58 protein-coding genes, 2 pseudogenes and 1 riboswitch are annotated in these 56,968 nt (G+C 39.2%); of the genes and pseudogenes, 16 read left to right on the forward strand and 44 right to left on the reverse strand.

Going from position 1 to position 56,968, the window contains the following annotated elements:
* Positions 1 to 63: 63 nt before the first annotated feature.
* Positions 64 to 1,743 carry a 2-oxoacid:acceptor oxidoreductase family protein gene (locus DCC39_RS11660; RefSeq protein ID WP_165820849.1) on the reverse strand — a complete coding sequence of 560 codons (1,680 nt, stop codon included), beginning with the start codon at positions 1,741 to 1,743 and terminating at the stop codon, positions 64 to 66.
* A gap of 29 nt (positions 1,744 to 1,772) precedes the next feature.
* Positions 1,773 to 2,021: a ferredoxin gene (locus DCC39_RS11665; RefSeq protein WP_116555082.1), complete on the reverse strand. Its 249-nt coding sequence runs from the start codon at positions 2,019 to 2,021 to the stop codon at positions 1,773 to 1,775.
* Between the two features lie 1,854 nt (positions 2,022 to 3,875).
* Here DCC39_RS11665 and DCC39_RS11675 point away from each other — a divergent pair.
* Complete coding sequence (locus DCC39_RS11675) at positions 3,876 to 4,532, forward strand: GntR family transcriptional regulator (protein WP_116555083.1); 657 nt, start codon at positions 3,876 to 3,878, stop codon at positions 4,530 to 4,532.
* Positions 4,533 to 4,767: 235 nt separating this feature from the next.
* On the opposite strand, the gene DCC39_RS11680 is transcribed toward DCC39_RS11675, so the two are convergent.
* Positions 4,768 to 4,923 (reverse strand): DUF1540 domain-containing protein, encoded by a 156-nt coding sequence (locus DCC39_RS11680; RefSeq protein WP_116555084.1) that lies wholly within the window; start codon positions 4,921 to 4,923, stop codon positions 4,768 to 4,770.
* 172 nt (positions 4,924 to 5,095) lie between these two features.
* A complete protein-coding gene (locus tag DCC39_RS11685; RefSeq protein ID WP_116555085.1) occupies positions 5,096 to 5,248 on the reverse strand; it encodes a DUF1540 domain-containing protein in 153 nt (50 codons plus the stop codon).
* A 150-nt stretch (positions 5,249 to 5,398) separates the two neighbouring features.
* Here DCC39_RS11685 and yfkAB point away from each other — a divergent pair, with 150 nt between their 5' ends.
* A complete protein-coding gene (gene yfkAB, locus DCC39_RS11690; protein WP_116555086.1) occupies positions 5,399 to 6,532 on the forward strand; it encodes a radical SAM/CxCxxxxC motif protein YfkAB in 1,134 nt (377 codons plus the stop codon).
* 79 nt (positions 6,533 to 6,611) lie between these two features.
* On the opposite strand, the gene DCC39_RS11695 is transcribed toward yfkAB, so the two are convergent.
* The 5 genes from DCC39_RS11695 to DCC39_RS11715 form a co-directional block, all read right to left on the reverse strand.
* Positions 6,612 to 7,322, reverse strand: coding sequence for a cytochrome c biogenesis CcdA family protein (locus DCC39_RS11695; protein ID WP_116555087.1), 711 nt, complete (start codon positions 7,320 to 7,322; stop codon positions 6,612 to 6,614).
* A gap of 51 nt (positions 7,323 to 7,373) precedes the next feature.
* On the reverse strand, positions 7,374 to 7,901 hold the full coding sequence (resA, locus tag DCC39_RS11700; RefSeq protein WP_116555088.1) for a thiol-disulfide oxidoreductase ResA: 528 nt from the start codon (positions 7,899 to 7,901) through the stop codon (positions 7,374 to 7,376).
* A 107-nt stretch (positions 7,902 to 8,008) separates the two neighbouring features.
* A complete protein-coding gene (locus DCC39_RS11705; RefSeq protein ID WP_116555089.1) occupies positions 8,009 to 8,437 on the reverse strand; it encodes a disulfide oxidoreductase in 429 nt (142 codons plus the stop codon).
* The gene (locus DCC39_RS11710) at positions 8,434 to 9,168 is read right to left on the reverse strand and encodes a DsbA family protein (protein ID WP_116555090.1); all 735 of its coding nucleotides are present in this window, start codon (positions 9,166 to 9,168) and stop codon (positions 8,434 to 8,436) included. The genes DCC39_RS11705 and DCC39_RS11710 overlap by 4 nt, the downstream gene beginning before the upstream one ends.
* A 323-nt stretch (positions 9,169 to 9,491) precedes the next feature.
* On the reverse strand, positions 9,492 to 11,693 hold the full coding sequence (locus DCC39_RS11715) for a heavy metal translocating P-type ATPase (protein WP_133243485.1): 2,202 nt from the start codon (positions 11,691 to 11,693) through the stop codon (positions 9,492 to 9,494).
* A gap of 168 nt (positions 11,694 to 11,861) precedes the next feature.
* Between DCC39_RS11715 and copZ the strand changes: the two genes are divergently transcribed.
* Positions 11,862 to 12,080 (forward strand): copper chaperone CopZ, encoded by a 219-nt coding sequence (copZ, locus tag DCC39_RS11720; RefSeq protein WP_116555092.1) that lies wholly within the window; start codon positions 11,862 to 11,864, stop codon positions 12,078 to 12,080.
* Between the two features lie 117 nt (positions 12,081 to 12,197).
* Here the strand turns inward: copZ and wrbA are convergent, their stop codons facing one another.
* From wrbA to DCC39_RS11790, 14 genes are all read right to left on the reverse strand, one after another.
* Entirely contained in the window at positions 12,198 to 12,809 is a 612-nt protein-coding gene (wrbA, locus tag DCC39_RS11725) for an NAD(P)H:quinone oxidoreductase (RefSeq protein ID WP_116555093.1), read from the reverse strand.
* 143 nt (positions 12,810 to 12,952) lie between these two features.
* Positions 12,953 to 13,408: a MarR family winged helix-turn-helix transcriptional regulator gene (locus DCC39_RS11730; RefSeq protein ID WP_116555094.1), complete on the reverse strand. Its 456-nt coding sequence runs from the start codon at positions 13,406 to 13,408 to the stop codon at positions 12,953 to 12,955.
* A 317-nt stretch (positions 13,409 to 13,725) separates the two neighbouring features.
* A complete protein-coding gene (locus tag DCC39_RS11735) occupies positions 13,726 to 14,571 on the reverse strand; it encodes a MetQ/NlpA family ABC transporter substrate-binding protein (protein ID WP_116555095.1) in 846 nt (281 codons plus the stop codon).
* Positions 14,572 to 14,635: 64 nt separating this feature from the next.
* Positions 14,636 to 15,301, reverse strand: a complete 666-nt coding sequence (locus DCC39_RS11740; protein WP_116555096.1) for a methionine ABC transporter permease — start codon at positions 15,299 to 15,301, stop codon at positions 14,636 to 14,638.
* Positions 15,291 to 16,304 (reverse strand): methionine ABC transporter ATP-binding protein, encoded by a 1,014-nt coding sequence (locus tag DCC39_RS11745; protein ID WP_116555097.1) that lies wholly within the window; start codon positions 16,302 to 16,304, stop codon positions 15,291 to 15,293. The genes DCC39_RS11740 and DCC39_RS11745 overlap by 11 nt, the downstream gene beginning before the upstream one ends.
* Positions 16,305 to 16,388: 84 nt before the next feature.
* Positions 16,389 to 16,493: riboswitch (SAM riboswitch) on the reverse strand.
* Between the two features lie 157 nt (positions 16,494 to 16,650).
* The gene (locus DCC39_RS11750) at positions 16,651 to 16,989 is read right to left on the reverse strand and encodes a KGG domain-containing protein (protein WP_116555098.1); all 339 of its coding nucleotides are present in this window, start codon (positions 16,987 to 16,989) and stop codon (positions 16,651 to 16,653) included.
* A gap of 131 nt (positions 16,990 to 17,120) precedes the next feature.
* Positions 17,121 to 18,473, reverse strand: a complete 1,353-nt coding sequence (gene mgtE / locus DCC39_RS11755; protein ID WP_165820854.1) for a magnesium transporter — start codon at positions 18,471 to 18,473, stop codon at positions 17,121 to 17,123.
* Positions 18,474 to 18,633: 160 nt separating this feature from the next.
* Entirely contained in the window at positions 18,634 to 19,911 is a 1,278-nt protein-coding gene (locus tag DCC39_RS11760) for an erythromycin esterase family protein (RefSeq protein WP_240613624.1), read from the reverse strand.
* A 14-nt stretch (positions 19,912 to 19,925) separates the two neighbouring features.
* Positions 19,926 to 20,582, reverse strand: coding sequence for an ABC-2 transporter permease (locus DCC39_RS11765; protein WP_165820850.1), 657 nt, complete (start codon positions 20,580 to 20,582; stop codon positions 19,926 to 19,928).
* Positions 20,563 to 21,441, reverse strand: coding sequence for an ABC transporter ATP-binding protein (locus DCC39_RS11770; RefSeq protein ID WP_116555102.1), 879 nt, complete (start codon positions 21,439 to 21,441; stop codon positions 20,563 to 20,565). The genes DCC39_RS11765 and DCC39_RS11770 overlap by 20 nt, the downstream gene beginning before the upstream one ends.
* A gap of 5 nt (positions 21,442 to 21,446) precedes the next feature.
* Positions 21,447 to 21,818, reverse strand: coding sequence for a GntR family transcriptional regulator (locus tag DCC39_RS11775; RefSeq protein WP_116555103.1), 372 nt, complete (start codon positions 21,816 to 21,818; stop codon positions 21,447 to 21,449).
* Between the two features lie 131 nt (positions 21,819 to 21,949).
* Entirely contained in the window at positions 21,950 to 22,996 is a 1,047-nt protein-coding gene (gene mnmH, locus DCC39_RS11780) for a tRNA 2-selenouridine(34) synthase MnmH (protein WP_116555104.1), read from the reverse strand.
* Between the two features lie 29 nt (positions 22,997 to 23,025).
* Complete coding sequence (gene selD / locus DCC39_RS11785) at positions 23,026 to 24,069, reverse strand: selenide, water dikinase SelD (RefSeq protein WP_205948502.1); 1,044 nt, start codon at positions 24,067 to 24,069, stop codon at positions 23,026 to 23,028.
* Between the two features lie 62 nt (positions 24,070 to 24,131).
* A complete protein-coding gene (locus DCC39_RS11790; RefSeq protein WP_116555105.1) occupies positions 24,132 to 25,028 on the reverse strand; it encodes a LysR family transcriptional regulator in 897 nt (298 codons plus the stop codon).
* A 146-nt stretch (positions 25,029 to 25,174) separates the two neighbouring features.
* On the opposite strand from DCC39_RS11790, the gene DCC39_RS11795 reads away from it, so the two are divergent.
* Positions 25,175 to 26,224: a YeiH family protein gene (locus DCC39_RS11795; RefSeq protein WP_116555133.1), complete on the forward strand. Its 1,050-nt coding sequence runs from the start codon at positions 25,175 to 25,177 to the stop codon at positions 26,222 to 26,224.
* Positions 26,225 to 26,488: 264 nt separating this feature from the next.
* Here the strand turns inward: DCC39_RS11795 and DCC39_RS11800 are convergent, their stop codons facing one another.
* Together DCC39_RS11800 and DCC39_RS11805 are read right to left on the reverse strand one after the other, a co-directional pair.
* Entirely contained in the window at positions 26,489 to 27,202 is a 714-nt protein-coding gene (locus DCC39_RS11800; RefSeq protein ID WP_116555106.1) for an EAL domain-containing protein, read from the reverse strand.
* Positions 27,203 to 27,451: 249 nt separating this feature from the next.
* On the reverse strand, positions 27,452 to 28,351 hold the full coding sequence (locus DCC39_RS11805; protein WP_240613625.1) for a CPBP family intramembrane glutamic endopeptidase: 900 nt from the start codon (positions 28,349 to 28,351) through the stop codon (positions 27,452 to 27,454).
* A gap of 156 nt (positions 28,352 to 28,507) precedes the next feature.
* Between DCC39_RS11805 and DCC39_RS11810 the strand changes: the two genes are divergently transcribed.
* The gene (locus DCC39_RS11810; protein WP_116555107.1) at positions 28,508 to 29,092 is read left to right on the forward strand and encodes a 3D domain-containing protein; all 585 of its coding nucleotides are present in this window, start codon (positions 28,508 to 28,510) and stop codon (positions 29,090 to 29,092) included.
* Between the two features lie 99 nt (positions 29,093 to 29,191).
* Here DCC39_RS11810 and DCC39_RS11815 read toward each other — a convergent pair.
* The 3 genes and pseudogenes from DCC39_RS11815 to DCC39_RS11825 form a co-directional block, all read right to left on the reverse strand.
* Positions 29,192 to 29,879: pseudogene (locus tag DCC39_RS11815) on the reverse strand (ABC transporter ATP-binding protein).
* Positions 29,876 to 30,265 (reverse strand): GntR family transcriptional regulator, encoded by a 390-nt coding sequence (locus tag DCC39_RS11820; protein WP_116555108.1) that lies wholly within the window; start codon positions 30,263 to 30,265, stop codon positions 29,876 to 29,878. Before DCC39_RS11820 ends, DCC39_RS11815 begins: the two are co-directional and overlap by 4 nt.
* Positions 30,266 to 30,268: 3 nt before the next feature.
* Positions 30,269 to 31,054 (reverse strand): hypothetical protein, encoded by a 786-nt coding sequence (locus DCC39_RS11825; RefSeq protein ID WP_116555109.1) that lies wholly within the window; start codon positions 31,052 to 31,054, stop codon positions 30,269 to 30,271.
* 151 nt (positions 31,055 to 31,205) lie between these two features.
* Here DCC39_RS11825 and DCC39_RS11830 point away from each other — a divergent pair, with 151 nt between their 5' ends.
* Positions 31,206 to 31,724: a DUF5673 domain-containing protein gene (locus DCC39_RS11830; RefSeq protein ID WP_116555110.1), complete on the forward strand. Its 519-nt coding sequence runs from the start codon at positions 31,206 to 31,208 to the stop codon at positions 31,722 to 31,724.
* 3 nt (positions 31,725 to 31,727) lie between these two features.
* Here the strand turns inward: DCC39_RS11830 and ctaG are convergent, their stop codons facing one another.
* The 3 genes from ctaG to DCC39_RS11845 all read right to left on the reverse strand — a co-directional run bounded on the left by ctaG (position 31,728) and on the right by DCC39_RS11845 (position 34,119).
* Positions 31,728 to 32,633 (reverse strand): cytochrome c oxidase assembly factor CtaG, encoded by a 906-nt coding sequence (gene ctaG / locus DCC39_RS11835; protein WP_116555111.1) that lies wholly within the window; start codon positions 32,631 to 32,633, stop codon positions 31,728 to 31,730.
* Positions 32,634 to 32,700: 67 nt separating this feature from the next.
* Positions 32,701 to 33,483, reverse strand: coding sequence for a FixH family protein (locus tag DCC39_RS11840; RefSeq protein WP_116555112.1), 783 nt, complete (start codon positions 33,481 to 33,483; stop codon positions 32,701 to 32,703).
* Between the two features lie 21 nt (positions 33,484 to 33,504).
* Positions 33,505 to 34,119, reverse strand: coding sequence for an SCO family protein (locus tag DCC39_RS11845; RefSeq protein ID WP_240613626.1), 615 nt, complete (start codon positions 34,117 to 34,119; stop codon positions 33,505 to 33,507).
* 202 nt (positions 34,120 to 34,321) lie between these two features.
* On the opposite strand from DCC39_RS11845, the gene nagB reads away from it, so the two are divergent.
* Together nagB and msrA are read left to right on the forward strand one after the other, a co-directional pair.
* Entirely contained in the window at positions 34,322 to 35,047 is a 726-nt protein-coding gene (gene nagB, locus DCC39_RS11850; protein WP_116555113.1) for a glucosamine-6-phosphate deaminase, read from the forward strand.
* Between the two features lie 5 nt (positions 35,048 to 35,052).
* Positions 35,053 to 35,589: pseudogene (gene msrA, locus DCC39_RS11855) on the forward strand (peptide-methionine (S)-S-oxide reductase MsrA); the annotation flags it as partial.
* A 114-nt stretch (positions 35,590 to 35,703) separates the two neighbouring features.
* Here the strand turns inward: msrA and DCC39_RS11860 are convergent.
* The 3 genes from DCC39_RS11860 to DCC39_RS11865 all read right to left on the reverse strand — a co-directional run bounded on the left by DCC39_RS11860 (position 35,704) and on the right by DCC39_RS11865 (position 38,300).
* A complete protein-coding gene (locus tag DCC39_RS11860; protein WP_407071853.1) occupies positions 35,704 to 36,537 on the reverse strand; it encodes an STAS domain-containing protein in 834 nt (277 codons plus the stop codon).
* 114 nt (positions 36,538 to 36,651) lie between these two features.
* On the reverse strand, positions 36,652 to 36,801 hold the full coding sequence (locus DCC39_RS19120; RefSeq protein ID WP_165820851.1) for a hypothetical protein: 150 nt from the start codon (positions 36,799 to 36,801) through the stop codon (positions 36,652 to 36,654).
* Positions 36,802 to 37,100: 299 nt separating this feature from the next.
* Positions 37,101 to 38,300 (reverse strand): MFS transporter, encoded by a 1,200-nt coding sequence (locus DCC39_RS11865; protein WP_116555116.1) that lies wholly within the window; start codon positions 38,298 to 38,300, stop codon positions 37,101 to 37,103.
* Between the two features lie 223 nt (positions 38,301 to 38,523).
* Here DCC39_RS11865 and DCC39_RS11870 point away from each other — a divergent pair, with 223 nt between their 5' ends.
* The 3 genes from DCC39_RS11870 (at position 38,524) to DCC39_RS11880 (ending at position 40,221) form a co-directional block, all read left to right on the forward strand.
* Positions 38,524 to 39,006 (forward strand): Lrp/AsnC family transcriptional regulator, encoded by a 483-nt coding sequence (locus tag DCC39_RS11870; protein WP_116555117.1) that lies wholly within the window; start codon positions 38,524 to 38,526, stop codon positions 39,004 to 39,006.
* Positions 39,007 to 39,082: 76 nt separating this feature from the next.
* Positions 39,083 to 39,682 carry a chromate transporter gene (locus DCC39_RS11875; protein ID WP_116555118.1) on the forward strand — a complete coding sequence of 200 codons (600 nt, stop codon included), beginning with the start codon at positions 39,083 to 39,085 and terminating at the stop codon, positions 39,680 to 39,682.
* Positions 39,679 to 40,221 (forward strand): chromate transporter, encoded by a 543-nt coding sequence (locus tag DCC39_RS11880; protein ID WP_116555119.1) that lies wholly within the window; start codon positions 39,679 to 39,681, stop codon positions 40,219 to 40,221. The genes DCC39_RS11875 and DCC39_RS11880 overlap by 4 nt, the downstream gene beginning before the upstream one ends.
* Before the next feature lie 70 nt (positions 40,222 to 40,291).
* On the opposite strand, the gene DCC39_RS11885 is transcribed toward DCC39_RS11880, so the two are convergent.
* The 4 genes from DCC39_RS11885 to DCC39_RS11900 form a co-directional block, all read right to left on the reverse strand.
* Positions 40,292 to 41,245, reverse strand: a complete 954-nt coding sequence (locus tag DCC39_RS11885) for a siderophore ABC transporter substrate-binding protein (RefSeq protein ID WP_165820852.1) — start codon at positions 41,243 to 41,245, stop codon at positions 40,292 to 40,294.
* A 199-nt stretch (positions 41,246 to 41,444) separates the two neighbouring features.
* Complete coding sequence (locus DCC39_RS11890) at positions 41,445 to 42,203, reverse strand: iron ABC transporter ATP-binding protein (protein WP_116555121.1); 759 nt, start codon at positions 42,201 to 42,203, stop codon at positions 41,445 to 41,447.
* Positions 42,197 to 43,147 (reverse strand): iron chelate uptake ABC transporter family permease subunit, encoded by a 951-nt coding sequence (locus DCC39_RS11895; RefSeq protein ID WP_116555122.1) that lies wholly within the window; start codon positions 43,145 to 43,147, stop codon positions 42,197 to 42,199. Before DCC39_RS11895 ends, DCC39_RS11890 begins: the two co-directional genes overlap by 7 nt.
* Positions 43,137 to 44,090: an ABC transporter permease gene (locus tag DCC39_RS11900; protein WP_116555123.1), complete on the reverse strand. Its 954-nt coding sequence runs from the start codon at positions 44,088 to 44,090 to the stop codon at positions 43,137 to 43,139. Before DCC39_RS11900 ends, DCC39_RS11895 begins: the two co-directional genes overlap by 11 nt.
* Before the next feature lie 446 nt (positions 44,091 to 44,536).
* On the opposite strand from DCC39_RS11900, the gene DCC39_RS11905 reads away from it, so the two are divergent.
* Positions 44,537 to 45,091 (forward strand): nitroreductase family protein, encoded by a 555-nt coding sequence (locus tag DCC39_RS11905; protein WP_116555124.1) that lies wholly within the window; start codon positions 44,537 to 44,539, stop codon positions 45,089 to 45,091.
* A gap of 202 nt (positions 45,092 to 45,293) precedes the next feature.
* On the forward strand, positions 45,294 to 47,210 hold the full coding sequence (locus DCC39_RS11910) for an LTA synthase family protein (protein WP_116555125.1): 1,917 nt from the start codon (positions 45,294 to 45,296) through the stop codon (positions 47,208 to 47,210).
* 231 nt (positions 47,211 to 47,441) lie between these two features.
* On the opposite strand, the gene DCC39_RS11915 is transcribed toward DCC39_RS11910, so the two are convergent.
* Together DCC39_RS11915 and DCC39_RS19465 are read right to left on the reverse strand one after the other, a co-directional pair.
* Positions 47,442 to 47,660, reverse strand: coding sequence for a hypothetical protein (locus tag DCC39_RS11915; protein WP_116555126.1), 219 nt, complete (start codon positions 47,658 to 47,660; stop codon positions 47,442 to 47,444).
* Positions 47,661 to 47,868: 208 nt separating this feature from the next.
* Positions 47,869 to 47,955 carry a putative holin-like toxin gene (locus DCC39_RS19465; RefSeq protein ID WP_338066556.1) on the reverse strand — a complete coding sequence of 29 codons (87 nt, stop codon included), beginning with the start codon at positions 47,953 to 47,955 and terminating at the stop codon, positions 47,869 to 47,871.
* A gap of 246 nt (positions 47,956 to 48,201) precedes the next feature.
* Between DCC39_RS19465 and DCC39_RS11920 the strand changes: the two genes are divergently transcribed.
* From DCC39_RS11920 to DCC39_RS11930, 3 genes are read left to right on the forward strand one after another with little or no spacing between them, the layout of a single operon-like run.
* Positions 48,202 to 49,722 carry a spore germination protein gene (locus tag DCC39_RS11920; RefSeq protein ID WP_116555127.1) on the forward strand — a complete coding sequence of 507 codons (1,521 nt, stop codon included), beginning with the start codon at positions 48,202 to 48,204 and terminating at the stop codon, positions 49,720 to 49,722.
* Entirely contained in the window at positions 49,710 to 50,813 is a 1,104-nt protein-coding gene (locus DCC39_RS11925; RefSeq protein WP_116555128.1) for a GerAB/ArcD/ProY family transporter, read from the forward strand. The genes DCC39_RS11920 and DCC39_RS11925 overlap by 13 nt, the downstream gene beginning before the upstream one ends.
* Entirely contained in the window at positions 50,810 to 51,937 is a 1,128-nt protein-coding gene (locus DCC39_RS11930) for a Ger(x)C family spore germination protein (RefSeq protein WP_116555129.1), read from the forward strand. The genes DCC39_RS11925 and DCC39_RS11930 overlap by 4 nt, the downstream gene beginning before the upstream one ends.
* 66 nt (positions 51,938 to 52,003) lie before the next feature.
* On the opposite strand, the gene DCC39_RS11935 is transcribed toward DCC39_RS11930, so the two are convergent.
* The 4 genes from DCC39_RS11935 to DCC39_RS11950 all read right to left on the reverse strand — a co-directional run bounded on the left by DCC39_RS11935 (position 52,004) and on the right by DCC39_RS11950 (position 56,899).
* Positions 52,004 to 53,215 (reverse strand): ABC transporter permease, encoded by a 1,212-nt coding sequence (locus DCC39_RS11935; protein WP_116555130.1) that lies wholly within the window; start codon positions 53,213 to 53,215, stop codon positions 52,004 to 52,006.
* Positions 53,182 to 53,892 (reverse strand): ABC transporter ATP-binding protein, encoded by a 711-nt coding sequence (locus DCC39_RS11940; RefSeq protein WP_116555131.1) that lies wholly within the window; start codon positions 53,890 to 53,892, stop codon positions 53,182 to 53,184. Before DCC39_RS11940 ends, DCC39_RS11935 begins: the two co-directional genes overlap by 34 nt.
* Positions 53,876 to 55,060 carry an efflux RND transporter periplasmic adaptor subunit gene (locus DCC39_RS11945; RefSeq protein ID WP_240613627.1) on the reverse strand — a complete coding sequence of 395 codons (1,185 nt, stop codon included), beginning with the start codon at positions 55,058 to 55,060 and terminating at the stop codon, positions 53,876 to 53,878. Before DCC39_RS11945 ends, DCC39_RS11940 begins: the two co-directional genes overlap by 17 nt.
* Before the next feature lie 108 nt (positions 55,061 to 55,168).
* Positions 55,169 to 56,899, reverse strand: coding sequence for a methyl-accepting chemotaxis protein (locus DCC39_RS11950; RefSeq protein WP_116555137.1), 1,731 nt, complete (start codon positions 56,897 to 56,899; stop codon positions 55,169 to 55,171).
* Positions 56,900 to 56,968 lie beyond the last annotated feature (69 nt).

Raw genomic sequence — 56,968 nt, forward strand, 5'->3', positions numbered from 1 at the left:
TAGCTTTTTTAAGATTTAATTTCCAATTCTCTAGTTTTCAGGTGTTGACATATTACCGCTGGGCTAAAATTGATAAACCTTATTCTTTTTGTTTAAAATATGAACTACAGCTTCTTCAAACTCTTCGTTTGTATAGTGTTCACCATCAAAACGTAAAAGAGACAGTATTTCCTTATCTTGAATTACATCTTTGATAATTGTACGTATTTGTCCAGTTGCATTATATTCAGCAACTATAACTTTCTCTAGATTTGTTAAAGCCATTAATAATTCTTCCTGAGGAATAGGGACTAGTTGACGAATTAACAAACCTTGAAATCCATCGTTATTTTTAACGAAATATTCAATCAACTCACCTATTGAGCCAGTTCCTATAATCATGATGGGTGCTTCACTGTTCCCAATTCTTGTAAAATGCCGCTTGTAATCAATCTTATCTGCCTTTTGCAAGCGCCTCTTATGAAGCGTTTTTCTAATTTCCATAAAATTCGGTTCCATCCAACCCCTTTCATCATGTTCATCACCACTTGCAACATATGCACCGCCTTTAATTCCAGGTATTGAACGTAGCGGAGGAGAATGATCTGCCTGTGGTTTATATCTTACATAAGATTCTATAGTAGTGTTTAAGTTAGTAAGGGTTGGGCCTCTGTCTACTTCCACACTTTGAAGGGCATTTTCGACTAATGACCAAGGAATAGAAATATTTCTTACAGCAAGGTCAAGATCAAGTGCAATAATTACTGGACACTGATAATAGTCCGCTAAGTTTAGTGCTTCTTGCATTGTAACGATACAGTCAATTATACTAGTTGGGGTTAACAAAATTCGAGCAAACTCCCCATGACCAGCATTTTTAAGATGCTGTAGATCACTTTGCTCGGTTTTTGTAGGCATACCGGTTGAAGGTCCTCCACGTTGATTATCAATAATTACTAGAGGAATTTCTGTGGTAGCTGCATAACTTAACCCTTCTGTCATAAGAGCTAATCCCGGTCCACTAGTCGCGACGAATGTTCTTTTACCTGCGTAGCTGCAACCAATTGCAGCATGAATGGCAGCAATTTCATCTTCTACTTGATAGGCTTGCCCACCAAGAGAAGGCAGCCATTTAGAGAGATTTTCTAATATTTCTGATGCAGGAGTAATGGGATAACCATAGTAATGCCTCACATCACCAGAAATAGCTCCTAAACTCAATGCATCATTCCCAGAGATTGTAATATTATTTGAATTTAAATTAATTAAGGGGACTTCTGTTTCAACTTGTTTTCCTAATTTATATCCTTCTCTCAGCAATTTTAAATTTGATTCACTCCTAAATTTAACCATTACTTCCTTCTCAATATAATCAATATGAATTCCTAAATATCCGGAAATAACCCCTACGCACCAAACGTTATAGCCAAGGTTAGGTACCTCAAATTGGTTTCCACTAAGCAACGTTGTTGCCTTAGACGAACCGAACATCATTTTATTATCTTTTATTCTTAGTTTATAATTGTCTACACCTTGATTATCCCAAACTATTGCAAGATCTATTTTTTCAATTCTTGGTAGGGGTGTCTGGCTATCTTTTTCAGATATATAAATCTCAAATGATGTGTAACCACCACGAATAATGGTTGAAAAATCCCTCCATGAACGGTGTGAATAACCAAGTGAATTAACAACAGAGGAAATAATCTCTCCAGCAGTTTCTATTCCTTGTCCTGTTAAACCGGCTATTGCAATACTCTTCATTTTTTTCATCCTTTCATTGTAAATAATACTTATTTTACTCTGTGACCCTCCTCTACAAATGTTTCTTTAGAAACCTTAATAGAGCCTGTCGGACATCCTTCATATGCTAATAACATATCAGGGCGCAATAACTCTGGCACTTCTACAGATCCTTGGTTGTCATCTAAAATGACATATGCGATACCTTCATCATTGTAATTATAAATTTCAGGTGCTGTTAGTCCACATGCTCCACAAGCAATACAAGTTGATTGATCCACTTTTGTGAATTTTGGCATTTTATCACCCCAATTTAAATCTAAATATGAAGCTTATAATATAAATTTGTAAAAAGTTGCCTTTGATTCACCTTCCTCAATTAATATCTGATATCTGATACATCAGATATTAATGTAATTATTCTGTATTGTCAATAAATTTTTGCTAAAAGTTTAAACTTGTTTTCCTAAATTTTCTTTTTTATATTGATATATATTCATACTTGCCATTAATCTCTATATAAAACCTTTGTATTTTCGGTGACATATAAAAGAGGTTAGTTTAATTAGTAGTTTAGTATGAAAGGATGGAGGAATAGGTCATATGGAAAAAATAGGCATTACAAAATAAGCTTATTGTAAAAGTGGGCTTGGAAAAAATTGTATTAACTTAAAACTATCAAGTATATATACACTTATCGGGGATTTGATAACCTAGGGTTTCAAGGTATCGAATTGCCATGTTCTCCGTGATCTGTGGTGCATAAGTTGGTTTTGATTTGGAGTCAAGCTTGTATAATTCCTCGTTAAATGTCTCATTCTTATCTAGCATATGGTAAATGCACATAAGTTACTTATGTGCAATAAAATAATCGCTTTTTTGTGACCTCGACGTTTCTTGATTTGTTCATAATGGATTTTGAAGTAAAGACATGTTTTACTCTGAATAGCGTCATTGGCACATTGTACTAGTAATGGCTTAATGTAAACGCCTACCCGTGAAATACGTACTGATTTCTTCTTTCCGGCATTTTCATTGTTTTGTGGTGTAAGCCCTACCTAGGAACATAGATGTTTATCAGAAAGAAACTCGGACATATCAATACTGGTTTCACCAAGAATACCAATAGCTGTAAAGATATCTTTGATACTTGGTAAGGATAAAATTAATTCAATTTGTGACATGTAGGCTGAACTAATTTTAAAACAACAGATTCAATATCGGCGATATGCTTTTCAATTCATTCTGTCAATATGGTCATTTTATCGGCTTATGGCTCCGTCAAATTCCCTTGAATGGATTATACAATGGTGTCTGTTTTATTTTTCCTCTGTGTGGCATTGATGAAACATCGAAATCCGTATCATCAGGATGTCAAGAATATGATGAATAATTCGTATATAACTAATGCCAAAAGTATCCGAAAATACATCTGAAATCATAATGTTGGATACAGTAAGAGAATTTTGAGCGCGATTTTTTCCCTGACTTAAAGTTGATGAGTTTAAACCGATATCGTATAAAATCTCAAATTTGACGAATGGGCAGGGGGTATAATCAAAGCCAAATCGAATCTTTTTTATTGATTTTCTTGGCCGCGAATATCCTTGACATATTTGGGGTTAGCGACGACAACCTCACAGTCGTGCTCCAAAATATTAAACACAGGGTGTCAATACTTTAGACTCCATACAGACAAGTTTGCAAGATTGGGATTTCAGCCGGTGAAAGTTGAAAATTGTTTTTGGTTGGTATTCCGTATCCCCGATTGGTTCGTCGTACCGACCATTGCAATAACAAATTTTTTGTGGATGTTAATTCCACAGCAAATAGGGTAAACAATTTTGAGTATAAACATAACCCCATAAAGTTTATAGTGAATAAAGCAAACATTGACAGTTTGCCATAATAAACGGGAATTGTTTATACAATGATTATTTTACGTGCTTGATGGCACACTTATTTTACTTGAAGATGGCAAACGGCACATCTTAATATAAGGGCAGTATGAAAACTGCACCACTCACCTCCCCATGCTCTGTAGTGTATCTGCTTATCCAAATACATTATACAACTATTAGCAAGGTTGGAGAGATTTTCTCTTTCATTAAATTTTTGTGCCTTGAGTACAACGAAAGGAATGAAAATTAAGTATGGAAACTGATAATAAATTCGATAACCGAAATTTGAACGAAAAAATTTATTTCTACTTAAGAACTAAAATTATCAACAATGAATTAAAACCCGGAACAAGGATAGATTATAATGAGTTCTCTATGGAACTTGGAGTTAGCAAGACCCCCCTCCGTGATGCTTTTCATCGTTTACAACAAGATGGGTTAGTTGAAGTCAGAAGTCGTTCAGGCACCTTTGTTAGCATCCCACAGGCTAAAGACATTGAAGAAATTTTTGATGTTCGAAAAGCACTTGAAAGACAAGCTATAGAATCAGCTTCTAAAAGAATCCCAAAGAAGAAACTAAAAGAGTTATTTGAAAATGTGGAAATAGCTGAAAAGGCTATAAACAAAGGGAGTTTTCAAACCTTTTTTGAATCAGATCGACTTTTACATAAAACATTGGTACAGTACTCAGCTAATAGTCGTTTAATCAAAATTATGGAGTCCTTGGAAGCTCAAATTACTTGGATAGGAGTGATTATTGCAAATACATCAGAAAGACCACGTCAAGCAAATGAAAGCCACGGAAAAATACTAACTGCTTTATTAAATTGTGATACAAAAACCGCCCAAGATCTAATGGAACAGCACATTGAAGAAATTAAGCAAATGACTTTAGAAGATTTTTTATAATTACCTTTTCACAAATTAATACCGTACAAGCCAAGACAATGCCGCTGCAAGCGAGGAGCAGCTTGCCATGATGGAAGAAATCGCATCGTCCGCCCAAGCTCTAACACGTCTCGCAGATGAAATGGCCGATATGGTAAGAACGTTTAAATTATAAAGCGAGGCTCCTATATGGCATGTTACGAAACTTCGTGAAAATGATGGAAGCCGCACAATACGTGCGGCTGCTTCTTCCCAATTAATGGACCTTTTTCTCGAACGTTTTGCAATCAGTCTCCTTTACCGTTTCGGCTTCATATACATGTGATGTAATGAATATTTTATCTGCATCACATTTGTTGCCTTCAACCCAATATTTACATGTGTCGACATCACATAACACATCTTTCGCCATGGTTTTCACCTCTTTAAAAATTAGTTTAAGATAAGACAAGGGCTAGCACCTGTATCTTTTTATTCCCGCTGGAGCTTACAGTTAAACTTTTTTTAAACGTGTTGAAACCATGGCGATTAATTAAATTAATATGTAAAATTTAAGCCGTGCACAAGCACGGCTTTAAAATAAATTAATGAACAGGCTCGAATGTTTTACAATCGGTTTCTTCTGTTGTCTCTGGATTTTTCACCTGTTTCACAACATAGATTTGATCTGCGTTACACTTGTTTCCATCTCCCCAAAAGGTGCAAGTATCCACTTCACAAAGGACGTCTTTTGCCAATTCATCCACCCCCTTTCCACTAGGTTTAGCGGATAAGAAACGGACTATTCGGTTTCAACTTTGCCGCTTTTTAATCAATCTGGTAGTTTTTCACAAGAAAATGCCCTAAGATAAGGAGTAGGGAATTTTTTTAATAAAGGGGACTTTTACATGCATACAAAACATAAACAGATAACGATGAGTCCTAATCATGACCCTTGGGAAGCTTATTTAGACGTAGAACAATTTGGGGAAATGAAGCTGTCGAATATAGAATTTACAACCACGACTATTTGCAACATGCGCTGTGAACATTGTGCAGTTGGCTACACACTCCAGCCAAAAGATCCTGAAGCTTTGCCTCTTTCACTTCTAATAAAGCGTTTGGATGAAATCCCTTTTTTGCGTTCATTCAGTATTACAGGCGGCGAGCCTATGCTTTCAAAAAAGTCTGTGGACAATTATGTCATTCCATTACTGAAATATGCACATGAGCGCGGCGCGAAAACACAGATCAATTCTAATTTGACGCTTCCAATTGAGCGGTACGAAACCATTTTGCCTTATCTTGATGTTCTCCATATTTCTTACAATTATCATAGCGTTGATGACTTTGCCGAGATTGGGTTCGTTAACATGGATAGACAATTATCTCATACACATCGCACAGCTTATTTTGAACGTATGGTGTATAATGCAAAAGCCTTATCAAGCCAAGGCGTATTTATTTCTGCTGAAACGATGATAAATAAGCGAACGTTGCCCCATCTTGCATCGATCCACGAAGCGATCGTTGACATGGGGTGCAAGCGCCACGAAGTCCATCCGATGTATCCGAGCGACTTTGCGAGCGAACTAGAAACGGCCACACTTGATGAAATTCGAAAAGGGATTCATGAACTTCTTGATCACCGAAACGAAGATATATGGATGTTATTTGGGACATTGCCATTTTATGCTTGCAGTGAAGCAAAGGAAGATCTGATGTTAATCAAAAGGTTAAAGGAAGAAAAAAATGTAACCGTCAGAAACGATCCGGATGGCCGCTCAAGGCTTAACGTGAATATTTTTGATGGTTCCATCATTGTTACAGATTTTGGTGATGAACCAAAGCTAGGCCATATCCAAACAACAAGCTTACCTGAAGCTTACGAAATATGGAGAGAAAGCAATCTTGCAAAAAGCCTGCACTGCCACTGCCCTGCTGTGAAATGCCTTGGCCCAAATTCGCTCGTAAAAAATGCGTACTATAAAGAACATGATTTTAGCAAAAAAAGAGAAAAACTTACTATGATAACCAATTAAAAAAACCCCGAGCTGAACTGTACCTCCAACTGTTAGTTCTGTCTAACAATAAAGTGCAGTTCAAACTAGGGGTTTTTCGTTAAAATCCCATAAATCCTCCGAAAAGGTTATTTGTTAAAAAGGAGGTTAATTTCGTCATCCAACCGAAAAAGAGAAACACGCCCATCACGATCATCATATAACCGCCGACTTTTACAATCTTATTGCTGAATTTTTTGATCCAATTCGTTTTTCCGATAAAGAACGCCAGCAAAAAGAACGGGATGGCGAAACCGAGTGTATAGACCATCATATAGAGAAGCCCTGACCCTGGATTTGTCATGCTAAGCGTAACGACCGCTGCAAGAATGGGGCCCATGCACGGTGTCCATCCAGCGGCAAAAGCGATGCCAATCAAACTGGATCCGATGTAGCCTGAAGGGCGATTGCGAAACTTATATGTGCTATCTTGCATCATAAATTTTGGCTGAATCGCACCAATGATGACAAGACCCATAAATACGATTAAAATGGCGCCGATTTGCCGGATAAGATCGCTGTATTTCGCGAATAATGTGCTAATAAAAGTCGTTGATAGCCCTAAGACGACAAATATGACAGAAAAACCGAGAAGAAAAAAAGCCGTATGCAAAATGGCCCGCTTTTGCAGCATGCCGTTTTTCTCTCTTAATTCCTCAACGGAAACACCCGTTATATACGAAAGAAAAGCGGGGTATAGCGGCAATGTACAAGGAGAGATAAACGATAGGACACCTGCTCCAAACGCCAAAAAGAGATTTAAATCTGCCATGCAATCACACCTTTTTAGGGAATTCATAAATATTTCAACGTTCACATTGCACTATGGCGTAATTTTCTCCATCATCTGTTGGATTTCAGCTTCTGTTAATCCTTTTGTCACGCGATCAACAACTTTACCATCCTTATCAATTAAAAAAGTGGCCGGGATCGGTTTAACGCCATACGCCTTATATACTTCCTCGCGTTCATCAAGCAAAATGGGGAAAGTTAAATCATAGCGCTCAACAAACTTTTGTGCTGTTAAAGAAGGTTCCCCTACATTGACAGCCAATATTTCAATCCCTTTTTCTTTAAATGTTTGATATTGATTGTCCATGAATGGCATTTCCTCTTTACACGGCGGACAATAAGTTGCCCAAAAGTTTAAAAAAACACCTTTTCCTTTATAATCACTTAATTGCACTGTTTTCCCGTCAAGTGTTTGCAATTGAAAGTTTGGGGCTGTGTCACCGGAATGAACGACTTTGCGATCGTTAAATACACTTGTAAAAATGGTGTAGCCAATTGCGGCGACAAGCACCAGTAAAATCGACGTGCGGATGAGCAAGCGCCTTTTCTTTTTTTCCATCTCCATTCCTCCGTGCCATGTACAGACTATGATTAGTCTACACTTTAAATGTATAGAATTTGTGAAGAATTGAAAAATGTTTATGGTAGAGAAGCGAAAGAAAGAGTCTAATCGGCCGCAGCCTGATCAGTCTCTTTCCTTAAATAAATCATGAAAACAGTGATTAGGCTAAACGCAACTAGCGATAAAAATGGGATTGTGATAAATCCAAGCCAGTTCATGTACTGGCCAGAGCATGGTATTCCATCCGTACATTGAATGACTTGATGAAACAGGGTTGTCTTTTGATGTAAATAATGAACGGCCGCCAGCGCGATCCCCAACATACTTAACGGGAGTGCATAAAACATCACATTTCGATCTTTTTTGTAGAACCCTATCCCTAAAATAACGAGAAGAGGATACATTAAGATGCGTTGATACCAGCACAATTCACATGGAACAAATCCTTTTATTTCACTAAAGTATAAGCTCCCAATGACAGCCACAATCGACACAAGCCAAGCCATCAGGCGAACAGTGTCAAATTTATTCATTTTCCTTCACTTTCTAACAGGCGGTTGAATTCTTCTTTGATTGCGGAATAATCATTCCACTTTACGAACTCTTTCCCATTGATAAATATTGTAGGTGTGCTCGATACACCTGCCTCCTGTGCAATAACGATATCTTCATTGACTTTCGAAACTTGGACGTTATCCGCCATGTTTTGCTTAAACAAGCTCATGTCAATGTCAGGTACATTCTTTTCCACTAGATTTGTCAAAAAGTCAACCGTCGCCCATTCCGCTTTTTCCCCACCTTGATTTTTATAGACGGCATCATGGTAATCCCAAAATGCTTCTTTATTTTGAGAAAACACTTCTTCCCCCGCTTTTGCAGCAGTGATCGAATCATCAGCAATAAATGGAAAATTAATAAAGAAGAACTGAACTTGTCCATTATCGATAAAATCTTTTTTGATTTTAGGATAAACTTTCTCTTGAAAAACTTTACAGGCAGGGCATTTATAATCGCCGAATTCTACCATTTTAATTGGGGCATTCCCACTTCCAACGAAAGGCTGCCCTTCATACGAAAAATCATATGTTTTCGGCTCCTCATTTGCCGCTTTGTTGTTGCTATTTAGCGCAAAAAACACGAAAAACGTTGCGATGACAAGGCCACAAATTGAGAAAAAAATGATGGCCGGCAAATTGGACTGCGGCTTTTTCCCCGGCCGGTGAGCCGGTGTTTTTTTCGGGTTTTTCTTCTTTTTCTTTGACATGTTTACCCCCTCCTAAACTTCCCTAATAGAGGTTGTTCAAAAAGTCCGGAGGCTTACAGGAGGTAAGTCAGTTCGACGTTATCACAGGACGTGATGCTTTTAGTCGAACTTCCTTAATAGGCTGCGAATCTCTTCGTCAGCTTGCTCTTCCGCTACTCACGTATCCTACAAACATACGCTGCGTTCCTTGGAAAAGAAAAACACTTTTCCTGCGTGCGATGCGGATGCTCACGTAGCGACCAGCTTGTGCTCAGAGCTACGCTTCCTCGACCTTCTTGCCTCTCGTTGTCCTCCTTTTTGAACAAACACTAAAACTACCTGCTTTATGCCATTTTCCCATGGCGGGGCTTCCATCGGTTTAAAAATAATGTATTCACTACAACGGAAACAGAGCTTAATGCCATTGCGGCTCCAGCTAAAATCGGATTGAGAAACCCCAAAGCTGCAACTGGAATTAAAACAACATTGTAGCCAAATGCCCAGCCTAAGTTCTGTTTGATTTTGCGAATGGTTGCGTATGATAATTGAATGCTGTCTGAAATGGACAATAAATCCCCGCGCATTAAAGTCACATCAGCAGCCTCAATAGCAACATCTGTCCCTGTTCCGATCGCAATTCCGACATTAGCGGCCGCAAGTGCCGGTGCGTCGTTAATCCCATCGCCGACCATAGCTACCTTTTTGCCTTTCTTTTTTAGCTTTTCCACTTCTTTTGCTTTATGCTCTGGGAGCACTTCTGCAAGAATATGTCCAATGCCGACTTCGTCTGCAATCGCCTTTGCTGTATGCTTATTGTCACCTGTCATCATGATCACGTCAATCCCTCTGTCCTTTAGCTCTTTAATGGCTTGCCTTGACGACTCTTTCACCGTATCGGCAATCGCAAAATAACCAATCAAGCGATCGTCCTCAGTAACCATAATGACGGAATTTCCTTTTGCCTCAAGTTTCTCCATTTCATTTGCTAGATTGGAAATATCAATGCGTTTAAACTCCATTAATTTTTGATTGCCTACGGTATATGTTTTATTTCCAACGACAGACATAACCCCGTAACCTGGCATGGCTTCAAAACGAACAGGGTTTTCAAGCTTTATCTTCTTTTCTTTCGCGTAATCAATAATCGCTTTTGCAAGTGGATGCTCAGAAGCCTGTTCAGCACTTGCAACTGCTCTTATCATATCATTTTCGCTAATAGTAAAAGCACGAATCTTTGTTACTTCTGGTTTTCCTTTTGTAATTGTTCCAGTTTTGTCAAGAATAACCGTATCAATATCCTTCAGCATCTGCAAATGGCTGGCGTCCTTAATAAGAACCCCATTTTCAGCCCCTTTCCCTGTTCCTACCATAATCGCTGTCGGTGTTGCTAACCCAAGCGCGCAAGGGCAAGCAATGACAAGCACTGCCACCGCGCTGATTAAAGCGGATGAAAAACCCGCAACAAAAAAAGTGATCACAAATGTAAGGAGAGCAATCCCGATAACAATGGGTACAAATACGGCCGAAATCTTATCTGCAAGGCTTTGAATCGGCGCTTTTGAACCTTGCGCTTTTTCAACCATTTGAATAATTTGCGCCAAAGCGGTTTCTTTTCCAACCTTTGTCGCTTTCATTGTAATGGAGCCGTGTTTATTTATCGTTGCCCCGATTACGGTGTCTCCTGCTTCTTTTGTTACTGGCAGGCTCTCTCCTGTTAGCATCGACTCATCAACCGATGTTCTGCCTTCAACGACTAGTCCATCTACAGGAATTTTTTCGCCAACCTTTACATAGAGCACATCCCCCTTTTGAACTTCGTCAATAGGAATGTCCTGCATAACGCCATTTCGGATGACATGGGCAACCTTTGCTTGAAGCCCCATTAATTTTTTTAAAGCTTCTGACGTTCTGCCTTTGGCTCTTGATTCAAGCAATTTTCCAAGAATAATCAATGTAATAATAACGACTGATGCTTCAAAATACAGACCTATTTCTTGTCCATGAAAAAATAGAAATGTACTGTACAAATACGCGGAAAGCGTTCCCATCGCAACCAAAACATCCATGTTTGCACTTCCGCCCCTTAATGCATTGTAGGCCCCGCGTATAAACCGCCAACCCAGCGTAAATTGCACAATAGTTGCAAGAACGAATTGAATCCAGCCTGGCATCATAAGCGACATGTTGCCAGTTAAATCACCGGCCATTTGCACAAGAAACGGCAATGAAATAACAGCTCCAATTAGAAAAGATTCGCGTTGCAGTTTATATTGCTTTTCTTTCTCGGCTTTCTCAGCCTCCGGATCCTTCGAAACATAAGGATGCGCCTTATATCCAGTCTTTACGACCTTCTCAATCAATTGGTCTGTATTTGTTTTCTTGTTATCAAAGACAATCGTCGCCTTTTCATTCGCTAAATTTACATTGGCTTCGGCGACACCTTCGACTTTTTTTAATCCTTTTTCCACCCGGTTCGCACATGCCGCACAAGTCATACCTTCTATGTCTAACGTTACTTTTTCCATAGCTGCAGGTTGAGAAGCCATTATAACATCTCCTTCCATATACCTGCTCAGGGTATAGTTTCATCATCATATAACGATAGAAAAATTACTGTCATATCGAAAAATTGACAGTGTAAATTCTTCGCTGCTATATTAAAAATACAATGCATGGAAAAATTGTACAAGCATGATACCTTGGGAGGTAACGAAATGACGGAAAATATTACAATAAAAATTCAAGGCATGACTTGCGATCATTGCAAAGCGGCTGTTGAACAAGCTTTAAACGAAATTGACGGCGTTCATTCCGCTGAAGTTAATCTTAAAAATGGAACAGCAACAGTGACATATGATGCCAATAAAGTTGATATTGATCATTTTACTGAATCGATTGATGAGGCAGGGTATGAATTTGTAGGCCAAGTATAAATCCGGAGGTCGGAAGACAGAGGACAGAAGCCGGTTCGTTTAATTTTTCGAGTGGGCAAATTTTAAAAAAACAGCTTTCACCGGTCTTGAAAACAAGACTAGTGAAAGCTTTTTACATTATTGCCGGCCTTTTTTCACCCATTCAGCAACTTGAACGGTACGTTTCGCTTGATGCTTCACGGCTGCTTCCACATCTTCGACCATGTTGCCATCTTTGCCCTGGGTTGCGCTCGTTCCGTAAGGATTGCCGCCCGCTCCGAAAATCGCTTGATCCGTATAGCCGGGCGCTACAATAATGGCTCCCCAATGCATCATTGTTGTATAGAGCGCTGTAATCGTCTGTTCTTGCCCGCCGTGCGCATTCTGAGCAGAGGTCATAGCGCTGACAACTTTGTTCGCAAGCTTGCCTTGTGCCCAAAGACCTCCTTGCATATCCATAAATTGTTTCATTTGGGAAGGAACATTTCCGAATCGCGTCGGTGCACTGAATATCATCGCATCTGCCCATTCCAAGTCATCGCTTGATGCCTCAGGGATATCTTTCGCCTCTTCGTAATGCGCTTTCCATGCGGGATTGGATTCAATTGCTTCTTGTGGGGCTAATTCTTGAACCTTTAGTACTTTTACTTCTGCACCCGCCTCTTTTGCAGCTTCTGCCGCCATTTTTGCCATTTTATAGTTTGTCCCTGTCGAGCTGTAGTAAATGATTGCTAAATTTACATTGGACATGTAAACATTCTCCCTTCAAAAATGATCATTTTATTATGTCTAAAAATCCGACTTTCTATCCAAATCAGAATCCAAATTTCAATACCTACGCTAAATTAGCCTACAATCAGATAATCTTAATTCGAGATATTTTATTAAAAAAATTACTTCATTTCCTGCGCGTGAAAGCCGAGCTTTTTCAACATCGTAATCATACGCTCTTTCTCACTGTCATCCAGCCCTCCGAAGATGTTAGATATCGCTTTTTTATGGGCTGGAAAAATGCCGGCGATTAATTCTTTTCCTTTTTCTGTTATGACAGCAAACGTGACACGCCTGTCTTTCGGGCACGGCTTTCTCATCAAAAGTCCTTTTGCTTCCAGCTTATCAACGACGTATGTAATACTTCCGCTTGCAAGCAAAACTTTTTTTCCGATTTGTTGTATCGCTTGATCGCCTTTATGATACAAAAGCTCAAGTACAGCAAATTCAGTAGGGTTCAAACCGTGGCTTTTTATATCTTCCGTTACACGGTCAGTAATTTCCCGGTATGCGCGCGACAACACGACAAACAATTTTAGCGACAGTTCATCTTTTGTTGCTGTTTCCTTGTTATCCATCAGAATCAAACCTTTTTGTTAATGTATCTTGATTTCGAGACAATTATTGCATGTCTTATATCTGGATGTCAAGCAACAAACTAGATTACTTTCACCATTTACAGAAGTGAGGGACTTCTGCTGAATGAAGTTAAACTTTTTCATAAAGAAAACTCGCCGATTGGCAAGCCTTAAAAGGCGAAGACAGAGGCGTAGTTGCCCTGATACTTTGGACTTAAAATTTGCTGCTGCGTCGACTTTTCTACTTTGCTGCAAATTTATACTTTCTTAACTTGCAAGAAAAGACCTGAACAATTAAGCTGTTCAGGCCTTAAAACTTACTTCATCCAATCAGGCTTGCTATACCCTTGGAAATCTTTATCAATAATTTCTTCGAATTCTGGTGATTCAACGACTTCTTTAATATCCTTTGTAAATTGAGCATCCAGATCAGCTGTTCTTACTGCAATGAGATTTTGATATTCAGGAACGATATTTTCAAGGACAAGTGCATCAAGTAAATTCATTTTTGCTGCTAAAGCGAAGTTTCCATTAATCGCCGCCAAGTCAACACTTTCAAGAGTTCGCGGCAGTTGGGCTGCTTCCACTGGCTGAAATTTTATGTTTTTCGGGTTATCTTTTACATCTTTTTCAGAAGCCTTCAATGGTTCAACGTGATCACTAATCGTAATTAAATCTGCATCTTGAAGCATTAATAGCGCTCTTGCTAAATTCGTAGGGTCATTTGGAATCGCGATCGTGCTGCCATCTTGTATTTCCTCAATGCTTTTGATTTTATTAGAATAAAGGCCAATTGGCACCGTAGGGATTGTAATGAGATCAGATAACTCAAGATTATGTTCTTTCACAAAATTATCTAAATAAATTTTGTGCTGAAACATGTTAACATCAAGGGAACCGTTATCTAATGCGATATTCGGCTGGACGTAATCGCTAAACTCTACAACTTCAATCTTGTAGCCTTTTTCTTCAAGCAAAGGCTTGATTGCTTTTGAGATCATATCGCTGTAAGGACCCGCTGTCGCACCGAATTTTAGTTCAGTTTTCTCTGTCTTACTGTCCTCAGCTTTTTTTCCATCAGAACCTGCATCTTTTGTACCGCCACATGCTGCTAGCAAGCCTACCAGTAAAATTACGGTTAAAACACTAAATACTTTTTTCATCGTTTTCTCTCCCCAACTATTTTTCTTTTTTATGTTTAATAGGATATTTCCTATTTCGCATCCTTTACCTCTTATCAATGAGACGTGAAACTCTGTCTCCTGCAATCTGAATCACTTGAACGAGAACGACGAGGATTATGATTGTAGTGAACATAATCACATTGTCATAGCGGTAATAACCGAACCGAATCGCCAAGTCGCCAATGCCGCCTCCGCCTACAATGCCGGCCATCGCAGAATAGCCAATCAAGCTAATCGTCGTAATTGTAATGCCGCTCACGAGGCCTGGACGCGCTTCAGGTAAAAGCACTTCTTTAATAATCATCCATGGTGTGGCGCCAGCCGCAATCGCAGCTTCAATTACCCCCTTATCAATTTCTCTTATTGATGACTCTACGATTCTAGCGAAAAAAGGAATCGCAGCGACAGACAGCGGCACAGCTGCTGCAGTCGGTCCAATCGTTGTACCGACAATTTTTTGTGTGAACGGAATTAAGGCAACGAGTAAAATAATAAAAGGGACGGAACGAATTAAGTTCACAACAGTACCAACAATCGATTTCACAATTTTGTTTTCTAAAAATAAATCTTTATCCGTTACATATAGCAAAATACCAAGAGGCAAACCAAAAATGATAGCGATACACAACGCAATCGCAACCATGTAAATCGTCTGCAAAAATGCAGTATTAATTTCTGGGATAAGCTGTATAAGTGAATCAAGCAGCATCTGCGATCACCTCCAAACTTTCTGTATGTTTTGTTATATAGTCAATCGCTTGATTAACCTCTTGCTTATCTCCTGTTACTTCCATAATAAAAATGCCTAACGGATTGTCTTTAATGTATTCAATTTTCCCGTGAAGAATATTCCCCTTCACGTTAAACTTTTTAAACACATCTGAGATTAACGCTTCTTCGGCTGAGACACCTTTAAATTGAATTTTGATTAATGTTCCTTTTCGATTTTGGCTTAGTCGCTCAGGCAACTGTAATTGCAAAACAGTTTCGATAAAATCTTTCGTGAGCGGCTGCTTAGGATTGGAAAAAAGATCATATACCAGCCCTTCTTCAATCACCCGGCCGTCTTGCATCACCGCCATCCGGTCACAAATCTCCTTCACAACCTCCATTTCGTGCGTAATGACAACGATCGTAATCCCAAGTTTTTTATTAATCGATTTAAGCAAACATAAAATCGATTTTGTCGTGCTAGGATCTAAAGCAGATGTCGCTTCATCACAAAGAAGGACTTTTGGATTGTTTGCAAGCGCTCTTGCAATGCCGACACGCTGCTTTTGTCCTCCGCTTAATTGTGCTGGGTAGTGCGAGGCCCGATCCCCTAAGCCAACAAGTTCAAGCAATTCAGTGACACGCTCGTTAAACTTTTTTTTTGGAACGCCGGCAGCCTTAAGTGCAAATGCTACGTTTTCATAGACAGTTTTTGAACTAATTAAATAGAAGTGCTGGAAAATCATTCCGATTTTCAAACGGGCTTTACGAAGTTCGCTACTGTTTAGGGTCGTCAAATTCACACCATCAACGAGAACTTCCCCACTTGTCGGCTTTTCAAGTAAATTTAAGCACCGTAAAAGAGAGCTTTTTCCCGCACCGCTGTATCCCACAATTCCGAATATCTCACCTTCCTTTACTTTCAAGGAAACATTGTTGACACCTATTGTTTTTCCTTTTTTTGTTTTGTATTCTTTAACAAGATTTCGAACTTCTATCAAAGATAACCCCCCTAAACTCTATGAAAAATAAAAAAATCCCTTCCATTTCTGAAAGAGACTCGCGTAACTAAAACAGTACGATATGTCTTATCTTTCAGAATGGAACCATTCTGCAGGAAGTAGCACCTTTCCATTTCTGGAGGTTGCCGGACGTCATTGGGCCTGTCCCTCAGTCACTCTTGATAAGTTTTTTGATAAGTGATTAACACCTATCTTAATTCCTAGTATTCTTATTGTCAATATATATTTTATAGATTTTAAATTTTTTATTTAGCAACAAAAATAATTTAGACACAGAAAAAGGATACGGAACGAACCGTATCCTCACGTTGCATCGATTACTTTACTAGTCGTCGTCGCGTTGTTTCGCGCGGGCGTTTCCGCCTTTTTCTCCTATTTCTTCATAGAAATCTCTGTCATGGTTTTCAGAGGTGGCTTCGCCGCCTTTGCGACCGATTTTTTCATAGAAATCTCTGTCATGATTTTCAGCGGTCGCTTCGCCGCCTTTGTGGCCAATTTTCTCATAAAATTCTCTATCGTGGCTTTCTGCTGTGGCTTCGCCGCCTTTACGGCCAATTTCCTGATAGAATTCTTTATCATGTGTACGGGCTGTTTCTTCTCCACCCATGCGTCCAGCTTCTTCAACACTCATTTTTCCGTCGTTATTATTCTTATCTTTTGCCATCTTTAATTCCTCCTTTAAATTAGTTTCGTGGCTTACAGTACTTTATTTACCCGGTTAATCTTAACCAAAAACATACTAGGAAGATTTGTAAACTTTGAAATGGATTTGTCATATTTTGTAACTTTTCAAAGTTACATTAATTTTGATAGAAACATGGTAGCAATTGAAAAATAGACGACTAACGAGAAAATATCATTGACTGTCGTAATAAGAGGACCAGAAGCTACCGCCGGATCGAGCTTTATTTTATATAAAATAATCGGAATGATGGTTCCTGCGAGTGTACCTAGAATCAGCGTCATAAGGAGTGATGAGCCAACGACAAAACCTAAATAAAGATTCCCTTGCCAGATGAATGCGATAAGAAAAATGAGAAAGCCGCACGTTAACCCAATAATGAGACTAACCCTAAATTCTCGAAAGATTAATTTAATGATTGTTTTCAAGTTCATCTCATCGCCCTCAGAAAGGCCACGCACGACAATAGCCAATGACTGTGTGCCTGTATTCCCTGTCATTCCGGCGATTAAAGGCATAAAAAAAGCGAGTGCGACAACTTTATCCAATGTTGCTTCAAAATGGGCGATGATGCTTCCGGAGACTAGCCCAATCAATAAAAGAGCGATAAGCCAAGGAATTCTGCGAATCGCCGCACGAAAAGGCTTCGTTCCAAAATCGATTTCTTTACTAGCCGTAGCAAATTTCCCGTAATCATCTTTGGCTTCCTCAATGGTAAGATGGAGCATGTCATCAAACGTAATGACTCCAACAAGTTTATGGTCATCGTCAACAACCGGCAGGGCCGTAAAATCATCCCGTCTTAACAATCGGGTAATTTCTGCTCTTTTTGTATTAGCGTTAATACACAGAGCATTCTTTAGCATAATGTCTTTTATGCAATCTTCCGGATTTGCCAAAACCAGGTCTTTATAAGGAATCGTCCCTTCAAATTCGCCGGATTCATTCACGACATATACATGCTCGACGCTTTCAGAGAAAAGAGCGAGCGCTCTAATTTTTTCCACTGCTTCTTTAACAGTCAATTCTTTGTCCAAGGCAATGTACCGGTTTGTCATGAGGCTTCCCGCCGAATCATCCGGGTACTCCATCATTTTCTTAATATATTCGGCATTGTTCTCTTCCATCTTCTTGAAAAAAAACTCGATATCCGCTTTGGGATAATGCCTTAGAAGGCTGGAAATGATGCTTGTATCAAGGAGCGCCAAAACTTTCGATGCTTTCTCTTTTCCGATTTTGCTCAGAAGCTCAAATTGGTGGATATGTTTCAGCTTTTGCATCATGCTTGCCAAAGCCGCGGGCTCGAGATGGTGCAGCATAGCCGCCCGATGGCGTTCAGGTATTTTTTGAAAGACCTCAGCCATGTCGTAGGGACGTTTCCCTTTTAATAAATCATTGATTTCGTCGTATTTTTCTTCCTTTAGTTTTTCGATAATAAATAGGATTTCCTTCTCTTTTTCCGTCATAGCCAAGATGAACACTTCCTTTGCGAGAAAATGGGCTTCTTGGTTTTATATACACGTTTTTTACAAATTAGAAACAAAAAGAATCCATTTTGAAAAAAGATTGATCAAAATAGATTCTAAAATTTTGAGTAACAGATGGAACTTTTATAAAAAAGTTGGATTATAGTACTTCTGTTTTATCAATTACAGTCGTTGGTACTGCTTCCTTTATAATAATAATGCCGTCATATGCCTCTTTTGGTATCATTTCAATCGTGTAAAACATTTTTAACAACCTGTGCCAGGAACGGAAGTCATCACCAATATTTACCATTTTTTGCTCGCTCTTTATCATATTCAATAATTCCTCTGACTCACTCGCTTTTTCAAACCCAACGTAAAAAATATTTGGCTCAACTTCACTAAATGCATCAACTAAATCATTATGATTCTCTATTGTATGAATCTGTCTTTCATCAGATCCACGGTTTAAGGCCTGAAATTCGCTGTTAATTAAGTCCGTACCAATGGCGAAATACTCCGCTCCATATAACTCATCTAAATAATTCCCCATTGATTTGTAGCCAGCTAACGATGCAGATGTTTTTTCAATATGACCATTATGACCGGAGACAAATACTTTACCATGACCACGTTCTGCTTCAAATTCTACAATCCATTGTAAGTTATCTGCTAAATATTTATCGCGAAGCTTTGTATAGTTCTCCTCATTTAAAAATAGCTGCGTACGCTGCTTCATAATTTGTGCATGTTGTAAAGCGAAGGAAAAAGCATCGTGAGAAGATTGTTCTTCGTATGTCCCTACGTTTGATTGCAGATCTAAAAGGATGTTATCGACGGTATGATTTATTTCTTCCAACTGCTTTGTTGTTAATTCTCGCATTGTATCATTTGAAACGTTTTTCAGCTGATCTGCATATTTTTTATTATTGTCTAGATTCACGGCTTCATAATAGTCAAGGACTTCCTTTTTACTGAAGTCATAGCGCTGCATATCGTTACCATAAAAGTAAACTTTCTCATCCTCACCCGCCGTAACGTTATAATCATGCAACCATTGAACAAGATCAACCATTTGCTCCGTGTTATAAATACTATAATCAAGAGCTTTTACTGCCTCTTCAGCTGTACCATTTCCATTTACAATGAATTGATTGATTTGCTGCCCGCCTCCAAAATCACCTTCCAAGACAAATACATGGACATTTTCATTTTTAATTAATGCTTCAAATACATCTTTTTTCAACTCTTGAAATTCGATATTTCCATGTGTCGCCTCTCCCAAGCCGATTACTTTTACATCATCTGGAATATCGATTTCTTCAACGGTTGAAATATATTGACCTGCTTCATCAACTGCTTCACCACCCCCGCACCCTGATAATAAAACAGAAAGAAAAATGGATGCATATAATAAAGAACCTTTTTTAGAAAACATCATTTTATACCCCTTTAAAAATCCTTTCGTTCATAAATACGAACAGAAAGACCATACGAAATTAGTGTGATGAAGATACTGAAAGCGATGAAAACGAACATGAGCAATGTCGCGTTCGATTCTAGCGTCTCCACAATTCCAGGCATGAACGTTAACCCGGGGTTTTCCACCATGTTATGAAAAATTCGGATTCCCATACTAACAACGAAGGCAAAAACGAAAGTTACGATGGATGAAATATGATATCCGGCTTGGAAAAGAATCGGATAAAAAACAGACAACAAAATGTAATATCCACTGAGCGACAAAATGAACTCGTCTACGTGCATCATTCGAGTCGGGAAAGGCGCAAACGTATCGAAGAGAAAAATGTAAACAAGTACAGCAATGGCCGCAAAAGCAAACCACATAAGGCCTGATGTATATTTCGCTAAAACGATTTGCCTTCTCGTAATCGGTAAGCTATTGATTAAAACCGATTCACCTTCAAAGGATTTTGTATTTGCGTTTGTAGAAGACGCTAACCAAAAAGCTAGAATGGTCAGAAGAAGAACATGGCGAAAGGGGGAGCCATCTGTAAAAAAATTCGTAACAATGACAAACCACATCATACTAAAAAAATAAATGTAAACCTTTTGGGTATATAAATCTTTAAGAATGAGAGCCTTCAACTTTATTCCCCCTTACGGTGTAATACATAATCTCTTCAAGCGTTGGTTTTTCGATAGCAAGCGACTGCTTTAACTCACTTGGAATTTGCTTTCGATCGACCATTAAGCATTCAAAACCGACGTCTGTTTCTTTAAATCCAACGACCTGTTGGTTTCGAATGTCTGCTAAATAAGTTCGTGCCCCCTTTACAATGGCATACTGTTCCATAATTTCTTCCTTCTCTTTACTAAATACGATTTTCCCGTCATTTATGAACGTAATATAATCGGCAATCTGTTCAAGGTCGGTTGTTATATGCGTTGAGAAGAACACTGCTTTCTTTTCATCCTGCAAAATCTCTAACAACAGATCGAGCAATTCTCTTCTGAAAATAGGATCGAGTCCAGATGTCGGTTCATCCATGATAATCAGTTCCGGATCGTGCGCGAGTGCCATGGCAAGCGCAAATTTGATTTTCATCCCTTTTGATAATTTTTTTACTTGTTTCATAGCAGGAAGGTTAAACATTTTGAGGTATCGGTAAAATGCATCGTCATTCCATGTCTCGTAAAATGGTGCAATGATGCGTTTGTTTTTTTCAATAGACAACTCTTCGTAATAATAATTTTCGTCGCTAACATAACCAATGCGCTGCTTGATTTCCTTTGTATCAGATTCATGTGTTTTTCCGAACAGTTGAATTTCTCCATGATCAATATTGATTAAATTCATAAGACAACGAATGGTTGTACTTTTCCCCGCACCGTTTGGACCGATAAGGCCGGTTATAAAACCTTGTTTAATATCAAAGCTAATATCTTTTAATGAAAATCCCCCGAAATCTTTGCTTACGTTACGTACTTGAACGCAATTTTCCAATTCTTTCACTCCTCATATAGCAATGTCAGCATATGGATGAGTTCATCTAGGCTCATGTTGAATGCTTTGCTATCTTCAATCATTTTCACCATTTGATCCTCAATCGCTTTTAATTGCTTCTCTTTTAAAAGCTCTTGGTTTTGTGCCGAGACAAACGAACCTTTACTCGGAAACGTCTCAATAAACCCTTCTTTTTCAAGCTCTTCATATGCCTTTTTCGTTGTAATCACACTAATTTGAAGCTCCTTCGCAAGTTTGCGAATCGATGGGAGCGCTTCTTTTTCTTTCAATTCGCCGAGTAAGATTTGTTCTTTAATCTGATTCTTAATTTGCATATAAATTGGCTGATCAACCGTGTTTGAAATAATAATATTCATGGCCTCACCCAAACTGTATATTTTGTATTTACTGTATATGGTTAGTATATACGGTATAAACAAACAAGTCAAATGGTTTTCTCTTGGAAAAATAAAAAAATGCCAGTATATGATAATACTGACATTCTAGGTTAACGTTTCATCACAACTGGCTTTTCAATGGTTTGAATGATCTTTTCATAAGCTACGTCTAGATTTTTTGCGTTTATGATTATTTTCTTGTTGTCCGGATAGAGATCTGTCGAGTGTTCATATCTCGGATCATAATAGTATTCCAATAATAATTCAGTCGCATGAGCATAGTTGCCGCTTAGCAAATCTTCTTCGATTTGTTTGGCGATTGGTGTATGAATCCGTTTTTTAATCCGCCTGAATGCGTCAATGAACTTTTGTGGATCCGTCCATGGCTGATAGTCATTTAAGATCAATTTGACTCTTTCCTCCATAGGAAGGCGAATAAAAATTTGTTTACTTGTTTCCTTTTTTTTGTAAAGAAAGTCTGGAATAACTACTTTGCCAATCCGTTTGCTTTCCCCTTCCATAAAGACATAAGGTTGAGCTTGATGTCGCAAGAGTGCTTGTACAAGTTCCGAGTCAAAATTCTTTTGGTTACTGGGTTCAAGTCCGATGTGTCCAAAAATAGAGCCCCGATGGTTCGCCATTCCTTCCAGGTCAATCACAGGATAATGATTCTGAGCCAGTTTTTTTAAAATGGCGGTTTTTCCTGAACCCGTATACCCATTTAGAACGAGAAGCTCAGGCTTACATTCTTGTTGTTCCAATACATGAACAACCCATTTGCGGTAGGAACGAATCCCACCCTTTAACCTGTTTACTTGTATTCCCATTAAATCGAGAACCGTCGCGGCTGTTTTACTTCTCATTCCTCCACGCCAGCAAAATACCGTGATCGGTGTATCGATTTGTTTAAATGCCTCAATAAACGCGGGTAACTTCTGAGAGAAAATTTCTAGTCCGCGTTCCTTGGCAGCGTCCTGTCCTTTTTGTTTGTATAGTGTACCGACTTCTGCGCGTTCCTCATTCGTAAATACGGGAATATTTATACTTCCCGGAATGGTCGTTTCTTCGTATTCTTTTGGAGAACGGACATCAACAGTCGTATGGCATCCTTTTTTTTGGGCATTGAATAAGTCGGTTAATGAGATATCTTGAAACATCGTTTACACCCCATCTTGAAGGTTGGGAACTATTCAACAACGATCTTCCCTCGATTTTCCTGAGTGACTTGGCCGATCATCCTGGCTTCTACCCCTTTGGATTGGAGATCCAAAAGCATATTCTCAGTATCGTCATTTGCAACAGAAATTAACAATCCTCCTGATGTAACGGCATCACAAAGAATCCATTTGTCAATTTGATCCAATGTATCAGAATACGTAACAACGTCGGTTAAATGGGTAAAATTATTTTTTGTTCCGCCAGGTACAGAACCGGATTCTGCTAAATCTTTGACTCTTGGTAAGATGGGGACTTGGTCGTAAAAAATTTTCAAACCAACGTTGCTTCCTTTTGCCATTTCAAATGCATGACCTAATAGACCAAAGCCAGTAACATCAGTCGCTGCATGAACACGGTAAGATTGCATTGTTTCGGCAGCTGTTTTATTAAGTGTTGTCATAACCTTCGTCACACGAGTGATTTCATCGTCAGAAAGTAAATGATTTTTAATGGAAGTGGTTAAAATACCTACTCCAATTGGTTTCGTTAAAATCAATTTGTCACCAGGTTGTGCGCCTGTATTCGTTCGCACTTTTTCAGGATGGACAACACCAGTCACCGCAAGACCGAATTTCGGTTCCTTATCATCAATGGAATGGCCACCGACAAGGGTTACATCCGCTTCTTTCAATTTATCGCCTGCTCCACGCAGGATTTCGGTTAGAATACTTTTGTCTAGTGTAGTAATGGGAAAAGCAACGATATTAAGCGCAGTGATTGGCGTCCCGCCCATTGCATAGACATCACTGATAGCATTTGCTGCTGCGATTTGTCCAAAGTCGTATGGATTGTCCACTATCGGGGTAAAAAAATCGACGGTTTGAACAAGGGCGGTTGACTCATTCAAACGATAAACCCCAGCATCATCACTCGTATCAAGTCCGACGAGTAAATTTGGATCACTAACTGCAGGAGGCAATGTTTTTAAAACTTGTGCAAGATCGGTAGGTCCAATCTTACAACCACAGCCTCCTTTGGATGATAGAGAAGTAAGCTTTACTGAATTTTCCATACGAATCAACCTTTCATCGTTAACAATTATAGGATCATTTTAACACATTCATAAGTAGGATTTTAAAGAGGATGCTTTCCTACCTCAGCGTTTCTTATTTGTTCCAAAAACACTTCCAGCGCTTTCGTCTGGAATGGAGTTTGCGTCACAATAGAAAATTTACGTGTGAAAGGAAGTCCCTTTATCTCTACTTTTTGTAAACTCTCTAGTGAAAGTTCCTTTCGAATCGCCCAATGTGATAGCAAGCTAATCCCAAGTCCCGCTTCTACAGATTCTTTAATCAGTTGTGTACTCCCAAATTCCATTATTTTTTTTGGTGCGAATTCAAACAAACGGAACATTTTTTCTGTTGCTTCTCTCGTCCCAGAGCCATTTTCCCGAACAATCCACGTTTCTTTCTCTAGATCAGGTACCCTAATCCAACCTTTTTTTGAAGCGAGGCGATGGTTTGGTGAAGCGACGACGATCATTGAATCTTCCGCAAATGGTTCGAATAATAGTTTCGTGCTTTTGAATTCTCCCTCCACAATACCTACATCTAATTGATGGCCAAGGACAAGTTCAGCAATCTCCTTTGTGTTCCCTATCGAAATCGTTGGATTAATAAGTGGATAGTTATCATGCATTTTCGCAATAATATGCGGCAGAACGTATTCACCAAAGGTGTAACTGGCTCCGATTGACAATGAACCGCTTGCCTTATTCATTAGATCATCAATTAACCGTTGCATTTTTGCATAAAGCCCTAGTATTTCTTTTGCATGGTGATAGACGATTTCTCCTGCCTTATTTAAGCGTACATATTTATTGCTGCGTTCCAGTAATTTCGTTCCAATCGCACGCTCGAATGTTTGAATATATTGGCTTACTGCTGGTTGAGTCATATGTAATTCTTCGGCTGCGCGCGAAAAATTCTTTCTTTCTGCTACCGTGACAAAGATTTGTAACTGTTGATCCATTTTTACCCGCCTTTCTTTTCAAAGCCATTGTTGCCTTCAATTATACAGCTTTACTTATAATGATAATCATAATGATTTATTTTTCTTATTATAAAAAATCCTTTATGCTGAGGTTGCCATGAAATAACGGAGGTGATGAAATGGCAATGCAAAACAAAAAAGTACTTGAACAACCCAATCAACCTTCCGAACCAAAGAAACTACCACCGTCATTCGCTTTATGGCTGGGTGGTGTTGCTTTCACATTTCTTATTGCCCTATTAGGATTCTTATTGGCTAAAGTGCCTGGTTTTGACCATGTTGGACAATTAGCTTGTGCGATTATTATTGCTGTCCTCTATCGGCAAATTTTTGGATATCCTGAGGTCATTCGCTCAGGAATTGCGTTTTCATCGAAAAGATTACTACGATTTGCCATCATCCTATATGGTCTCAAGTTAAATATTGATACCGTTTTACATGATGGGTTAGGATTACTCGTTCGAGATGCAGGTGTCATTATCTTTGCTATTTTACTAACGATTTGGTTGGCAAAATTGTTAAAAGCCGATAAATCAATTTCCCTACTTCTAGGAGTCGGCACAGGAGTTTGTGGTGCAGCAGCAATTGCAGCGATAGCGCCAATCGTGAAGTCCAAAGACGAGGATACCGCCATTGGCGTTGGAATTATTGCACTCATGGGAACGATATTTGCGATTACGTACACCATTCTAAGGCCTATCCTACCACTATCGGCTGTTGATTATGGAATTTGGTCAGGAATTAGTTTACATGAAATTGCACATGTTGCCTTAGCGACAGCACCGGGGGGGCAAGATGCATTAGCGATAGGTTTACTGGCAAAGCTAGGTCGTGTCTTTCTGCTTGTTCCACTATGCTTCATCTTTATGTACTTCATAAAATGGAAAAGCCGGGGAGAAGATCAAGCAATTGCGAAAGTTGAATTCCCTTGGTTCTTAATCGGCTTTATTATTTTAAGTATTTTTGGAAGTTATGTGCTTGGACATTCGATTCCTGTTTCTGAAAGCTTCATGAATGGCGTTTCGGATGTGACAACATGGTGTTTAACAGCGGCAATGGTTGGCCTAGGTCTAAACGTCAGTCTTCGTGACTTGCGTACAAAAGCATTAAAACCGCTTATTGCCATGGGGATAACTTCAATCCTCCTGTCAATCGGCGCTTATTTTATCATTTAAGAGGTTGTTCAAAAAGTCCGGAGGCTCACAGGATGTGAGTCAGTTCGACGTTATCACAGGAAGTGATGCTTTTAGTCGAACATCTTAAGTTGTCGAATTTCTTCGTCAGCTTCGTTCTTGCGGTACTCACGTATCCTTCAAACATACGCTCTGTTCCTCAGAACTTCGCTTCCTCGAACTTCTCGGCTCTTTTTGTCCTCCTTTTTGAACACGTATTTCAATAAAAAAGAACGCTGCTAATGTTTTGGATGCAAGCGTTCTTTTTCATTCACTTAAGATTTTCTTTTTTACCTGTTTAAAAGGAAGAGGTTTGCTTATATAATATCCCTGCACAAATGGTATGTCCAGTCGCTCGGCTGTAACGAAATCAACCGATTCTTCCACCCCTTCTAAAACAAGCATTGATTTTTGGCTTTTACAGAAGTTGACGAAGAAAGTGAGGAGCTCCTGTTTACTATTTGATTCCGCCAATTTAACCGAGAAAAATCGATCAAGCTTAATCATGTCCGGCTGGATTTCAATAATTTTTTTTAAGGAAGCAGCCCCAGCACCAACATCATCCAAGGCTATAAGAAACCCTAATTTCTGCATGACGGAGATTTGATTTTTTAAAGAAGGTAAATTCCAAATATTTTCTTCTTCCACCGTCTCATTTAATTCAAACACAATTTTTTTTGGATTGATTTGATATTTTTGTATTTCTTCTAAAAAAATCAAAAACTCCGATGTGAGCAACGTTGAAGGAAAAATATTTAAAAATAAAAACCCCTTATAGCCAAAATTGAATGTCTCAATGGCTTTTTGAATGGATAACGAGTCCAATAGATAAAGCTTATCTAATTCCCTGGCAATTTGAAAGATCACGTCTGGCTGCGGAAAAAAATCATGCCTCATCAAAGCTTCGTATCCAATTACTTTCCGTTGTTTTGGACTAAAAACAGGTTGAAATACATGATTGATATCCTTTTTATAAAACATATCGTCAGTCTCCCTAAACACAGATGTTTATTCCCGCATAAATGCTATTTTTAGCCCTTGCTCTTAAGAAGATTCTACTAGGCGTAAAGGTATAGTATATTTATAAAAATTGTAATCTAAAATTTTTCCAATTTCAACAAAATCCAGCAAATTTATACATAAACTAGTATAAGCCATCAAATGGGAATATTCAATAAAATAGACGAATTCAGCCAATTTGCCTCCACAAGCAGGATAAATGATTCATTTCTAACGAGTTAGTTTTTGACTTTTGACATAAAGATTCGTTGCAATAAAGCCGAGGAAAATAAAAATTGTTGCAAGCATCCCTCCTTCTAATCCAAATGAGCCGCCTGTCAGCAGTTCGTTGCCTTTTGAAATATCAACGTTATAAATCCCATACGGCGCTGTACCGCTAACCGCAAAGCCAAACACATTCCCTTGGAAGTAATTCCACGTAATATGGTATCCGATGGGCATCCATAGGCTGTTTGTCGCATCAAACATATAAGCAAATAAAATGCCAACTAATAAAATATTGACTAACCCAAAAATGCTTACATTTGGGTTCGTTCCGTGAACAAGGCTAAAAAACAAAGCCGATACGGCATAAATGAGCCACCTTTTGTTTCCCCTCTGTGCCATCGTCGACATGACGTAACCCCTAAAAAACATCTCTTCGAAAAATCCAACAAGAATAAACAAAATGAGAAACGTTAACGTAAAGACGGTAAACTCAGGGTCTGAAAATGAATTCACTAACGTAACGTTACCCGTTGCCAATAAAACAATAAAAATGACCGTAATGGAGGCCGCACCAAGAAGCAAGCCAAACGACAAATCTTTCATCGTTCCCTTAAAACCCAATTCTTTGATTGGAAATTTATTTAAATAACGCCATAGTAAGAGAGTAATAACAATTCCACCCAAAGTGCCCCCGCCTTGCAGCAAAAGAAACACCCATGGATCCCCATCCAACGCAGACATGCCTATCTCCGCATCAAACGAATCTCCCGATTGATTCGCTTCGAGCAGGCCGGATAAAAGCAAACCCGGGATCATAAAAATACCTTGTGCGATATTTATTAGAAAAAAAGCGAATAAAATAACCCACCCTGCTCTGAATTGGCCATAACGGTTCTTGAACACTCTCACTCCACTCCTTTTTATAATAAGATCCATCCATATTATATATAAAGCAGCACTGCCTAATTTATCCTTGTAATATAAAAACTATCTCTTTGTAATCATTCTGTCATATTCAGTTGGTATAATCTTCCTATCATTTACAAAGGGGATTGTTAAATGAAAAAGATAGTAATTTCACTTGTTACTACTTGCATTATCCTATTTAGTTTTTCGGGGGTTTCTTCCGCAGCTTCAACTACATATAAAGTAAAAAAAGGCGACACATTATGGAAAATTGCTACAAAACATAAAGTGAGTGTGAATCAATTAAAAAGCTGGAATGGTTTAAAAAAGGATCTTATTAAACCAAACCAAGTGTTAAAGGTCGCAAAGCCAACGGCGAAAAAAGCGACAAAAGCAGCAACAAATAAAAAACAAGCAACCGCAAAAAAAGCTAGCAAAAAACCAGCATATAAAACAATGACAGTTAAAGCAACCGCGTATACAGCCAGTTGCAAAGGATGCAGTGGAATTACGGCTACAGGCATCAATTTAAAGAAAAATCCAAATGCAAAAGTCATTTCTGTCGATCCAAAGCAGATTCCGCTCGGATCAAAAGTTTGGGTTGAAGGATACGGTGAAGCGATTGCAGGAGATACAGGGGGCGCAATGAAAGGCAATAAAATTGACCTGCACATGCCTACCAAGAAAAAAGCCCTCAATTGGGGCGTCCGAACGGTAAAAATAAAAGTCTATCAATAAATATATATTAAAACTAATTACCAATATACCCTATAAAGCTGACACTTTAAAAAGTAGGCTGCTTTATAGGGTATTTATATAGAAATCTTAAAATAATAATTAATATGTTTCTTTCATCCATTCTACTACACCGATGTTTCGTTCTTGGCGCAATTCCTCAACGTCTTTCATTTGTATCACTTTCCCATCCTTCATCAACATAACAGTATCTAACAGTGGATCAACTTCATGAATTTCATGAGTAGTGAGAATAACCGTCTGCTTTTCCAGGTCGATAAATGAAATCAATCCTTTAACGATTGATTCCCTCACCATCGGATCAAGGCCCGAAAACGGCTCATCCATTAAAATAAATCGGCACTTCCCTCGCAAGGGTTAAAGCAATTTTCAGCCTGCCGCGATTTCCTTTGGAAAGCGTCTTTACCTTTGCTTTCCGATCTAGCTTCATAAACGCTATAATTCGATCTGCCTTTTCTTTATTAAAATCGAAAAATTGGCTGGCAAAAAAATCGATATGCTCTTCAACTGTATAAAAAGGATAATAAGCATCCAGCTCAGATAAATAAGCGACGATTTCACAAATTTTCCGGTCAACACGTCGGTTGTTAATGGTTACCGTCCCTTTTGTCGGGCGGATAAGCCCGGCCATTAATTTCAGGGTTGTTGATTTTCCGCTTCCATTCTCTCCGACTACCCCAATGATTTTTCCTTCAGGAAGCGTAAATGACACGTCATCCAATGCTTTCTTCGCTAAATATCGTTTCGAAACATTTGAGAATTCGATCATTCTTGTTCGCCCCTCTTTTCATTCGCTGCGTAAAAATAATCAGTAAGCCCTGCCATCATCTCATCTTCAGAAAAACCCAATTCTTTCATATCGTTTACGAAGTTAGAAATATATTCTTCTTTCATTGTTTCACGCAAATTTGTAAGCACGTCTACGTTTTCGGTTACGAATGTCCCTTGCCCTCTTCTCGTTTCCACAATTCCCATCCTTTCCAATTCGCTATAGGTCCGTTGCACCGTATTTGGATTCACGCCTGATTGCACCGCCATTTCCCTCACGGATAACAATTTATCGCCAGCATGCAATTCATTGCGGACAATTTGCCGATTGATCCGTTCTGCCAATTGAAAGTAAATCGGCTTCGATGCATTGAATTCGTCCTTCATTTGCTACACCTCAACTTTTCTGTCAAGCATCCAGCCAGAAGCGAAAAATACAATCAATGCCACAATTGCATAGTAAACATACTTACCGAGAAATATTTTGCCGATGCCTTCAGATTGGAAATCTACCATTTCATCTTGTACGATCATTTCAAATCCCGAAATACTAATTGAAAAACTGCCCCAGTGTGTCAACATGTCAAAAAGACTTGACGATTCCCAACTGTTGATTAAAGAAAGTCCAATGATGATGATGAAAAGCATTGCAACCCAATTGAATTTTCCTGTCACTCTTTTTAAGACAATGCTTAACACCCATAAGAAGATGCCCCAAATCGTCAAATAAATAGACGCGCCGATAAGATGTACCAAAACTTGAATAACAAGTACTAGCTTATGATTTAATTGAGCAAGCGCATCTTGAACGATCGCATTGTTTAGATTAAAAGCAAAGAAAAAAATCCCTAGTGAAATGCAAAGAGAAACCAACATGGCGAATATCCCATTGAGTAGTTTCGCCAAAAGTAAAGCAGTGCCGGAATGTGGACTATGAAGCCATAAATGCATCCTGCCTTTTTCCCCGTTTGCACTCATCAACATATAAACCGGCAAGTAAAAAATATGAAAAACAATTGCCGCCACCGAAAACCCAAAAAGTATCCCCGGTTCATTCCATTTCCATTGTAAAAAGCCTCCAAAACCAAACCATATCGCTAAAAGCACTAATGCCAAATACAATCCTGGCAACCCTAACCGAAATTCCTTTTTAAGCAAACCGCCCCATGCGTTCATTTTTCTACCTCCAATTAAAATGTTACGGTGTATTAGTTATATAATACACTGGTACTTCATTTATTGTCAATAAAAAAAATGCCATTGCCTGGAAAGCACTGACATTTTCTTATGGCTCTTGTATACTTGTAAGAGAAAGGGGGCATTCGATATGGAGGCTGTTCTTCTTTGGATATTGAATGGATTGGGTGTACTATTCATCATTTATACAATCGTACAAGGGATCCGTGTCCAGCTTACGATAAAACGCTGTGAACCCATTCATAAACGGCCGCTCCGCGCAAAACCCTTGGATAAAAATAAAACTAATTTTTGGGTCTTTATTATTGTAGCCATTGTTCTATGGGGAGGTTGTCTTTTAGGAATTGCCTATTTCAAACTGATTCAAATCATGCCGATTTATTTTGCGGCGATTACTGCTCTTTCCAGTTTTGCCACCCTGTTCCGTCAAGGCAAAATCGGTGAAAAAGGAATCGCTGTTACCGATAAGTTCATCCGCTGGGAAGACGTTCATTCTTACACATTAGATTGGTTTCCTATTACAAGCAGCCAGTATCCAAACGGCCGGCTTATCATTAACACCCTTTCGGGGCAGCAATATGAACTGATTGTAGAAAAGGAATATAAAAAAGAAATCGGCAATTTACTCGAAAGTAAATCGCCGGCTTAACAGCTACTTATATTCAGGAGCAAGCTCCATTTTTTCCTGCTCAAGCTCGTCTTCTTGTCTCTCCCTGCGTACCCATTGGAAAAATACATAGCCAAGAAATGAACCGTACACAACCTCTTGAACAACCTTCATTAACACGCCGCCTAAACGCTGATCTTCCAAAAGGTTAAGTGGCATAAACTGTTCAATTAACTCTGGTGGAACGGTCTGTGTTCCAGGGAGGCAGAGGCTTAATGCCGTTGCCCATGCAACAGGGTTCGTAAACGTTTCATATACAGGATTTTCAGCAAAGATAATCAAAGCGCACGCTGGCGTTAACAGCATGCCGTCCAAGAAAATCAGGCCTACCCTTTGCAGTTCAGACAGCCTGTTCCATTCAGGAACCGGCGCAATGACTGTCCACCACATAATGAACGCTGCGATAAACAAAAAGACTTGATAGACGTCATGGCCCGTTTTATTTACCATCAAATAATCAAAAATTACCGGAATATGGTAAAACGAGAACATGACATTGAACAGCAAAATGGCTGGAATGGGATGGACAAAGAATTTAAGAACCCTTTTGAAGGGAATTTTTAAAACAACCGCTTTTAACAGCCATTTTGGCGAACCAAGTATAAGCAGCGGTGGAACGAGCAAAAGGCTGGCCACCATTTGAATCATATGAATGCTAAACATAATATGGCCAACTAGATAAAGCGGCCCTCCAAATCCGAGATAGAAGAAAAATAATCCGAGCAAAAATAAAATCTTTTTATAAACAGGCACCCGTTCCGCTTCTGCAAAACGGTGTCTTCCTTTCCCTGTCGCCCATAAATATAAAACCGCAAGCGCAATCGTAAGCACGATAAACCAAGGGCTCCATAGCGCTTGAAAACCGAAACTATTGCTTATCTGTTGCCACATGCAACTTCACTCCTCTTATAACGGAATTGAGGTATTTTCAAATAACCTTCAATCCAATCAAATCGAATTATTCGACTTGAAACGATTCTTCTTTATGCTCATGAAGCTCGCCTTTTTCAACGTGAACCTGTACGTGATATTCACCCGGGCTTTCAAACTTCCATTCAGCAGTATACTCGCCGTCCTTGCTTTCTTTCGCTTCGATAAACGTATGTTTTTCTTCACCGGTTTTCCAATATTCGTAACGCACTGCAGCATCTGTGAATGGCTTGCCATCCTTCGCTAAATGAACATGCCAAACGGCGTTTTCTGCTGCTTTTAGTATATCAGGTTTGACAATATGAATCGAGAAATTCTCATCATGGTGATGGCCGGAGTCGCCGTGATGTCCGTGATGATGGTCATTGTCCTGTTCTTCCGAATCTGTTGGTTTTTTAACATTCCCAACGTTAAATTCTTTTTTTGGCATGTTATGCTTCCCTCTTGCAGTTACATGGGGAACAACATAATAAATGCCTTCTTTTTCAAACGTATAGACAAGCGAATACATGCCTTCTCCGTCATTATGGCCCTCTATTTTTTCGGATTCCTCTTGCTTGCCATGCTGCCAAATTTCAAATAGCACTTCATCTGCATCAGAAACCGTTTCTTCGCCTTCCGTTACTTTTATTTCAATTTTGCCTTCTTCTCCAGGCTTAAAGGCGTCTTCTGCTGTTAAAATTTCCACCTCCAAAGGCAGTAACGCCTTATCGGCATCTGCCTGTGTCTGATTTTGTTCCCCATTTGAATTGCCGCATGCTGCAAGAAAAACAAAAGCCATTACAAAAACAACGAGTGCATATTTTTTCATTACAAGGATGCTCCTTTCACTTTATTGCATGTCTTTTTTCAGTGCTTTGGCGTCCTGGACAATCGCTTCAATCGGAGTATCTTTTACGCCATTATAGGTTTTTATAATTTTGTCATTTTGAATGAGGTAAAAGTAAACGCCATGCGAAAACTGATCGTCGCCTTTCATTGGCTTTTCCAATGGCGACTTAAACGAATTGACGGAAAGCTCTTTAATCTCTTCAAATGAATAGCCTGTCACAAAATGCCAAGTTGTGAGGTTTGCCCCGTACTGATCAGCATACTTCTTTAAAGCTTCCGGCGTATCGCGTTCCGGATCGACCGTAAACGAAACAATGGGAACGTCCACATCTTCATCCTCTAGCAATTGTTGAATCTTTGACATATGGGCAGACATCGGGCCGCAAACCGATGTGCAGTTTGAAAAGATAAAGTCAGCAAGCCAAACCTTTCCTTCCAAATCTTTTAAAGAGAGTTGTTCACCACTTTCAGTTGTTGAAGTGAAATTTTCAACAATCCAGTCTTGTCCGGAAACGTCATTCCCTTCATCCGAAAGCTTTGTTCCGCCGCACGCTGTAAGCAATAATAAAAGGAATGTCAACATAGACAAACCTATGAAGCGCTTTTTAAACAGCATCTATAACTCCCCTTTACTGCGAAAATACCATCTTCTGCTTAATTGCCGTTGACTTTTCTTATTTTCAAACATAGTGTACCATAGACTGTTATTCTTTTATAAAGCACTGCGTGTCAAACATGTGAAAACTACCTTTATAAAAAATAAGCAACGAACAAGTGAAAATGTTATAATAAAAAAATTAACGGGAGAGGATGATCATATGAACGTTATACAGGTCGATACGTATGAAGAGTTAAGTAAAAAAGCGGCAGAAATCATCATAAACAAAGTAAAGCAGAATCCATCCGCGAAATTGGGGCTTGCCACGGGAAGCACACCAGTTGGCTCGTACAAACTGATGATTGAAGATCATAAAAGAAATGGCACATCATACGAAGACATCATCACAGTCAATCTGGATGAATATGTAGGCCTTAATGCTGATCATCCGAGCAGTTATCGTTTTTTTATGGATGAACAGCTCTTTGATTCAATCAATATTAATAAAAAAAATACACATGTGCCTAATGGAACTGCGGAAGATTTAAAGGCAGAATGTAAAAAATATGAGGCGATGATTGACGAACTCGGCGGGCTTGATTTACAGCTGCTTGGCATTGGGCAAAATGGGCACATCGGGTTTAATGAACCAGGCACACCTTTCAACTCTGTGACACATGTCGTTGATTTGACACCAAACACCCGCGATGTGAATTCACGTTTTTTTTCAAGCATTGAGGAAGTGCCAACGAAAGCAATTACAATGGGTATTGCATCGATTTTAAAAAGCAAAGAAATTTTATTGCTGATTTCTGGAGAAGCTAAAGCAGAAGCGCTTCACAAACTTTTACATGGGAACATCGACGAAAGTTTCCCGGCATCCGCATTGAAAAACCACCCTAACTTTACAGTCATTTTCGATAAAGCAGCACTGAAAGGAGTATGACTTACATGGACCATTCAAAGAGCAATTCCTCGAATGAACTTGCTACTTTCGCTGGCGGTTGTTTCTGGTGCATGGTTTCTCCATTTGAGGAAATGCCAGGCATTAAAAAAGTCGTTTCAGGCTACACAGGAGGACATACGGAAAATCCAACATATGAAGAAGTATGTTCTGACACGACAGGCCATTTTGAAGCAGTTCAAATTACGTTTGATCCGGCTGTTTTTCCTTATCGAAAACTTCTCGAAATTTTTTGGCAACAAATCGATCCGACTGATCCTGGCGGGCAATTTTTTGATCGAGGCTCCTCGTACCGAACCGCAATTTTTTACCATAGTGAAGAACAAAAACGGGAAGCTGAGAAATCAAAAAAAGAATTAGAAGAAAGCAAGAAATTCTCAAAACCGATTGCGACACTTATTTTACCAGCTTCAACATTTTACGAAGCAGAAGAATACCATCAGGGTTACCATAAAAAAAATCCAGTGCATTATAACCGCTACCGGATTGGGTCAGGAAGGGCTTCCTTTATAGATAAACATTGGGGTAAATAAGGAAAACAGGCGTCTTTCTTAGAAGTGAGAGGTTGGACTTGATTGAATTGGCGAACTGCCGATTGACACTTATTTTTTAATAAGAGGTGCCCGTGGCACCCTTTTTTATTTAAAATAGCTATTCAATGCTTTTTGAAGCGTGCCTTTCGTTTCAGCGTATTCCTCTAATGCCACGCAAAAGTCCATCATTGTCTGAACGGTCTTAGGGCGGAGACCAGTAATAATGGGCTTGCATCCCATCATTTTCACACCTTGAAGCACTTTTTTTATTTCTTCAGTTATTTGGCGTTCGAGGATCGTGACTCCCGAAAAGTCGATAATGATCGTGCTGATTTTTAAAACGCTGATTTGCCTCAATAGTTTTTCTTTAATCGTTTGAATGCGCGGTGGGTCAATCTCACCAATTAATGGCAAAATGCTCACGGAATCTGTTATTGGAATGATCGGAACAGACAAATTTTCAATTAATTCCTGCTGCGTTTTTAATCTTCTTTCTTTAAAATCCGAAAAGCTTAAAAAGAAAGTATTCAGAAAAATATCCATCATTTCATTTATGTTTCTTTCCAGTGTAAAGAAAGCTTCTCTATCCGCTTCCTTTTCCTGCATACATTCAAAATGATATAAAAATCTCCAAAGCACGCGGTGAATCGCCTGCAGCCATTCTAATTTAAATGAGACCGTAAGTTCATGGCAAGCCCAGGCTTCTCCTTCAACCTTTGCAAATTCAACGAGCTCATCCCTTTTCCCTTCTACGACGTAAAGGGCCAATCGGTTCGCATTCGAGATTAAATCAATATTTCCAATTCGATGGATTTCGTTTATTTTATCCCTTACATTAATTGCCTCTTCAAGCAACTGTTTAGAAAACTCTGATTGGTTTTCGATAAAAAAGTTCTTTATAGTATCTGTTTTCGCTAACCGAGACTCCAAGGAATGCACCTCCAAGTTATTCGATGAATATACATATTATAAATTAGATATAGGCAATTGAATAGTAATGTGAAGTCTTGGTATTTGACGGAAAAAAATTCCGGAGAAAAGTTTTCACCGGAATTACAAATCTTGCTTCCAAAGAAAATCAATTATGCTGCTTAATGCATCAACCTGATTCGTAACTAAAAAAACCGGCAGGAGCAATAATGTAAATAAGACAGTTGCATTCCCGATAACCATATATTTCAAAGACTTTTTCAGGAATTGCATGAAACCAGCTCCTTCTCTTTTGAGTTTGTTACAATTGTGTGAACATTATAGCATGTTGATGATTGTTTTGAAAAGTTTTTTATTTATCACGCGCAACCGTCCGTAAGACCCCTACTTCAAGACTTAAGAATCGAAGAAGTGATACCACTGCCACAAACCTAGCCGCCTCCAATAAGTCATTTCCTTTCACGTTACAGGCACAACCTTGTTTCATTGTCCTAATTTTTTAAGCAAGCTAAAAATCAAAAATAAGCAAAAGGACGCCGAAAAATGACAGCGCCCTTTTGCTTTTTTCTTCGTTACCCTTCTTTCTCTGTTCCGAGAAGTTTTTTCTCGCTTGGCAAAAACAGTGAGGCGATCGTTGCAATCACAGGAAGAATGACAAATAAATCAAAAACAAATGCAACTCCAAAGTGATCGGAAATCCAGCCCAAAAAGGTAGCGCCAATTCCCCCCGCACCTACCGCAAGCCCAATCATAAGACCTGAAGCAAGCCCAATATTATTTGGAAGCATCATTTGGCCATACACAACGGTAATCACAAATGAAGAAAGCACAAAAAACCCAAACAAGATTAAAATAATGGTCGTATATACACCGCTCGAATGCGGCAAAAGCCATGCAAATGGAATGGTCAAAAACATAGAGCCAAACAAGAGCCATTTATGGCTAATGTAATCCGAATACCTTCCTCCGATAAATGTTCCTACCGCACCAGCTCCTAAAAATAAGAAAGTGTACATATCCGCAACGGCTAAAGAAATATTTTGCTGCAAATAGAAAAACGGCAAATAAGCTGCCACGCCGATATGAGTCCAAGAACGCAGCGTTACAACGATTGTCAGGCCGATCAATCCTAAAATGTGGCGTTGTCCAGCTGATGATTTCTTTTTCGTAAGGCGGGCATTTTCCAAACTCTCCCGATACCACGGTACAATACTCATAAGAAGCAATGCGCCTAAAAGCCCAAACAACGCAAACCAGCCGAGGCCTTTCACACCAGTCGCCAATAAAAAAAGCGGAATCATAAGCGGTCCAACCGCTTGGCCAAAGTTGCCCCCAACTTGAAAAATAGCCTGCGCCGCTCCCTTTGCATTGCCTGCGGCCAAATGGGCACCCCTGGATGCCTCGGGATGGAAAATACCGGAGCCAATCCCCGAGACGGCGATCGCAAGTAACAGCCATACATACGAATTGACGTAGCCTGTAGCACTCAATCCCAATCCCGTCAACAAAACGCTAAACGGTAAAAACCATGACCTTGGATACTTATCTGTAAAAAAACCAAACACTGGCTGCATCACCGATGATGCAATGGTAGACACTAATAAAATGACGCCTGCCTGTGTGTATGTAAGATTGAAGGCTTGTTTATACAATGGCAAAAGAGCAGGAACAATTCCTGTCGTCATTAAATCGTTAATAAAATGGCTCGTCCCCAAACTGTACAGTTCCTTTTTTGCGCCAACTTGTTTCTTGCGTTTTAATGCGAGTTCCATAGATAAACCTCTCTCTATTATTCCTAGTCTATAACGTAGTATAACATTTTACTCCAACCGTTTATGGAAAGTTTATTTAAATTGTCAAAAATCAATTGATTTGCAATTTAAATCTCGGTATAATATATCATATCGAAAGCATAAACGATAGAACGTTTACAAAATGTTAACGTTTCTAAAATTTATATTTCTTTTTGCAAATCGAAAATTTTGGAGGTTCTTGATGGAAAATACCGGTTGGAATGAGCTGCCGCCGCTTAATTTGGACGAAATCGATCAAAGCATTTTAGAAGCACTCTATGAAAATAGCCGCGTCTCTTATACCGAACTCGGCAAACAGATTGGGCTTTCACGCGTTGCCGTTCAATCACGCATCCAAACATTAATTGAAAAAGGCGTCATTGAACGATTTACAGTTGTTGTCAATCCCACAAGAGTCGGGATCCACGTTTCCGCCTTCTTTAATGTTGATGTAGAACCGAAGCATTTGCATGAAATTGCCGAAAAATTATCGATGCATCCATCGGTTACCAGTTTATATCATATGACTGGGCCAAGTACGTTACATATGCATGGCATCTTTAAAAATATGCAGGAAATGGAAACGTTCATGCTTGAAACGTTGTACTCAACTCCTGGAATTGTCAAAGTGGAATCTCAAATGCTCCTGAAAAGATACAAAAGCCGAATGGGAATGAAATTATAAGACATTTAAAATCGATAACTCTCAAAAATTCAGAGAATAGGTATCCGAATAGAGGGCTTCATTGGAGGACGATGACATGGATTTAAAATCTTATTACGAAATTGCGGCCGCAATGTTACGTGCCGGAATTTTTGGCTATGGCGGCGGGCCGTCAGTTATTCCTTTGTTTAAACACGAGGCAGTCAACCGCTACAAATGGATGAAAGATGAAGAATTCGCTGAAGTGTTAGCCTTTGCCAACGCACTTCCAGGGCCGATCGCTACAAAGATGGCTGCGCAAATTGGCTACCAGCAAAAAGGGGCGCTCGGTGCTGTGATTGCCGTGCTCGCACATATTTTACCTACTAGTCTAGCAATTATTGCCTTGCTGAGCGTCATGTATACACTGAAAGAATCAGCGATTGTCGCAGGGATGATAGCGGCAGTCCGTCCAATTATCGCAGTTATGCTCGGTCTGATTGCATACGAATTTTGCGTGAAAACATGGAAAGGCTTAGGACAAGTCTATGGCGCCATCTTTGGTGTTATCGCATTTCTCCTGTTAATGGTGTTTCACGTTCACCCAGTTATTGCAATTATTATTTTTCTTGCATACGGAACGGTTCATATTCGTTTTTCAAATTGGATAAGCGATAAACGGAAAGATCGAGACAAAGAAGGTGGAGTTTCCTTATGATTTATTGGGATTTATTTTGGGGATTTTTCGTTGCAAACGTGCTCGGGTACGGCGGTGGCCCCGCTTCGATTCCCCTTCTTCAAAACCAAATTGTTGACCATTACGGCTGGATGTCTAAGCAGGAATTCGTTGACATGTTGGCTTTAGCCAATGCGCTTCCCGGGCCAATCAACACGAAAGTTGCCGCATTTACCGGCTTCCAGCAAGCAGGTTGGCTCGGTGCGATTGTTACATCCCTCGCAACGATCGCACCATCAGCCATTGTGCTTATCATTCTGCTAAAAATTTTAAATCAATTTCGCCAGTCCAATATTGTCAAAGGAATGACCATTTTAGTCCAGCCTGTTATCGCTGTTTTAATGATTGAGCTCACATGGGATTTTGGCTTGATTTCCATCGATTCGTTAGGATATTTCCAATCAATCGGGATTGCGCTTTTCACACTGTTAGCATTAACAAAATGGAAAATCCATCCCGCAATCGTCATCGTGATTGCCTTTATTTATGGCGGACTCGTATTGTCCCATTCGGTTTCATAGTTTCATCGGCTGCTTAGCTATAAAAAATTGGACGCCATCTTAAAAAAGATGCCGTCCAATTTTTTTCCTCTTATTTCAAGCCTGCTTCTACTTCATTAGCCATTTCTTGAACAGATACTAATCCGCCGCCAGAAAGGTACCAATAGTTCGGATCCAAGTAAACAATGTTCTTTTCTTTATACGCTTTAGTATTTTTGACTAAGTCATTTTCAATCACTTGCTTGGCAGATGATTCACCGCCAATTGCTGCTCCCCTATCAATAACGAAAAGGTAGTCCGGATCTTTTTCAACAATGTATTCGAATGAAATGCTTTGTCCATGGGTAGAGACTTCAAGATTCTCATCTACTGGTTCAAATCCAAACACATCATGGATGATGCCAAATCGGGAAGATGGGCCATATGCGCTGACTTTTCCTTCATTCGCCAATACAATTAGAGCATTCTTACCACTTGCAGAGGCTTTTTCATGTAAGCCTTTAATCGATTCATCGATTTGGGCAAGCTCTTTTTCAACTTCAGCTTCCTTTTCAAAAATCTTACCTAGTGTTTCTGTATTTGCAGTGAACGATTCCATATATTTTGATGTGTCAACCCCAAGATAAATGGTTGGGGCAATTTCTGAAAATTGATCATATAAATCCATTTGTCTTCCTGAAATAATAATTAAATCGGGCTGAATTTCATTAATCTTTTCAAAATCCGGTTCCTTCAAGCTTCCGACATTTGCATATTTCTCATCTTCGAATTTTGATAAGTATGGAGGAATATTCGTTTTTGGCAAAGCCGCAGCTTCAATGCCTAGTTTATCCATGGAATCAAGAATACCAAAATCAAAAACGACGACTTTTTCAGGGTTTTTCTTAACCTTTGTTTCGCCCAATTCATGAGTAATCGTTAATGTTTCACTTTCAGATTTTTGATTATCCTTTGAACCTGCTGACATTTCCTCTTTATTTGCGCCGCATCCAACAATTAAAATTGAAAAGAAAACGAACAAAAAAACGGTTGCTATTTTTTTCATTCTCATCACCTCAAAATGTTTTAACTTATAAAGACCTTAGAAACCTTACTTCATCCAACAAACGATAAAAAATAACGATGTAACCCCTGTTTCAGGCATCACCCCTTAAAAGGATCAATGACATTAATAATCATTCTCATTAAATTGTTTTTAAAAGGCTTTGCAACAACCGTAGCTGCAAAGCGTTTAATTCAATTTTTTATGAAAAGTAAAGACAAATTCTTCCACAAGCGGCATTTTGGACTTGGATGTCCATATCATAAATATCTTTGAGCACCTTATTGTTGATCATTTCTTCAGTTGGGCCTTCTTTCACAATCTTTCCGTCCTTTAACGCAACAATATAGTCTGAATAAATGGAAGCAAAGTTAATGTCATGGATGACGATCATAACCGTTTTACCCAATTCATCGACAAGCCTGCGAAGCGTCTTCATAATTTGTACCGAATGTTTCATATCCAAGTTGTTTAACGGTTCATCTAGAAGAATATATTCGGTATCTTGTGCAATAACCATTGCGATGTATGCTCTTTGCCTTTGGCCACCGCTTAATTCATCAAGATATTTGTGCTGCATGTCCTCAAGCTCCATGTAGCTGATCGCTTCGTCAACATGCTGCCAGTCTTCATCAGACAGCCTTCCTTGCGAGTAAGGAAAACGGCCAAACGAGACAAGTTCCCGTATCGTTAGTTTTAAGTTAATATGGTTTGACTGCTTAAGAATCGAAATCTTTTTTGCAAGGTCCTTGCTTTTGGCTCGCCTAATTTCCTTGTCATTAATATAGATTTCCCCTTCATCGTTTTCAATCAGACGGCTAATCATTGAGATTAGTGTACTTTTTCCCGCCCCGTTCGGACCGATAAACGACGTGATTTTGCCTTTGGCAATTTTAACAGAGACATTCTCAACGACTTTCTTCTGTCCATACTTTTTGGAAACGTTTTTCACCATTACCATGATTTATTCTCCTTTAACAGTAAATATATAAAGTACACACCACCGATGAAGTTAATAATGACGCTTAGCGTAGTTGAAAAAGTAAAAATACGTTCAACAATTAATTGGCCGCCGACTAAAGCGATAATTGCGATGAAAATCGAGCCAAAAATTAAGTATGTGTGGCGATATGTTTTCAAAAACTCATAAGTTACATTCACAACAAGAAGGCCTAAAAATGTAATCGGGCCAACTAACGCAGTAGCGACTGAAATTAAAATGGCGACGACAACTAACAGCCTCTTGACAACATAATCATAATCAACGCCTAGGTTGACTGCTTGATCCCGTCCTAACGCCAATACATCTAAATATTTCACAAAGCTGGCAAAATAAAGCGATACGAGTAAAATCAGAACACTTGCTAAAACAAGAAGGTCAGTCTTTATATTGTTGAAGCTTGCAAACATTTTATCCTGTACGATCTGAAATTCATTCGGATCGATAAGCACTTGCATAAATGATGAAAAGCTTTCAAAAAAAGTCCCAAATATTAAACCGATTAACAGTAAAAAGTAAATGTTTTGATCGTTTCGTTTAAAAAGAATTTTGTACAAAACGCCTGCAAAAAGGACCATAAGGCCAACTGTTAAAAGAAAATGTACGTTATTGTCCATTTTCGTGAGCGTCGTCGAACCGAATATAAAAACAACCACAGTTTGGATGAGCAGATAGAGGGAATCCAGCCCTAAAATACTCGGTGTCAAAATTCGGTTGTTCGTAATCGTTTGGAAAACGACGGTCGAAAACGCAATGGCGGCACCTGTCAAAACGATGGCTATTACTTTGAATGTCCGCTTTTCAAGCACGTATTCCCAATTGGGGCCAATGTCATAAAACAAAAAAGCAGCGATGAGAATCAGTGAGAGTATGGCAAGCAAGCCTGTTTTCGCTTTATAACCCATATGCCCTTCTCCTCATCAACAAGTAAATAAAAATACCGCTTCCAATGACCCCGACAGTTAAGCTAATTGGAATCTCATACGGATAAATAACAATTCGCCCAATAATGTCACAAAATAAAACAAATACTGCCCCTAACAACGCTGTATGCAGCAAGCTGTTTTTTAAATGATCACCTTGGTAAATCGTCACAATGTTAGGGATAATCAACCCTAAAAACGGAATCATTCCAACCGTCAGCACGACAGATGCTGTAACCAAAGCGACGATGATTAAACCAAGATTCACAACTTGCTTATAATTCAAGCCCAAATTTTTGGCAAAATCTTCACCCATCCCCGCTACAGTAAATTGATTTGCGAATAGATACGCAATGATGACGAGCGGGATTGTAATGTACATGATTTCGAATCTGCCTTTCATAATCATTGAGAAATCACCAAGCAGCCACGCAGACATATTTTGAATCACATCATATTTGTAAGCAAAAAACGTTGAAATCGACCCGATGATATTCCCAAACATCAGCCCAACGAGCGGAATGAAAATCGCATCTTTGAACTTGATTTTTTCAAGGATTTTCATAAAGACATACGTGCCAAGCAACGCAAAAACAAAAGCAACAAGCATTTTTTGCAGCGGACTTGCTGAGGCAAAGAGCAGCATGGAAACCAAGATTCCTAATCTAGCAGAATCCATCGTCCCCGCTGTGGTTGGTGATACAAACTTGTTTCTGCTAAGCTGCTGCATAATTAAACCGCAAATGCTAATGCTTGCGCCTGCAATGATGATGCTAATAAGGCGCGGGAGCCTGCTGATAAGCAAAATTTGCGTCTTCTCATCAGTTAAACGAAATAAATCCAGCGGGGAAATGGAAGTGACCCCTATGAAAATGGAACATATTGATAAAAGAATAAGTGCAATCACTAGGTATCTTTTTTTCATTGCTGTTTCCTTTTTTAGTACGTGTTCAAAAGCCCAGAGGCCTCAATAGTCATCTTATTTGAACACATACTTTTTGTTAATAATTTTACAATTGTAGCGATTATGCATAAAATGAGTGTGAAGCATCCTAAACAAAAAAAATAAACCTAGCTTAAGAAAAACGCTATTCGCGTTCTTTCTTAGGAAGTCAGAAGCCAGATTGGCCTAAAATTTGAAAGAGAGAACTTATCTTTTCAAACATATAAAATTGTCTTTTTTCACCAGATTTCCGCAATTCTTATGCAAGAGTGGGGCTGCGATAGAGAAGGGGGACTCACTTCACAGCCACTCAATCTCACAAAGAACAAGAACGAAATGTTCTTTCTAACACAAATGATAATGAATCTCATTATCAAAGTCAATGAAAGAATTTAAAATATTTATTTTTGTACTGGAGGACGGGCAAATTGAACGAAACAATCCAATCCATTTCGAAAGTGATTCGGGATAGGAGATCCATCAAGAAAGGCTATCTGCCAACGGAAGTAAGCGAAGATGTCATCGTTTCACTGTTAAATGATGCCGTATGGGCGCCAAACCATAAACTTAGAGAGCCATGGAGGTTTATTTTCGTTTCAAATGACCGCAAAGAAGCATTTATCAAGTCGATTCTTGCGTGCTACTCTCACGATCAACACGAGCAAATGAGGAAAAAATTTGCGGATGTACCCGCTTTTCTCGTCGCCATTATGAAAATCGACCCGAGGCAAAAACAATGGGATGAGAATTTTGCAGCCACAAGCTGCTTAATTCAAAATTTGCAGCTTTTGGCGTGGGAAAAAGACATTGGCATGGTTTGGAAAACGCCTCAGCATATTTATGATCCGAAATTCTATGATGGACTTGGTGTAGAAAAAGATGAGAAAATCATTGGCATCATTCAAATCGGCTATTTTGACAAATCTGTGAAAGCTCCACCGCGAAACAGAACCGACGCAAAAGAAAAATTGACGTTATTTTAAGAAAGCCATAGATTCAGAAGCGGTCGAAATTTACTTTACGTTAAGGAAAAATATTTTCTAAAAAATGCTGCCTCGTTTAATGGGGCAGCATGTATTATGAATTTGAAATAGGGACAATTTCCCTCTTTTATATTTTCAGCTTTTCTGTTAAAATAATTTGTCGTTGGAATGTTTGCCGCTAAACTATATGAGGTGAATACGAATGAAGAAATTTTTATCTACGAAGATGGGCTTCTTCTCAATTGCTGTTCTCCTATTTTGGATAAAAACATATTCAATATACAATATTGAATTTAATTTAGGCGTAAAAAATGGCATGCAGCAATTTTTATTGTTTTTTAATCCACTTAGTTCGGCATTAATCTTTCTTGGATTGGCGTTGTTCGCCAAAGGGCGAAAAGCCGGCGTTTGGATCATTATGATTGATACTCTTTTAAGTTTTCTTTTATATGCTAACGTCGTTTATTACCGCTTCAATGGCGACTTTATAACATTGCCTACGATTATGCAAACGAGTAACTTTGGCAGCCTTGGCGGCAGTATCGCCAACCTTGTTGCATGGCATGACATTATCTATTCGTTCGACTTACTGCTTTTAATCATTTTGTACGTGAAAACGAAAGCGAACTGGTCCGTTTCAGGCTTCCAGCTTCGCAAAGCCGTTCTCGTTTTAACAGCCGGCGCTGTGGCTTTTACTGTGAATCTTGGACTTGCTGAGATCGATCGTCCTGAATTATTGAAGCGTACGTTTGACCGCAACTATTTAGTGAAATATCTTGGCGCTTATAATTTTACAATCTATGATGCTGTGCAAAGCTTGAAATCTACTACACAGCGGGCTTTTGCATCGAGCAGTGACATGACAGAAGTAGAAATTTATACAAAAAGCAAGTTTGCACAGCCTAATCTGGAATACTTTGCCAAAGCAGAAGGAAAAAATATTATTAAAATCCACCTTGAGTCTTTTCAATCATTTTTGATTGATTATAAGCTCCATGGTGAAGAGGTAACACCATTTTTGAACTCTTTAGTTCACGACAAAAAGAAAGAGTTCACGTATTTTGATAACTTTTTCCATCAAACGGAACAAGGAAAAACGGCTGATGCTGAATTAATTATGGACAATTCTTTGTACGGTTTGCCGCAAGGTGCCGCTTTTGTGACTAAGGGAAATAACACATATCAGGCATTGCCTTCTATTTTGCATCAGCAGCAAGGCTATACAAGCGCAGTCTTTCATGGAGACTATAAATCTTTTTGGAACCGTGATAAAATCTATAAGCAATTTGGGATTGACCATTTCTTTGATGCAAGCTATTACGACATGAGTGAAGATCAAGTGATTAACTATGGCTTGAAAGATAAGCCATTTTTCAAAGAATCAATGCCGATGCTTAAATCTTTGAAGCAACCATTTTATGCGCATTTCATTACGCTGACGAACCATCATCCGTATTTAATTGATGAAGGGGACGCAACAATTGACCCGGCTGAAACCGGCGATGATTCTGTTGATCGCTACTTCCAGACAGCCCGCTACCTGGACGAATCGTTGGAGCAATTTTTTAACGACTTGAAGGAAGCCGGTTTATATGACGATTCCGTCATTTTGCTTTATGGTGACCATTACGGCATCTCAGAAAACCATAACGAGGCAATGAAAGAAATAACCGGAGAAGAGATCACGCCGTTGAAAAGCGCCGAGCTGCAGCGTGTTCCACTTTTAATTAAAATACCGGGTGTTGAAGGGCAAGGCATTAACCATGAATACGCGGGGCAAATGGATGTTGTGCCAACTCTATTGCATCTCATGGGAATTAATGCAAAGGATTATATCCAATTCGGAACAGACTTATTCTCTAAGGATCATAAAGACTTTGTTCCTTTCCGAAATGGCGACTTCATTACAAAGGATTTCAGTAAAATCAATGGGATCTATTATGATAATGTGACAAAAGAAGAAATTGAAAAGCCAACGGAAGAAATGAAGGATTTAAGTGAAACCGTCCTGCATGAGCTTGAATTATCCGATAAAGTATTGTTTGGCGACTTATTAAGATTTTATTCGCCAAATGAAGATTGGAAACCCGTCGATCCGAAGCAGTACTTTTATGAGTAACAAGAACAGGAAAGTTCAGAGCAACAAAAGAGCACTGGCGAGTAAGTTTGCCGGTGCTCTATTTTTAATAAAGTATAGATTTGCTAGTTCGCAAATTTAAACAAATCCGGCCTCTGATCTCTGTCCACATAAGAAAGGCGCGTTAGCGTTTTTCTTATGCATATTTATTCCTTCATCCTCAATTGCCGGATCGCGAATTCAGGGTATTTGTCAAGTGATTGAATCAGTTCTTCATGTGTACCAAACACCTGTCAGTTTGCCTTTATCGAGAAACAAGATTTTATCCCATCGACAACAGTTGAAGCCCTTTTGAAATGTTGTACATTTGCGTTCCAAGCGGAAAAAGGCGGCTAAAGATAATGGTGCTGCAATCAACATCCATTTAGAAGGTTTAGTTTTTCTAACTAGTGGGATAAATTGATGCCTATCACCTGGATTTTGTTGATTCATATGGTTTATCCTCTCCTGTATTTCCAAGTCTTCAAGTTGTATTTCTTCATATTGTTGCATATAATGTAAATAAAGATATAAACTATAAAAGAAGCATCGGTGTTCGAGCACCGATGCTTGGCACAGCTACTCCGCAGGATATGCGGTGGCCAATTAAGAGAATATAAAAAAGTAACCTATCCCCATACAATAGCCAGTGTAGGGTAGGTTACTTTTTTCTATTTGCAGTGATGATTAGTACGACCAAAGTTGCAAATATTATCATTAGGGTTAGTGTTTCGTATGTCGCCATCATCAGTGGCACCCCCTTTCTATCGGGGATCGCCACCGCCTACCCTACTTATGCAGCTGTATTATCATTCTATCATAGTTATTCCTATCTTAGCGCTTCAATTGGGTTTCATTTTAAAGCTTTGTTAATTAATTTCAGACAAACTTACTTCTTCCTCGCCTTTTTGCATGTACAGGTAATGTGCATCCCCCGTTTGGATAAATTTGGTATTTATTGTAAATACTTCTACTAACACCACATGGAGGCGAGTTGAGCAACACCATGTCTTTTTCTAAGCAAAACAAAGGAAAACAATTAAAAACGATTTCAAATGAGAAAATGAAAACGGTCTATCCTACTATTGAGGAAAATGTTCAATATATTTGCGCAGCTTTATTCCATACAAGTGATTTAAAAACCCGAAAAGTGACATGGAAAGAAATGTCCGGGGTTATTATTTATTTGGAAACAATGACAGACACGGAAGTACTCCAACGAAGTTTCTTGCTCCCATTGTCAGAGGCTGTTGATCGAAAACATATCGAGGAAATTATAACAAGTCCGGAATTCACTAAGACAGATAACCTCAATAAGGTTGTATCCGCCTTGCTAAAAGGCGATTGTGCCCTTTTCTTAAATGGCGGGACGAAGTGTTTTTTATTTAAAAGCATTCAAGTAAATGCCCGTACACCTGAGGAGCCTGAAAATGAAAAGGTAGTCAGAGGGGCACACAAAGGATTCGTAGAAAACCTCGATATTAATTTAAACTTAATTAGGGAACGCATCCAAAATCGCCAGCTAACCATTAAATATTTTAAACTGGGAAAGGAATCGAATACAAACGTAGCGATTATCTATATGAGTGAGCTTGCCAACCCATCAGTCGTTGAGGAAGTTCAAAAGCGGCTTGAATCAATTTCAACCGACATGATTTTCAGCCCGGGATATATTCAGGAATGTATAGAAGATCATCCGTTTTCCCCGTTCCAACAAATTTTATTTACTGAAAGACCCGATCGGCTAGAAGCTCACTTAATGGAGGGAAGGGTAGCCATTATGAGTGAAGGCTCGTCTGATGCATCGATTGTGCCCGTCACATTTTTTGCTTTTTTTCAGGCGCCTGACGATTTCAATATCAGATTTTACGGAGGATCTTTTTTTCGTTTGCTGAGGTTATTCAGTTTTTGGGGAGCACTCACTCTTCCATCGATATACATTGCTGTTATCGGCTTTCACTTTGAAATTATTCCGTATGATGTGGTAACGATTGTAAAAAGCTCGATCGAAAATATTCCGTTTCCGCCATTTCTTGAAGCGATCATTATGGCCATCACTATTGAATTAATACGGGAAGCAGGAATTAGACTTCCATCGCCAATTGGCCAGACGATAGGCATTGTCGGAGGGCTTATTATTGGGGATGCAGTAGTTAATGCAGGCATCGTGTCAAACATCGTGGTCATCGTTATTGCCTTAACTGCGATCATGTCATTTTCTCTCCCCTCTTATGAAATGGGAAACACAGTCCGCATCTTATCCCTGCCCATCATGATTGCCGCAGCCACTCTTGGATTTGTAGGTATTGTATTTTCGCTTATGATCATCATCATCCATATGTGTAAATTGCAATCCTTTGGGACACCGTATATTGCGCCTTTAGCCCCTTTGCATATAAAAGATTTAAAGGATGCCATTGTCCGTTTTCCAATCTGGACAATGAGCCATCGTCCAAAAAATGCACAAGCACAAAAGTCGGTTAGACAAAGGGCCTCAAGGGAATGGAAAAAATGATCGGTAAAAAAGAGATAACTCAATTTCAGTTGATCTTTTTATTAATTCAATGCCAAGTAGGCGTAAATGTCGTTACTTTGCCTTTCGATGTTTTTATGAAGGCAAAGGGAGATAGTTGGATATCTGTTTTGCTCACTGGAGTCATCATTCAAATCATGATCTTCTTAATCTGGGCATTAATGAGACGTTTTCCATCAAGTAATTTGTATGGCATTGTCCAATCTCTCTTTGGAAAGTTCATCGGAAAAATGATCGTCATCTTATATAGTATGTATTTTATTGCCATTGGAAGCCTGGTGCTGACAAAATTTGCTTATATCCTCAATACTTGGATGATGCCACTGACACCCAAATGGCTGTTGCTTGTGCTTATGGCATTTACAGCGGTTTATATTGTAAAAGAAAACCTTCAACTTATGGCCCGTTTCTTTGTTCTTTCTTCCGTTGTTTTAATTGGATTTATAAGCTTGGCTGCTTATTCCTTACAAGATGCAAACCCTACCTTTATTTTGCCTGTCGGAACAAATGGGGTCCTGCCAGTCATTCAGGGTATGGAGCCCAGTCTGTATGCATTTCAAGGATTCGAGATCTTGATGATCCTCTATCCCTTTGTTCAATCGGATAAAAAGGGTGTGCTAAAAGCGGCAACGATTACCAATATTTTTGTCACGCTTTTTTATTCATTCTTGGTAATAACCAGTTTGCTCTTTTTTAGTCCGGAAGAATTTAAGCTAGTACCTGAACCTGTCTTATATTTAATCAAGGCATTTTCTTTTAGAATCATTGAAAGGCCGGATTTGCTCTTTACGTCCATGTGGATTATCCTTGTGGCCACTACATTCATGAATACGTTGTACGCCTCCTCATTGGGGTTATCCTGCGTCATGAATTCAAAAAAAATAACTATTTTCGTTATCATAGCTGCATGTATCTGCTTTTTGTTAGCGATGACTCTTCATGGAAAGTATGACATCGCTTCAGTATCCAAAGTTCACAATCTGTTTATGTTTCCTTTCGCTTTTGGTTTACCGATTTTATTTCTTCTCATATCGATCATTTTCAACAAGAAGGAGCAGGGGAATAGCGGATGACCTATCGATTAAGCTTTATTTGGGCGGCCATATTGGCCATCATTCTTTCCGGATGCTGGGATGAACGCTTATTAAAGGATCGCAGCTTAGTATTATCTATTGGATATGACCAAGCAAACGACGAAAAAATACTCAAGACTGTTACCTATCCAAAAAACAGTAGTGAGGGGGGACAGCAACATACTTCTTCAAATGAAAGTAAAGTGTTATCTACGACCGGGGAAACAGTCAAAGATGCCGAAAATCGTATGGACCGGATCCTTCCTGAAAAATTTGACAGATCCAAGGCCAAAGTCATTCTTTTTGGTGAACAATTAGCTTCTCAAGGGGTTTTCCCTACTTTGGATTCAATCTATCGAGATTTAAGAGGACCATTAAATGCCACGGTAGCAATCATTGACGGAACAGCAAAAGAGGCATTGTCTATTAAGCCGGGAGAGTCTATCCTTATTAGTGATCTCTATGCAGAACTTCTTGACAGTGCCGAACTTCAGGGACTTACAAAAAAAGAAAATGTGCAAACCGCTTGTCCAATAATTTTATCAGAAGGTAAAGATCTCGTGTTGCCTTATGTTGGTTTAAAAGAGGAAGAAAAAACAGCAGAAGTAAAAGGATTGGCTTTGTTCAATGGTGATCAATTGACAGGTAAGTTGGGCCTTAAGGAAACGGGTATGTTCCTGATTTTGTCGGATCAAAAATCAAAGGGCTTATCATTAAACCTAAAAGTAAGCAATGATAAAAAAAGGCATGAAAAAAATTTTGTGAATATAGCCTTACGTGATCTCAAAAGAAAAATAAAAATAAACGTAAATAATGGGCAAATTGGTGCAGAAGTTAGCGTAAATCTCAAGGTGGAAATTGATGAATACGCATCAAATCATTTAAATGAGGAAAAAGAAGTAAAATCCCTCTCTAAAGATATAGAAAAAAGGTTAAATAAGTTGGCACAAAAAACATTGGCCAAAATGCAAGAGGCTAACAATGATTCATTGGGATTGGGTGAACGAGTGAAAGCATATCATCACTCCACATGGAAAAAAATCGATTGGAAAAAAGAATACCCTGACGTTCCGATTGAAACAACATTTAATGTAGAAATCGTTCAGCATGGGATTATTAATTAGATGTAAGAAAGTAACCTATCTCCTTACACGATCAGTGAAGGATAGGTTACTTTCTTTATATCATACTTATTCATATCTTAATGCTTCAATTGGGTTCAATTTTGAAGCTTTGTTTGCTGGAATAATCCCGAAAACAATGCCGATAAAAGCGGAAAAGGCAATCCCAATAATGACGACTGGAATACTAATAACAGCGTGGAACTCTGTCGCTTGGCTAATGATAAAGGAGACAGTTGCAGCAAAGCCAAGGCCAAGAAGGCCTCCGAGGGATGTAAGTGTTACAGCTTCAATTAAAAACTGCAGCAAAATCCTTCCTCTTGAAGCACCAATCGCTTTACGCAAACCGATCTCACTCGTTCGCTCCGTGACGGACACGAGCATAATATTCATGACGCCAATTCCCCCGACGAGGAGAGAAATAGCCGCAATACCTCCAATAAACAATGTCATCGTTCCGTAATAAGTATCTAATTCTTCTTCAAATTCTGCCATACTCGACGCTGTATACATAACATCTTCAGACCCAACCAATTCAGTCAGCTTGTCAGCAGCCATCATCCCTGTTTCAGAGATTGTATCTGCATCTTCAGCTAAAATGGATACATTGGCAACTTCTGGCGACCCAAACATAAGAGAAACGAGCGTCCTCGGCATAAGCATCTCGCCATTTTCCGCCCAGCGATATTGCTCTGGGATGGGAGATTCATAAACGCCAACGATTTTATACGGACTTCCGTTAATATCGACAATTTCTCCAATTGCTTTTTCAGACTCTTTAAAAAACGTTTCTCTCGCAACTGTGTCGATCATGGCGATGCGGTTTGTGTCTGAATCTCTTTTTGAAAAGGCCCGTCCCTCCACAATCTGAATATGTAATGCCGAAAAATAATTGTCGTCGACACCGGTGATTTCCATTTCCCCTTCTTTTTCGCCGTACATCATCGTTCCCCATCCCTGGTTTGTCCCGACTACGGACTTTACACCTTGCACTGATTTTAGCTCTTCCAGCATTTGATCAGTAATGATTGGCTCCTCCCAATACGAGTCCATTTCTTCTTCTCCATCTTCTGGAGGGATTGGCTCAGAATAAAGTTCAATGGCATTTTTGTCCGTGCTGAACAATTCGTCTTTTATTTTTTCTTTCGCACCTTCGCCAATTGCAACGATGATAATGACAGCCCCTACGCCTATAATAATTCCAAGCATCGTTAATAATGATCGGATTTTATGGTTCCAAATGGAAATCAATGCGATTTTGAAGCTTTCCCATAGACCCATGATTCGTTCCTCCGATCTTCAATAATTAACCCATCTCGCAGTGTAATAATTCTCTTGGAATAATTGGCAATCTCTTCTTCATGGGTAACCATGATGACCGTCTTGCCTTCCTTATTGAGCTGAACGAATAATTCCATAATTTGAGCACTTGTTTTCGTATCGAGTGCTCCAGTCGGTTCATCGGCCAAAATAATTTCCGGATCATTTATCAATGCTCTCGCTATGGCAACACGCTGCTTTTGTCCTCCAGACAATTGATTTGGCAAGTGATCCATCCGGTCGCCTAACCCTACCTTTGTCAGCATGTCTTTTACTCGTTCCATTCTTTCCTTTTTCGGAATTCCTGCGTAAATAAGCGGTGCTTCAACATTTTTCAGCGCTGAAAACCGCGGCAGCAAATGGAACTGCTGAAACACAAAGCCTATATGTTTGTTGCGAAGTTTTGTTAGTCTGCTTTCTCCCGAGGCGCTTACTTCTTCCTCGTTTAGAATGATCGTACCAGAAGTAGGAATATCCAAAAATCCAATCAAGTTCATTAACGTTGATTTCCCTGACCCGGACGGCCCCATAATCGCGAGACTTTCACCGTCTTCTATCGTTAAGTTAATCCCATGCAAAACTGGAACTTGAAGTGAGCCGCTCTCATATACTTTTGTAATATTAGTCAGCTTCAACAAAATCGTTCACTTCCATTCCATCGTGCATTTCTTCATTTGGGTTGATGACAACAAGCTCATCTTTCGCTGCGCCATCAACGATCTGAATCGTTTCGTCTCCTGCTGTTCCGGTCTGCACTTCCCGTCTTTCCAACACATTGTCTTTTAATACATAAATCACTTCGACCCCTTCTTCATCGAGAATCGCAGAATGCGGAACCGCAAGAGCCTTTTCGTCTCCGTCTAATTTTATTTCAAGGGAAACGTGGAATCCTTGCCGGAGCTCGGCGGTTTCATCTGTTATCGTAACCTTGAACGGATACATCGTCACATTCCCGCCTCCGCCGCCATAATATTCGCCCTCTTCTCCTCCTGAATTGCCCTCGCCAGGAAATTGAGAAACGGATTCAACTACGCCTTTCCATTCTCGATCCTTGAATACTTTCGGACGTATCACAACCGGCTGTTTTGGCTTTATTTTCACGGCATCAAATTCACTCATCGTACCAATGACCTTGAAAGGTTTGTTTGAAATAATATGAATGGCAGGTTCACCCTGTCCGGATTCCGTTTTGGCTACATTTTCATCAACTTTAACAACGACCCCGTCAATTTTGCTCTTTACGGTCATTTCTTTTCTTTCTTTATCTACTGCATTTATCGATTCTTGCGCAGATGCAATTTCTGCTTTTGTTCCTTCATGTTCGATCTCAAGCTGCTGTTTTTCCAAAATAAGTTGATTGATTGTTTCTTTTGATTCATTATTTTTTTTCGCTTCAGCAATTTGCTTGTCCAATCCACTAATTTGATTGCGCTCCATTTTTGATCGATTTTCGACTAATTTTTTCTCGCGCACCGCTTGATTAAATTCAGCTTGCACTTTGGAGTCATCATAGGCAAATAAAGGATCTCCAGCTTTTACTTCTTGATTTTCTTTCACAAAGTAATTCTTGATTTCTCCCTTTTCCGGATCGATGAATACCTTTTGTTCGCCTTCAGGAACAATTTCCCCTGTCACAAGAATCGTTTCACTTAGCTCTTCTTCTTTTACTTTCTGTACCGTTATTTCTGAACCTTCCCCCATTGCCATTTCTTTGCCGTTCTTGTTTTTTACTGCAAAAAAAACAACTCCTGCGATAATTGCCACGACAATAACTCCAATCAAAACCTTAACCCAAACCCTTTTCACATATTTCCCCTCCGACAGTATGTAATTAAAATAAGTTCCTGTATATTATAACGAATAAAGGCACATAAAAGTTGCGGAAAAAACCGGCATTTTTCAATGCCGGTAATATTAAACTTCTGATTCAATTTTTGAAAGCAGCGTGACAACGATTTCTGAAGAATCTTGAAGGAGCCCAAACGCTTCCTGTGCTCCGCTTAAGTCTCCTTTCTCATAGCATTTCGCGGCTTGTACTGCATATAGGTGAACATCTTTATGCGGTTTTTCCAACTGCTGAAAAGCTGGTTTGCTTTTCACTGAGGAAGGTAAATTACTATAATACCATTTTCCGAGTCTGCAAGATTCGTGTGAAGCAATTTGTTCCGGATCAATTGTTTCTAGCCCAAGAAGCATATTGTACACTTTCCATTTCCAAAGCAGGTGGTCGGTTTTGGCAACTTTTATAACATCTTTAGCAGTTAAACGAATGTTGGTCGCAAAAAATGTATTTCGATACTCTTCCATTTGTTTACTGAGGTCAAAGATAACTTTAGCCGTTTGTTTAGCAATCTCTTGAGAGCTGTTGCTCAATTCAAAAATCACCGAGTTCCTTTGTGCGATTTCGTCAACTGCTGAAGTTTGCTCTTCAGACATGGCCGCGATTTGCGAAGTAGATTGATTAATATTTTGCATGGCGTGAACAATCTTATTGATCGCCTCATCCGCAACTCTTGCACCAGTGACACTTTTTTCAATCAATTTTCCTGTGTCACTCATCTGCCTTGTAACAAGGTTTGAAACTTCCTGCAACGATTTCATATTTGCTGAAATCTGCAATGTTTGTTCTTTTGTATGCTCGGCTAACTTCCTTACCTCGTTCGCGACAACCGCAAAGCCTTTGCCATGCTCCCCAGCTCTAGCAGCTTCAATGCTAGCATTTAAAGCAAGCAAGTTCGTTTGTTCGGTAATTTGACGAATAATTCCTACGATCTCATGCGTTTTGTCAATTTCGTTATGAAGTTTATTGACTTGTTCTGTCACTTGTTCATAAACATTGCCGACTTTTTGAATATCCTGTAATGCTTCATTTACGACTTCTTTGCTTTGTTCAGCAGATTGAACCGCTTCATCTGTTCCTTCGGCAACCTTAATTGAGTGATTTGCGACTTCGAGAATGGATGCACTCACTTCTTGAGTCGCACTTGAGACGCTGAAACTTTCCCCATTCATATTATCCATCTCTGAGATTAACTGCCTTGAAGTATCAAGTTGAGTCGTGTAATGAAGCGTATCAGAAATTCCAAACAAAAAAGATTTAAACGTCTCTTCCATGTAAACCTCTACAATGAGCTGTTGATCAAATGCCGCCAATTTTTGTATAGAAAAAACAGCTTCCATCATACGGTTTGGCTGGTTGTGCAACTTTTCCATCAAAATCAATGTCATACTTTGAATTAATAAATGGTGGGCTGAAATGAAATGTTCTGCGGTTAAATGAATTCGGCTATGCACTTCGCCGATGATTATTCGTGTTTTTACATAGTCTTTATTTACTTCAGCATGCAGAAACTGGTCTAAATACTTTTCCATCGTCTTCCTTAAACGATCGATCGTAGAATGCTGAATGATAATGCCTTTCAAGTGGTCAACGGATGTAATGCGTTCGTAAAACTTGTTAACAATTTCTGCTTTATAAGGAGAAAGAATAGGATAAGCATTACGTATATTCTTCAACGTTTCTTGGTCAATCCCCATAAAAACTAATCGATCTTTTATCCGATCTCCTACTTCAACAATTTCTGCTCCCCGGGAATCATTAATATACTCATTCCATGTTTTTGATTTTGGCATAAAAAGTTTCATGATTATATCCATTCCTTTCGCTTCGCTCAAGGCACAAAACGCTATGAAACAATTGTGCCTCGAGCGTTA

It is taken from the genome of Pueribacillus theae (genome assembly GCF_003097615.1).
In the GTDB taxonomy this organism is placed as follows: Bacteria; Bacillota; Bacilli; order Bacillales; family UBA6769; genus Pueribacillus; species Pueribacillus theae.

Bases quoted from the DNA above. Each gene is read 5' to 3' on its own strand.
- DCC39_RS11820 (WP_116555108.1), bottom strand. From the start codon at position 30,265: ATGAAGGACGAATTCAATGCATCGAAGCCGATTTACTTTCAATTGGCA.
- DCC39_RS11660 (WP_165820849.1), bottom strand. From the start codon at position 1,743: ATGAAGAGTATTGCAATAGCCGGTTTAACAGGACAAGGAATAGAAACT.
- DCC39_RS11705 (WP_116555089.1), bottom strand. From the start codon at position 8,437: ATGAATAAATTTGACACTGTTCGCCTGATGGCTTGGCTTGTGTCGATT.
- DCC39_RS11740 (WP_116555096.1), bottom strand. From the start codon at position 15,301: ATGCTGCTTGATTCACTTATACAGCTTATCCCAGAAATTAATACTGCA.
- DCC39_RS11790 (WP_116555105.1), bottom strand. From the start codon at position 25,028: ATGGATCAACAGTTACAAATCTTTGTCACGGTAGCAGAAAGAAAGAAT.
- yfkAB (WP_116555086.1), top strand. From the start codon at position 5,399: ATGCATACAAAACATAAACAGATAACGATGAGTCCTAATCATGACCCT.
- DCC39_RS11665 (WP_116555082.1), bottom strand. From the start codon at position 2,021: ATGCCAAAATTCACAAAAGTGGATCAATCAACTTGTATTGCTTGTGGA.
- DCC39_RS11735 (WP_116555095.1), bottom strand. From the start codon at position 14,571: ATGAAAAAAGTATTTAGTGTTTTAACCGTAATTTTACTGGTAGGCTTG.
- wrbA (WP_116555093.1), bottom strand. From the start codon at position 12,809: ATGTCCAATGTAAATTTAGCAATCATTTACTACAGCTCGACAGGGACA.
- DCC39_RS11825 (WP_116555109.1), bottom strand. From the start codon at position 31,054: ATGAACGCATGGGGCGGTTTGCTTAAAAAGGAATTTCGGTTAGGGTTG.
- DCC39_RS11875 (WP_116555118.1), top strand. From the start codon at position 39,083: ATGGATTTAAAATCTTATTACGAAATTGCGGCCGCAATGTTACGTGCC.
- mgtE (WP_165820854.1), bottom strand. From the start codon at position 18,473: ATGACGGAAAAAGAGAAGGAAATCCTATTTATTATCGAAAAACTAAAG.
- DCC39_RS11915 (WP_116555126.1), bottom strand. From the start codon at position 47,660: ATGAATCAACAAAATCCAGGTGATAGGCATCAATTTATCCCACTAGTT.
- DCC39_RS11890 (WP_116555121.1), bottom strand. From the start codon at position 42,203: ATGGTAATGGTGAAAAACGTTTCCAAAAAGTATGGACAGAAGAAAGTC.
- nagB (WP_116555113.1), top strand. From the start codon at position 34,322: ATGAACGTTATACAGGTCGATACGTATGAAGAGTTAAGTAAAAAAGCG.
- DCC39_RS11900 (WP_116555123.1), bottom strand. From the start codon at position 44,090: ATGAAAAAAAGATACCTAGTGATTGCACTTATTCTTTTATCAATATGT.
- DCC39_RS19120 (WP_165820851.1), bottom strand. From the start codon at position 36,801: ATGCAATTCCTGAAAAAGTCTTTGAAATATATGGTTATCGGGAATGCA.
- DCC39_RS11895 (WP_116555122.1), bottom strand. From the start codon at position 43,147: ATGGGTTATAAAGCGAAAACAGGCTTGCTTGCCATACTCTCACTGATT.
- DCC39_RS11910 (WP_116555125.1), top strand. From the start codon at position 45,294: ATGAAGAAATTTTTATCTACGAAGATGGGCTTCTTCTCAATTGCTGTT.
- DCC39_RS11715 (WP_133243485.1), bottom strand. From the start codon at position 11,693: ATGGCTTCTCAACCTGCAGCTATGGAAAAAGTAACGTTAGACATAGAA.
- ctaG (WP_116555111.1), bottom strand. From the start codon at position 32,633: ATGTGGCAACAGATAAGCAATAGTTTCGGTTTTCAAGCGCTATGGAGC.
- DCC39_RS11925 (WP_116555128.1), top strand. From the start codon at position 49,710: ATGGAAAAAATGATCGGTAAAAAAGAGATAACTCAATTTCAGTTGATC.
- DCC39_RS11695 (WP_116555087.1), bottom strand. From the start codon at position 7,322: ATGGCAGATTTAAATCTCTTTTTGGCGTTTGGAGCAGGTGTCCTATCG.
- DCC39_RS11710 (WP_116555090.1), bottom strand. From the start codon at position 9,168: ATGTCAAAGAAAAAGAAGAAAAACCCGAAAAAAACACCGGCTCACCGG.
- DCC39_RS11885 (WP_165820852.1), bottom strand. From the start codon at position 41,245: ATGAAAAAAATAGCAACCGTTTTTTTGTTCGTTTTCTTTTCAATTTTA.
- DCC39_RS11840 (WP_116555112.1), bottom strand. From the start codon at position 33,483: ATGAAAAAATATGCACTCGTTGTTTTTGTAATGGCTTTTGTTTTTCTT.
- DCC39_RS11760 (WP_240613624.1), bottom strand. From the start codon at position 19,911: ATGTTTTCTAAAAAAGGTTCTTTATTATATGCATCCATTTTTCTTTCT.
- DCC39_RS11730 (WP_116555094.1), bottom strand. From the start codon at position 13,408: ATGGATAACAAGGAAACAGCAACAAAAGATGAACTGTCGCTAAAATTG.
- DCC39_RS11750 (WP_116555098.1), bottom strand. From the start codon at position 16,989: ATGGCAAAAGATAAGAATAATAACGACGGAAAAATGAGTGTTGAAGAA.
- DCC39_RS11935 (WP_116555130.1), bottom strand. From the start codon at position 53,215: ATGGGTCTATGGGAAAGCTTCAAAATCGCATTGATTTCCATTTGGAAC.
- copZ (WP_116555092.1), top strand. From the start codon at position 11,862: ATGACGGAAAATATTACAATAAAAATTCAAGGCATGACTTGCGATCAT.
- DCC39_RS11950 (WP_116555137.1), bottom strand. From the start codon at position 56,899: ATGAAACTTTTTATGCCAAAATCAAAAACATGGAATGAGTATATTAAT.
- DCC39_RS11845 (WP_240613626.1), bottom strand. From the start codon at position 34,119: ATGCTGTTTAAAAAGCGCTTCATAGGTTTGTCTATGTTGACATTCCTT.
- DCC39_RS11870 (WP_116555117.1), top strand. From the start codon at position 38,524: ATGGAAAATACCGGTTGGAATGAGCTGCCGCCGCTTAATTTGGACGAA.
- DCC39_RS11680 (WP_116555084.1), bottom strand. From the start codon at position 4,923: ATGGCGAAAGATGTGTTATGTGATGTCGACACATGTAAATATTGGGTT.
- DCC39_RS11830 (WP_116555110.1), top strand. From the start codon at position 31,206: ATGGAGGCTGTTCTTCTTTGGATATTGAATGGATTGGGTGTACTATTC.
- DCC39_RS19465 (WP_338066556.1), bottom strand. From the start codon at position 47,955: ATGATGGCGACATACGAAACACTAACCCTAATGATAATATTTGCAACT.
- DCC39_RS11930 (WP_116555129.1), top strand. From the start codon at position 50,810: ATGACCTATCGATTAAGCTTTATTTGGGCGGCCATATTGGCCATCATT.
- DCC39_RS11775 (WP_116555103.1), bottom strand. From the start codon at position 21,818: ATGAATATTATTATTTCAAACACGGTTGATCAGCCAATTTATATGCAA.
- selD (WP_205948502.1), bottom strand. From the start codon at position 24,069: ATGGAAAATTCAGTAAAGCTTACTTCTCTATCATCCAAAGGAGGCTGT.
- DCC39_RS11865 (WP_116555116.1), bottom strand. From the start codon at position 38,300: ATGGAACTCGCATTAAAACGCAAGAAACAAGTTGGCGCAAAAAAGGAA.
- DCC39_RS11795 (WP_116555133.1), top strand. From the start codon at position 25,175: ATGCAAAACAAAAAAGTACTTGAACAACCCAATCAACCTTCCGAACCA.
- mnmH (WP_116555104.1), bottom strand. From the start codon at position 22,996: ATGTTTCAAGATATCTCATTAACCGACTTATTCAATGCCCAAAAAAAA.
- DCC39_RS11810 (WP_116555107.1), top strand. From the start codon at position 28,508: ATGAAAAAGATAGTAATTTCACTTGTTACTACTTGCATTATCCTATTT.
- DCC39_RS11800 (WP_116555106.1), bottom strand. From the start codon at position 27,202: ATGTTTTATAAAAAGGATATCAATCATGTATTTCAACCTGTTTTTAGT.
- DCC39_RS11675 (WP_116555083.1), top strand. From the start codon at position 3,876: ATGGAAACTGATAATAAATTCGATAACCGAAATTTGAACGAAAAAATT.
- DCC39_RS11880 (WP_116555119.1), top strand. From the start codon at position 39,679: ATGATTTATTGGGATTTATTTTGGGGATTTTTCGTTGCAAACGTGCTC.
- resA (WP_116555088.1), bottom strand. From the start codon at position 7,901: ATGGAAAAAAAGAAAAGGCGCTTGCTCATCCGCACGTCGATTTTACTG.